Genomic DNA, 56,063 nt, shown 5'->3' with positions numbered 1-56,063 from the left:
CGGTGAGGCCGATCATGGCGAGGACGACGGCGAGGGCGAGCCAGCAGGCGACGGCCGCGGCGGTGGCGGGGCCGTGGTGGTCGAGGACGGCGAAGTAGCCGCCGCCGATGACGGCGACACCGGTGACGGCGGCGAACTGCTGAGTGGTGGAGAGGGTGCCGGAGGCGGTGCCGGCCCGCTCGGGGGCGATGCCGGCCATCGGGGCGCCGATCAGGGAGGGCAGGACCAGGCCGTTGCCGATGCCCATCAGGCCCATGGTGGCCAGCAGGACGGGCAGGGCGTGGCGGGCGCCGGTGGTCTGCAGGGCGAGCGCGGTGAGCAGCAGGCTGAGGGCGGTGATCGCCCCGCCGGCGACCGGGACGCGCAGCCCGTGGCGGGGGATCAGGCGCTTGCCGGCCAGCGAGCCGGCCATGGCGAGGACGGCCATCGGCGTGAAGACCAGGCCGGAGCGCAGCGGGCTGTAGCCGAAGCCGGTCTGGACGGTCAGGCTGAGCACGAACACGAAGCCGGCGAAGAAGGCCATGAAGGCGGCGTTCACGGCGAGCCCGGTGCGGAAGACCCGGCCGCGGAGCAGCTCCGGATCGAGCAGCGGCTGACCCCCGCGGGCGGCGAGCCGGCGCTCCCAGCGCAGCGCGGCCAGCGCGGCGGGGACGGCGGCGGCGAGCATCGCCCAGGCCCAGAGCGGCCAGCCGGCCTCCCGGCCGAGGACCAGTGGGACGAGGGCGAGGGCCAGCGAGCCGGAGATCGCGAGGACGCCGATGCCGTCCAGGGCGGGGCGGCGGCCGGTGGTGGTGCGCGGCAGGACGGCGGCGGCGACGGCGAGGACGGCCAGGCCGACCGGCAGGTTGACCAGGAAGACGGCACGCCAGCCGAGGCCGAAGAGGTCGCCGTCGAGCAGGACGCCGCCGAGCAACTGGCCGCAGACGCCGCTGAGTCCGCCGGTGACACCGAACCAGGCGAGCGCGCGGGGCCGGCCCTCGGCGGGGATGGCGGTGGTGATCAGGGCGAGCACCTGGGGGACCATCGCGGCGGCGGTGAGGCCCTGGAGCAGCCGGGCGAGCACCAGCTGGGTGGGGGACTGGGCGAGCCCGCAGAGCACGGAGGCGAGGGTGAAGGCGGCCATGCCGGTGAGGAACATCCGCCGGTGGCCGAGGATGTCGCCGAGCCGGCCGCCGAGGACGAGCCCGGTGGCGTAGCTGAACACGTAGCCGGCGACGACCAGTTCCAGGGCGGCCTGGCCGGCGCCGAGGTCGGCGCGGATGGCGGGCAGGGCGACGTTCACGACGTTGCCGTCGAAGCCGTACATGAAGAAGGCGGCCAGGATGACGGGGAGGAGGGGTGGGCGGAGCTGGGGGCGGGGCATGGGATGGGGCCTCCGTCGGGAGTAGTTATTGGTGGAAGTGCCAAAAATTTGGGTACGCAAAGGGGCGCGTCGTCGGAGTAGGTGTCCGGTGCCGCGTGTTCAGGCGCGAAGGTCGTCCACGATCGCGTCGACGACGGCGTGCAGCGACTCCCGCTCGAAGCCCGCCTTGGCCTGGAGCAGCAGTCCGTGGAAGCCGGCCATCGTCTGGCGGGCGAGCACCCGCGGGGCGCGGTCGGCGCGGATCTCGCCGCGGAGCCGGCCGTCCTCGACGGCCGCGGTCAGCGTGTTCTCCAGCGGGATGAACGCCTGTCGGGCCTGCTGGGCCAACTCCGGCTCGCGGACGGCCAGTTCGGTGACGGTGTTGACGGCGAGGCAGCCCCGGTGGTCGGTCGCGGCCTGGTCCACCCCGGTCAGCAGCAGCCGGCGGATGTGCTCCAGCGGCGGTAGGTCGGCCGGCGCGGGGTTGGCCCCGGCCGCGCCGCTCTCGCGGTAGCGGCGCAGCGCCAGCTCGAACAGCTGCCGCTTGCCGCCGAAGGCGTTGTACAGGCTGCCGCGCAGCATGCCGGTGCTCTCGGCCAGGTCGTCGGTCGAGGTGGCGGTGTATCCCTTGGTCCAGAAGGTGTTCATGGCCGCGTCGATCGCGGCGTCGGTGTCGAACTTCCTGGGGCGTGCCATGGGGAGGATGGTGGCAGTTATTGGCTCGCCTGTCAAAAACGGCTCGCCCTCCTGTGCGCAGAGGGCGAGCCGCTTCGGTCCGTGGTTGGCCCCCGCGGGGGCGGCTACTCCTGCAGGAACGTCTCGGAGAAGCTGGTGCCGCTGGAGCCGAGCCCGCCGGTGGTGGCCTCGTAGGCGCCGTTGGAGCTGGGGTCCAGGGCGACCGGGTTGGTGGAGCCGAGGGACTTGCCGTTGACGGTGGCCGAAGTGAAGTTGAGGGTGCCGAAGTCGGGGTAGGACCCGGTCGGCGACTCGATGATGACCTCGGCACTGGTCCGCTGCGCGGAGGTGGACTTGGTCGTGGTGTAGGTCCAGCCCCGCGAGGAGTCGGTCAGCTTGAGGGTGTACCGGCTGCTGCCCGCGTAGGTCACCGAGGCGGTGATGTGGTCGCCGGCCGACACCGGGTACGAGCTGAGGCTCAGGTAGACGGGGGCTGCCGGGTACATCTCGTACCAGGCCTGGTTCACCGGGCTGCCGCTGGAGCAGTCGGTGGCCACCCCGGTCTGCTCCACGCTGGAGGAGCCGTAGCCGTCGATGCCGACCCAGGGGGCGTACAGGTCGTTGGTGGAGTTGCAGACCGCGTCCGGCTCGGTCCAGGCCGCCGAGACCGAGCTGAAGCCGCTGCCGGTGGCGGCGTAGCCGCCCCAGTTGTAGCCGTTGGTGTTGTACTGCAGCGGGCGGAAGGACAGTCCCTGGGCGGCCGCCGCGGTGGTCGGCGCGGCGGGGGCGGCCAGGGTCGTGGCGGCTGCCGCGAGAGTGGCGACGCGTATCAGGAATTTGCGCATGCTGGCTCCTTCGTGAGGGGACGAACAGGAGACTCACGCGCCAACCCGGTCCGTGGGGGCGGATGTTGGCGGGTGGCAGTACAGAATGACCGGACTGTCATGAGCGGAGCAAGAGGCGCAGTGCGAAGGTTGGGGAAGGTATTGCCTCGTCCGGGAGGCGACTTGACGATCCGTCCGGGCACAATCGGCGGCAAATCGGCTGGAGCGACGGCAATTTGACCTCGAACCGCTTCGGCCCGGTCCGCCCCCGTGTCGCACCGGCACTCCACGGCGCGGTCGGGCGCGGCGAGGCGCCGGGGATACCGAGTCCGTCTCGGCGGGGCCCCGATGAGGCGGACGTCACCCTCGGCGCCCCTTCGCCCGCGCCGTCCTCACCGGCTACGCCTCCGACCGACCGGTGTCGGTCCCCGGCCGACCGGCCGCCCCCCGGCCGGCGTCGCCTGCCCGAATCAGGCGTTATCGACCGGTCTGTAGCGAGATCTTCCCGGGGCCTGCGGGGTCGTTGGTGTACCGGAGGTCAATGATCACCTTTGGTCTCCATATGATCGGAAGCCACGATGGTCGTTCTGTACTGACCTTCGTACGTACAACCAGGGAGCGGTTGGGGCCGTCTTCCTGTGTGCGGTGCGCCAGGTCGTCCGGGGCGTCGCTTCCGTCGGTGAAAGGTACGCGCATGGCAGGTCGCAGGGGCGAGAGCCCGGCTCAGGGCGAGGGCGCGCCCGAGGCACTCCCGGCGGAAGGGGCGGCGGGCGGCGTGCCCGCCCCGCGCTCCGGAGGCCGGGCCGAGGCCCGCCGTGCCGCCCAGTCCAAGGGCGGGGGCCGGGCCGACGACGGATCCGGCGCCCCCGGCAGCCCGGGCACGCCCGGCGGACGGGCGGCGGCGCGGCGCGGCGCCAAGCCCAAGAAGAACGTGAAGAAGATCGTCGCCTGGTCGGCGGCCGGGGTGCTGGTGCTGATCGCGGGCACCGGCGGCGCGATCTACTACAAGCTGAACGCCAACATCAAGTCCTTCGACGCCGACGCGATAGCCACCGACCGCCCGCCCGAGGCCAAGGCCGACGCGGACGGCAACAAGCCGGTCAACGTGCTGCTGATCGGCTCCGACAGCCGGGGCGGCAACAACTCCGACCTCGGCGGCGGCGAGGACGGCGGCGCCCGCTCGGACACCACGATCCTGTTGCACGTCTACGCCGACCACAAGCACGCCGTCGGCATCTCGATCCCGCGCAACACGATCGTGCCGATCCCGTCCTGCAAGCTGCCCAACGGCAAGTGGACCAAGGGCGGCAACGACCTGTTCAACGCCGCCTTCTCGGTCGGTGGCAGCGACAGCGGCAACCCGGCCTGCACCCAGAACACGGTCGAGAAGGTCACCGGCATCCGGGTCGACCACACCATGGTGGTCGACTTCAACGGCTTCTCCGCGATGACCAAGGCCGTCAACGGCGTGGACGTCTGCCTGCCGAAGGCGATCTACGAGGGCGACATCAACCCCAACCTGCACAAGAAGGGCAACCTCGTCCTCCCGCAGGGCAAGCAGAGCGTCGAAGGACAGCAGGCGCTCGACTACGTACGGCTGCGGCACGGCATCGGCGACGGCTCCGACATCGGCCGGATGAAGCGCCAGCAGGCCTTCATGAGCTCGCTCGCCAGCAAGATGAAGAGCCAGGGGCTGAGCCCCACCACCCTGCTGCCGCTGGCCGACGCGGCGACGAAGTCGCTGACCGTCGACCCGGGACTGAACTCCGCGGACAAGCTGCTCTCCTTCGGCCTGTCGCTGAAGAACATCGACATGCACGACCTGAAGTTCGTGACCGCGCCCTGGCGTTACCGCACCCAGGACGCCAACATCGACCTGGTCCAGCCGGACGCCAACAAGCTCTGGGACGCCCTCAAGGCCGACCAGACCATCGACGGCCAGAACGCCACCGGCCAGCAGCCGGACGCCGCCGCCAGCTCCAGCGCCGCCGCGCAGCAGGCCGCGCCCAGCACGCCCGCCGCGGCGGCCGGGGACGCCTCCAACGCCTCGGTCAAGGTCGCGGTCTACAACGGCACCCTCGCCAACGGCCTGGCCGGCAAGGCGACCGAGCTGCTCAAGGGCGCCAAGTTCTCGGCCAGTACGTCGGGCCAGGCGGCGAGCACCAAGTACAAGACCACCACCATCGAGTACAGCTCCAGCCAGAAGGCGAACGCCGAGAAGGTCGCCGCGCTGTTCCCGGGCGCCAGCCTGGAGCCCAGCAGCGCGCGCGGCATCTCGGTGATCGTCGGCCAGGACTTCGCCGCGGCCAACGGCATGGGGGCCGGCGCCCCCACCGCGGGTGCCACCCCCGGCGCCCAGACGCCCCCGCAGCCGCTGCCCACCACCGTCACCAACGACGCCCGCTCGGCGGACGACGACATCTGCGCGAACACCACCTACGGCAGCGGCGGCTGACCGCACCCGCCCGCCCGACCGCCCGACCGCCCGCCCTACGAACCGCACGACCGACCGCACGACCCCGGAGCGCGTACGCCCCGGGGTCGTGCCATCGTGGCCGTGGAGGGGACGGCCGACCGGTCACCGAAAGGCGGACCCCATGCCCGAGATCGCGATGCAGATCGACATCGCCGCACCCCGCGCCGTCGTGCTCGACGCGCTCAACACGCACACCGGGCTGACCAGCTGGTGGACCACCGGGGTGGACCGCGAGGGCGAGGTGCTGCTGTTCGACTTCCCCGGGGTGCCCGAGCCGTTCCGGCTGCGCCGGGAGCGGGCCGACCTGGACCGGGTGCTGTGGGCCAACGCCGGGGCGTTCCCGCCGCACTGGGCCGGCACCTGGATCAGCTGGGACCTCTCCGACCAGCCCGACGCCCCCGACCGCACCCGGCTGCTGTTCCGGCACGGCGGCTGGCAGCCGGGCAGCGAGGAGGGCGTCCCGATGGTGGCCGGCACCTGGGCCGAACTGCTGGTCCGGCTCAAGGACTACGCGCAGAGCGGCAAGACGCAGCCCTACTTCGTCACCACCCTGCGCCACGACGAGGAGTGACCGCGGCGTGACCGGTCGCCCGCCAGGGCGCCGTCCGGTGGCGGGAACGCGGCAGCGGGCCGAAGGTGGGCGGTGTAGCGCCGTCGTACCGGACCCCGCCCGCCCGACGGCGGCCGAAGCCCGACGAACGACCAGAGCCCGACGAACGACCAGAGCCCGACGACCGACAGCCGGCCACCACCGCCTCCGGGAGGCCCAGCGATGCCCGTAGTGACCGATCCGTACAAGCCCGGCACCCCGTGCTGGATCGACCTGATGGCGAGCGACCAGCAGGCCGCGCTCGACTTCTACCGCGACCTGTTCGGCTGGCAGGGCGAGGCCGGCCCGGCCGAGTTCGGCGGTTACGCCGTGTGCACCCTCAACGGCCGCCCGGTCGCCGGGATCATGGCGCAGTCCGCGCCCGAGGGCCAGCCGCTGCCGCCGGTCGCCTGGACCACCTACCTGGCCTCGGACGACGCCGACGCGGCCAGGACCGCCATCGCCGACGCCGGCGGCACGATCCTCTACGACCCGATGGACGTCGGCACGATCGGCCGGATGCTGGTCGCCGCCGACCCGGCCGGCGCCGTCTTCGGAGTCTGGCAGGCGATGGACTTCATCGGCGCGGGCGTGGTCAACGAGCCCGGCGCGCTGGTCTGGAACGAGCTCAACACCGCCGACACCGGGGAGGCCGGCCGCTTCTACCAGTCGGCGCTCGGGCTGCGCCCGGCCACCATCCAGGGCATGGACGGCTACTTCTCGTTGAACGTCGCCGACCGCACGGTGGGCGGCATGCAGGCGATCCCGCCGTACCTGGCGGCCGGCACCCCCTCGCACTGGATGGCGTACTTCCTGGTGGACGACGCCGACTCGGTGGTGGACGCCCTGGTCAAGGCCGGCGGCTCGGTGATCCAGCCGCCGTTCGACATGCAGGCCGGCCGGATGGCCGTGGTCAACGACCCGCAGGGCGCGGTCTTCGCGGTGATCCAGTCGCCCGAGGCGCAGATGCCCGACTCGCCCTGATCCGACGGCGGCAAGCGGAAGCCGCCCTTCCCGCGACGCGCCGCCGGGAATGGGCGGTATCCCCCGCGTTTCCGGGGCAGACTGCACCCATGCTGGGGCTACCCGACGACATCCGCGCTTTCCTCTTCGACCTCGACGGGGTCCTCACCCAGACCGCCACGGTGCACGCTGCGGCCTGGAAGGACACCTTCGACGCCTTCCTGCGCTCCGAAGCGGCCCGCACCGGAGGGCAGTTCGTTCCCTTCGACGCCGTCACCGACTACGACACCTACGTGGACGGCCGCCCGCGCCTGGACGGCACCCGGGCCTTCCTGCAGAGCCGGGGCATCGACCTGCCCGAGGGCGCCGACGACGACCCGCCGAACGCCCGCACCGTGCAGGGCATCAGCCGGGCCAAGAACGACACCGTGCTGCGGCTGATCCGCGAGCGGGGCGTCGCGCCGTACGACGGGTCGGTCGCCTACGTGCACCGGCTGCGCGCGCTCGGGCTGCCCCGCGCGGTGGTCTCGTCCAGCGCCAACTGCCGGGACGTGCTGCGTTCGGCGGGCATCCTGGACCTCTTCGACGTGATCGTGGACGGCGTGGTCGCCAAGGAGCGGTCCCTGCCCGGAAAGCCCGCCCCGGACACCTACCTGTACGCCGCCCGCGAGCTCGGCGTCGAGCCCGCACACGCCGCCGTCTTCGAGGACGCGCTCGCCGGGGTCGCCTCCGGCCGGGCCGGCGGCTTCGGCGCGGTGGTCGGGGTCAACCGCACCGGGCAGGCGGCCGAACTGCGCCGCGACGGCGCCACCGTGGTCGTCGACGACCTCTCCGAGCTGCTCCAGGAGGACGGGCGATGAGCGAACGGGTCAGTAAGAGGCGCGCGTTGGCGAATGGCCCTGCCGAGCGTAGCGAGGTGGGCGCATGAGCCCGGCCGACAACTTCACCATCGACCCCTGGCAGGTCACCGAACACGGCGTCGACCCGGCCTCGATGGCCCGCGCCGAGTCCGTCTTCGCGCTCTCCAACGGCCACATCGGCCTGCGCGCCAACCTGGACGAGGGCGAGCCGCACGGCCTGCCCGGCACCTACCTCAACGGTGTCTTCGAACTGCGCCCGCTGCCCTACGGCGAGGGCGGCTACGGCTACCCGGAGTCCAGCCAGAGCGTCATCAACGTCACCAACGGCAAGATCATCCGGCTGCTGGTGGACGATGAGCCCTTCGACCTGCGGTACGGCGAACTCGTCAGCCACACCCGCTGGTTGGACTTCCGGGAGGGCCTGCTGCACCGCGAGTGCGAGTGGACCTCCCCGGCCGGGCGGACCATCCGGGTGCGCTCCTCCCGGCTGGTCTCGCTGACCCAGCGCGCCGTCGCCGCCGTGGAGTACAGCGTGGAGGCGGTGGACGGGCCGGTGCGGATCGTGCTCCAGTCCGAGCTGGTCGCCAACGAGCAGCTGCCCGGCGGCCCCGAGGGCGACCCGCGCGCCGCCGCCGTGCTGGAGGCGCCGCTGCAGGCCGAGGCGCACCACGCCAGCGGCACCAAGGCCGTCCTGGTGCACCGGACCCGCTTCAGCGGCATCCGGGTCGCCGCCGGGATGGACCACCTGATCGAGGGCCCGGAGCGGCTGGACACCGTCGCCGAGGCCGAGGCCGACCACTGCCGGATCAGCGTCACCACCGTGCTGGAGCCCGAACAGCGGCTGCGGCTGGTCAAGTTCATGTCCTACGGCTGGTCCGGTACCCGCTCGCTGCCCGCCGTCCGGGACCAGGTCGAGGCCGCGCTGACCGCCGCCCGGTACACCGGCTGGGACGGCCTGGTCGCCGAACAGGCGGAATTCCTCGAGGAGTTCTGGGAGTCCAGCGACGTCGAGATCGAGGGCGACGTCGAACTCCAGCAGGCCGTCCGGTTCGCCGTCTTCCACGTCCTGCAGGCCGGTGCCCGCAGTGAGGAACGCGCCATCCCAGCCAAGGGGTTGACCGGCCCCGGCTACGACGGGCACAGCTTCTGGGACACCGAGGCCTTCGTCCTGCCGGTGCTCACCTACTGCCTGCCCAGCGCCGTCAACCAGGCCCTGCGCTGGCGGCACACCACCCTGCCGCTGGCCCGCGAGCGGGCCGCCCAACTGGGCCTGGCCGGCGCGGTGTTCCCCTGGCGGACGATCCGCGGCGAGGAGTGCTCCGGGTACTGGCCGGCCGGCACCGCGGCCTTCCACATCGGCGCCGACATCGCCGCCGCCGTCGCCCGCTACGTCCGGGCCACCGGGGACGAGGAGTTCGAACGCGAGTACGGCCTCGAACTCCTCGTCGAGACCGCCCGGATGTGGCGCTCGCTCGGCCACCACGACACCGCCGGGAAGTTCCGCATCGAGGGCGTCACCGGCCCCGACGAGTACAGCGCCGTCGCCGACAACAACGTCTACACCAACCTGATGGCGCAGACGAACCTGCGCGCCGCCGCCGAGGCAGCCGTCCGCCACCCCCGCGAGGCCGCCGAACTCGGCGTCGACACCGAGGAGGCCGCCGCCTGGCGGGACGCCGCCGCCGCGATGTACGTCCCCTACGACGAGGACCTCGGCGTCCACCCGCAGGCCGACGGCTTCACCCACCACCAGGTCTGGGACTTCGAGGCCACCCCGCCGGAGAACTACCCGCTGCTGCTGCACTACCCGTACTTCGACCTGTACCGCAAGCAGGTGGTCAAGCAGGCCGACCTGGTGCTCGCCATGCAGGTCCGCGGCGACGCCTTCACCGACGAGCAGAAGGTCCGCAACTTCGCCTACTACGAGCGGCTGACCGTCCGCGACTCCTCGCTCTCCGCCTGCACCCAGGCCGTCATCGCCGCCGAGGTCGGCCAGCTCGACCTCGCGTACGACTACACCGCCGAAGCCGCCCTGATGGACCTCCACGACCTCGGCGGCAACACCCGCGACGGCCTGCACATGGCCTCCCTCGCCGGCGCCTGCGTCGCCCTGGTGGCCGGCTTCGGCGGCCTGCGCGACCACGGCGAGACGCTCGACTTCCGGCCCCGGCTGCCCCCCGGGCTGATGAAGCTGAGCTTCTCCCTGCTGGTCCGCGGCCACCTGCTCGGTGTCCGGATCACCCACGAGGGCACCACCTACACGCTGCGCCGCGGCGAGGTGCTCCACCTGCGGCACGACGGCGAGGCGGTCCAGGTCAAGGCCGGCTCCCCGGTCACCCTGCCCACCACCGCCCCGCCCGCCCAGGAACGCTGCGCCCAGCCCCCCGGCCGCGAACCGGCCCGCCGCCAGCCCCAGGCGGGCCTGGCCGCCGGCAAGCTCGGGCAGCAGGACCACCTGGCGGCGGAGTAGCCGCAGGGCCCGCGCGGGGCCGCGTCCACGGCCCCGCGCCCGCTCACTCGTTCGCCCTGGCCCGGGTGCGTCCGGCCCCGCCCTGTCGGAGGCTGCAGGTGTCCTGTGGCGAGCGAAGGGAAACCCCCGTGGCGACCGTGGCCGAACAGATGGTGGAGGTGCTCCGGCAGGCCGGGGTGGAGCGGGTGTACGGCGTGGTCGGCGACAGCCTCAACCCCGTGGTCGACGCGATCCGCCGGGCGGAGGGCATCAGCTGGGTGCACGTGCGCAACGAGGAGGCCGGCGCCTTCGCGGCCGCCGCCGAGGCCGAACTCAGCGGCCGGCTCGCGGTCTGCGCCGGCTCCTGCGGCCCCGGCAACACCCACCTCATCCAGGGCCTGTACGACGCCCAGCGCAGCGGCCTGCCGGTGCTCGCGCTCGCCTCGCACATCCCGTCCGGGCAGATCGGCACCGGCTTCTTCCAGGAGACCCACCCCGAGCGGGTGTTCACCGACTGCAGCAACTGGTGCGAGATGCTCTCCACCCCCGCCCAGCTGCCCCGGCTGCTGCGGGTCGGGATCCAGCACGCGCTCGGCTCGCACGGCGTCTCGGTGCTGGCCTTCCCCGGGGACGTCGCCGCCCTCCCGGCCGCCGGGCCGACCGGCAGCAGCCACTTCCTCACCGAGCAGGCGGTCGCCGCGCCGCCCTGGTCCCAGGTGCAGGAGCTGGCCCGGCTGCTCAACGCGGCCCGGCGGGTCACCCTGTTCTGCGGCGCCGGGGTGCGCGGGGCGCACGCCGAGGTGATGGCCGTCGCCCAGGCGCTGAACGCCCCGATCGGGCACTCGCTGCGCGGCAAGGAGTGGATCCAGTTCGACAACCCGTACGACGTCGGGATGAGCGGGCTGCTCGGCTACGGTGCCTGCCACGAGGCGCTGCACTCCGCCGACCTGGTGCTGCTGCTCGGCACCGACTTCCCGTACGACTCCTTCCTGCCGCAGGCGCACACCGTCCAGGTCGACCACGACGCCACCCGGCTGGGCCGCCGCACCGCGCTGGAACTGGCCGTGCACGGCGACGTGGCGGCCACCCTGCGGGCCGTGCTGCCGCTGCTGGACGCCGAACCCGACCGGACCTTCCTGGACGGCCTGCTGCGCAAGCACTGCAAGTCGCTGGAGGACGTCATCGGCGCCTACACCCGGGACATCGAGCAGCACCTGCCGATCCACCCCGAGTACGTCGCCTCGGTGCTGGACGAAGTCGCCGCCGAGGACGCCGTGTTCACCGTGGACACCGGCATGAACAACGTCTGGGCCGCCCGCTACCTCCAGCCGAACGGGCGCCGCCGGGTGATCGGCTCCTTCCTGCACGGCTCGATGGCGAACGCCCTGCCGCACGCGATCGGCGCCCAACTCGCCTGCCCCGGGCGGCAGGTGATCGCGATGGCGGGCGACGGCGGGATCGGCATGCTGCTCGGCGAACTGCTCACGGTGGCCCAGCACCGGCTGCCGGTGAAGACGGTGGTCTTCAACAACGGCGCGCTCGGCATGATCAAGCTGGAGATGCTGGTCTCCGGCTACCCGGAGTCGGAGATCGACAACGGGGACGTGGACTACGCCGGCATCGCCCGGGCGATGGGCATCCCGGCCAAGCGGGTCGCCGAACCGGCGAGGGTCCGGGAGGTGCTGGCGGAGGCGCTGGAGCGGCCCGGTCCGGCCCTGGTGGACGTGGTCACCGACCCGAACGCGCTGTCCATCCCGCCGCGGATCACCGCCGCCCAGCTGAAGGGCTTCGCGCTGGCGGCCGGCAAGACGGTGCTGTCGGGCGGCGTCGGGCGGATGGTCGACCTGGCGCGCAGCAACCTGCGCAACATCCCCCGGCCCTGAGCGGCCCGGGCGCCCGCCGGGACGGACGTCGCCCTGCGGCTTTTGCCTCTGAGGCAACTTTCTTGCCCCTGCGGCAGGCCGGGTGTCCACTGGACACATGACCACCAGCTCCACCGGCACCCCCGGCGACGGCGACCGGCTCGACGACCAGGAGGCCGCCGGCCTCGCCGCCCGCCTCCGCGAGCACCGGCACAGCAGCCGGCTCACGCTGGAGGTCGCCGCGGGCCGGGTCGGCCTCTCCCCAGCCTATCTGTCCCGGCTGGAGACCGGCCGCCGTCAGCCCTCGCTGCCCGTCCTGCTCGGCCTCGCCCGGGCCTACGGCACCACCGTCTCCGGGCTGCTCGGCGAGGCCATGGTCGAACCGGACCCGGTGGTCCGCGGCGGCGCCATCGAGCCCGGCCGGGCCGGCGGCTGGGGCTACCGCCGGGCCGGCGCTCCCGGCCGCGCCATGCAGGCCCTGCGGGTGCACGTCCCGCCGGGCGTCCAGGACGCGGTGGTCCGGGTCCACCCCGGCGAGGAGTGGATCTACGTCCTGCGCGGGCAGCTGCGGGTGACCCTCGGCGACCGCGTCCACCTGCTCGCCCCCGGCGACTCCGCCCACTACGACTCGCTCACCCCGCACTGCATCGCCGCCGAATCCGACACCGGCGTCGAACTGCTCTTCGTCCACACCCTGTTGCAGAGCCCCGGCGGCGAGCTCTGCCTCGGCGGCGGCCCCGCCCCGACCCACTGACCAGCCGTCAGACCCCTCGGAGGAGATCCCCATGGCCGATCCCACCACCCCCGCCGCCACCGCGCTCCCGGCCGGTGCCGCCGACACCGCCGCCGGCCCGAAGACCATGGACGCCGGCAAGTGGGCCAACAAGCGGGTCTACCTCCGCCTGGTGATCTACACGGCGGGCATCCACGCCTTCGCCGGTTTCATCATGCTGCTGTTCGAACTGGGCAGCCGCAACAAGTAGTTCGCCGACTCCCTGCCGAGCGCCCGCCCTTGCCGATCGCCCGCCCCCGCCCCGTCGGAGGCGGGCGCTCGCCGTTGGCGCCCCTGGTGCCTCCTGGTGCCTCCTGGTGCCTCCTGGTGCCTCCCGGTGCCTCCGCGGCGCCTCCCCGGTGCCTCCTACGCCCCGCGGAGCACCTCGCAGAGGGCGTTCAGCGCGGCCGGGAAGGCGTGTTCCGGCGGGCTCGCGTAGCCGATCACCAGGGCGGGTGCGCCCGCCTCGGCCGTCGGGTCGGCGCGGTGCCAGTCGAGGCCGCTGAGGGCCAGGCCGGCGGCCCCGGCGCGGGCGATCAGCTCGGCCTCCGGGGTGGAGCCGGGCGGGAGTTGGAGGACGGCGTGCAGGCCGGCCGCGATGCCGGTGACCTCGACCCGCGGGGCGTGTTCGGCGAGGGCGGCGACCAGCCGGTCGCGCCGGCGCCGGTAGTGCAGCCGGCAGCGCCGCACGTGCCGGTCGTACGTCCCCGAGGTGATCAGTTCGGCCAGCGTCAGCTGGTCGAGCACCGGGGACATCGTGTCGGCCAGCGCCTTCAGCCGGGCGACCGGTTCGACCAGCGCGTCCGGCAGGGCCAGCCAGGCCAGCCGCAGGCCCGGGGCGAGGCTCTTGGCGGCCGTGCCGGCGTACACCACCCGTTCCGGGTCGAGCGCCTGCATCGCGCCGAGCGGTTGCCGGTCGTAGCGGAACTCGCCGTCGTAGTCGTCCTCGATCACGTACCCGTCCTGTTCGCGCGCCCACCGCACGGCGGCGGCCCGTCGGCCGGCGGACAGCGGTGCGCCGGTGGGGTACTGGTGGGCGGGGGTGAGCAGGGCGGCGCCGCAGCGGGCGTCCAGCCGGTCGACGTCGGCGCCCTCGCAGTCCAGCGGCAGCGGGACGGTGGCCAGCCCGGCGGCCCGCACCACGGCGTGCTGCGGCGGCAGCCCGTACGCCTCGACCGCGAGCGAGTGGGCGCCGCGCTCCCGCAGGGCCGCGCAGAGCAGGCCGAGGCCCTGCTGGACGCCGCCGCAGATGAGCAGGTGGTCCGGGTCGGTGCGCACGCCGCGGACCCGGGCCAGGTAGTGGGTGAGCGCCTCGCGCAGTTCGATCCGGCCGAGCGGGCTGCCGTAGCCGAGCGCGTCGTGCGGGGCGGTGGCGAGGGCGCGGCGGGCGGCGGCGAGCCAGGCGGTGCGGGGGAAGAGCGAGAGGTCGGGGCGCCCGGACGTCAGGTCGTGCCGGGCGGTGCGCCGCCGCTCCCGGGCCGGGGCGGCCCGTTCGCCCCGGACGGGCACGGCCCGCCGGGCGACGGTGGTGCCGGAGCCCTGCCGGGAGCTGAGCCAGCCCTCGGCGGCGAGCTGCCCGTACGCCTCGACCACGGTGTTGCGGGCGATGCCGAGGTCCTCGCCGAGGGCCCGGGAGGACGGCAGCCGGGTGCCGGGCGCGAGCCGCCCGTCCTGGACGGCCTCGCGCAGGGCGTCCTCCAGGGCGGCCCGCAGCCCGGCGCCGGCGGCGCGCCGCTCGGTGAGGTCCAGGTGCAGGTCGCCGCCGAAGGAGGTCCAGGAGCCGTTCACGGACCCATTCTGGCGTGGCCGGCGGTCACCAGGTGGCGCCGGCGGGCGTGGTGGTGGTCATCGTGCTCTTCTCCGGTTCGGTTAGCGTCCGTCACTGGACCGACGGATCCCGACGCGAGGATGTGACAGATGAGCGGGGAACTTTCCGGAGCGGATCTCCTGGCCGCGCAGTTCGAGGCGGAGCGCCCCCAACTGCGGTCCGTGGCCTACCGGATGCTCGGTTCGGTCGCCGAGGCCGAGGACGCCGTGCAGGAGGCGTGGCTGAAGCTGAGCCGCAGTGACGTGGGCGAGGTGCGCAACCTGGGGGCCTGGCTGACCACCGTGGTCGGCCGGGTCTGCCTGGACCAGCTGCGCTCCCGGGCCTCCTGCCGGGAGGATCCGCTGCCCGAGCAGGAGGGGCAGGTGCGGCTGCCGGATCCGGTGGTGAGCGGGCTGGCGGCGCCGGACCCGGTGCACGAGATCCTGGTCACCGACTCGGTGGGGATCGCGCTGATGGTGGTGCTGGAGACGCTCTCCCCGGCGGAGCGGGTGGCCTTCGTGCTGCACGACATGTTCGAGGTGCCCTTCGACGGGATCGCCGAGGTGCTCGGCCGCACCGCCGCCTCGACCCGCCAGCTGGCCAGCCGCGCCCGCCGCCGGGTCCAGGGCGCCACCCCGGCCGCCGACGCGGACGAGGTCCGCAAGCGCGCGGTGGTGGAGGCCTTCCTGACCGCCGCCCGGGGCGGTGACTTCGACGCCCTGATGACGGTGCTCGACCCGGAGGTGGTGGCTCGGTCCGACGGCGGCGCGCTGGTGCCGAGCGTGCTGCGCCGGGGCGCGGCCGAGGTGGCCTCCCAGGCGATCGCCTTCGCCCGGTTCGCCGCCGACGGGCGCCCGGTGCTGGTCAACGGCTCGCCCGGGGTGGTGTCCTTCGCCGACGGCCGTGCGCTGTCGGTCATGTCGTTCACCATCCACGGGGGCCGGATCACCGGTCTGGACATCCTCACCGACCCGGTCCGGCTGGCCGCGCTGGGCCTCACCGGGTAGCCGTACGGGAACGCGGACGGGCCGTCCGGCGACCTGCCGGGCGGCCCGTGGCGGCCCTGGAGCGGGGATCAGACGGACAGGTAGATCGCGCTGCCCAGTCCGGCCAGGAAGCAGTACACCGCGAACGGCGTCAGGCTGCGGGTCTCGAAGTACTTGGTGAGGAAGCGCACCGAGATGTAGCCGGCCACGAAGGCGGCGACGCTGCCGGCCGCGACCGGGCCGAGCACGGCGGAGTTCTCCGGCTTGAACAGCTCGGGCACCTTCAGCACCGAGGCGGCCAGGATGACCGGGGTGGCGAGCAGGAAGGAGAACCGGGCGGCGTCCTCGTGGTGGAGTCCGCGCAGGATGCCGGCGCTCATGGTGACGCCGGAGCGGCTGATGCCGGGGAACAGCGCGAGGATCTGGGCGGCGCCGATCCAGGCGCCCTGGCCGTAGCCGAGCCTGGTCAGCCGGACGTCGGAGGCGATCGCCGGGTCCAGTCCGGGCTCGTCGACGGGGGCGGCGTGCCCGGCCCGGCGCCGGCCGCTGCCGCCGCGCTTGAGCCGTTCGGCGCCGAGCAGCACCAGCCCGTTGACGGCGAGGAAGACGGCGGCCGGCAGGGGCTTGCCGAGCGCGTGCCGCAGGGCCTTCTCCAGGACGAGGCCGGCCACGCCGACCGGGATGGTGGAGATGATGAGCAGCCAGGCGAGCCGCTCGTCCCGGGTCTGCACCCGGCGGTGCCGGATCGAGCCGGCCAGTCCGCTGACCACCCGGACCCAGTCCCGCCAGAAGAACACCACCAGGGCGAGCGCGGTGGCCAGGTGCAGGGCGACCAGGGCGGCGAGGTAGGAGGAGCCGTCGGCGGTCATGTCGAGGTCCTGCTGGATCTTCCCGCCGATCACGGCCGGGAGCAGGATGCTGTGGCCCAGGCTGGACACCGGGAAGAGTTCCGTCACACCCTGCAGCAGGCCGACGCCTATCGCTTCCGGGTAGGTCAGGGTGGACATCGCGCACCTTCGCTCTGGGGTCTGCGGCCGGTGGATTCGGTGGCCTCCGCGAAGCTACTACGGGCATGTAGACGCCTGGCAGCCCCGCCGCCAGAAGTTCATCGAGCGTATGTCCGGGTGTCATCGCGTATGTCCGGGTGTCATCGGCCCCGAGCCGGTGGACCGGCGACCCGGTGGACCAGCAACCCGGTGACGGCGCCCGGCAGTCCGGTGGGCACGGCCTGCTGCACGGCCCGGCCGAGCACCACCCCGGCGGTCGCCGCGAGCGGGGTGCCGCCGAGCAGCAGCGCGACGGTCAGTACGGCGCACAGCCGGGGCCGGCGGTCCATCGGGGGCCTCCATCGGGGCGAGGGGTCGACGCCCCGCCCACGATGCCGCCTCCCGTAGCGTCAAGCTCAAGTCCTTTTCGGGAGTGAGCGGTTCAGCCTCCGCCCGGTGCAGGCCCCGGCCCGGTTCAGACCGCCACCCGCCGCCAGCCCGATCCGTCGGCCGGCACCGGCGCGGTGGCGAAGTCGTAGCGCAGCAGCTCCGGTCCGAGCGCCAGCAGCGAGATCGAGGAGGAGCCCCAGATCCGTCCGTCGCCGAAGTCCCGGCGCTGGATCAGCGCGGCGTCCGCGTCCAGGGCCAGTCCGTCGCCGGTGATGATCGGCAGCCAGCCGCCCCAGGCTTCTTCGGTCGTCCCGCCGGCGGTCGGCTCGGGCCGGGGCTCGGCGAGCAGGCGGGCCCGGAAGTGGTCGGCGCGCGCGGCCATCAGGGAGCGGATCCGCTCGGAGGCGGTGCGGCTGGCGGCCGTCCCCTCCAGTCCGTCGTTGACCACCACGCTGAGCCCGGTGGGCAGTTGGTGTTCGGCGGGTCGTCCGCCGCCGCCCCAGCTGGTGACCCGGGCGCCGTCCGGGTGGATCTGGACGAGGTGGAAGGGGTCGTACGGGGTGAGGTCGAGGTGCCCGATGCCGCCCTCGCGCACGGCGGTGAGCGGCAGTCCGCCGCGGCTGAGCCGGGTGGTGGCGGGGGCGAGCGGGCCGAAGCCGTTGAGCAGGCAGGCGGCGGTGCGCCGGTCGGGGTCGGCGGCCAGCCAGGTGCCGCCGGCCGCGAGGTCCAGTCCGCCGACGAGTCCGGGGCGTTGCGGCCAGTGGTGGCCCGGGGGCTGCCAGGCGCGTCCGAGGTACTCGTCCCGGACGGACAGCAGCAGCACCGGCACCGCTGAATCAGGCTCGATGCTGACGAACGCGGTGCACACGGCCCGTCCCCCTGACCTGGTCGTTCCGAAGATCCACCAGCGATCTTCGCACGCCTGTTCGCGCACCGGAAGTGGCCCAAGGAACCGGTCGTCGAATGCACCACGGGCGGGGGCCGGCGGGCTCCTAGGCTGGCGACCGTGACGACGAACGAGACCCAGAACGAGACCCAGAACGAGACCGGGACGAGCGGGGCCGCGGCCCACGTGCCCGCCCCCGCGCAGCGCCTCCCGATGGCGAGGCTCGCCCCCGCCTTCTACCAGGCGATGATCGCCGTGGACCGGGCGTCCCGGGAGGGTCTGGACCCGGCCCTCGCCGAGCTGGTCAAGGTGCACGCCTCGATGATCAACGGCTGCGCCTTCTGCATCGACATGCACGCCACCGACGCCCGCAAGAACGGCGAGCAGGACCACCGCCTGCTCTCGCTCCCCGCCTGGCGCGAGACCCCCTGGTTCACCGCCCGTGAGCGCGCCGCCCTCGCCCTCACCGAGTCGGTCACCCTGCTGACCCGGGGCCATGTGCCGGACGCCGTGTACGACGAGGCCGCCGCGCAGTTCGAGCCGGCCGAGCTGGCCCAGCTGATCGCGCTGATCACCACCATCAACGCCTGGAACCGGATCGGCGTGTCCACCCGCATGAGCCCGGCCGCGAAGTGAGCGGGGCCGCGATGACCACGCAGCGGGAGAGGGCCGCCCAGCAGGAGAAGGCCCGGCTGCTCCGGGAGCTGCACCGCCCGGGCGAGCCGCTGGTGCTGGCCAACGTGTGGGACGCGGCGAGCGCCCGGCTGGTGGCCGGCGCCGGGGCGCGGGCGGTGGCGACGGCCAGTGCCAGCGTGTCCTGGTCGCTCGGCAGCCCGGACGGCGGCGGCGCCGACCGGGACCAGGTGCTGGCCCGTACCGCCGAGGTGGTCCGCTCGGTCGACCTGCCGGTCACCGCGGACCTGGAGAGCGGCTACGCGGACACCCCGGCCGGGGTCGGCGCGACCGTCACCGCGCTGCTCGCCACCGGCGCGGTCGGGGTGAACCTGGAGGACGCCGAGTACACCCCGGCGCAGGCCGCCGAGCGGATCGCGGCGGCCCGGGCGGCGGCGGACGCGGCGGGCGTCCCGCTCTTCGTCAACGGCCGCACCGACGTCTTCCTGCACGCCCTGGGCGAGCCCGAGGGCCGGCTGGACGAGGCGGTCCGCCGGCTGCGGGCGTACGTCGAGGCGGGCGCGGACGGCGTGTTCGTCCCCGGCGTCGCCGACCCGGAGACCATCGCCGCGCTGGTCGCGGCCGTCCCGGCCCCGCTGAACGTGCTGGCCGGCCCCGGCTCTCCGTCGGTGGCCGAGCTGGCGAAGCTCGGGGTGGCCCGGATCAGCCTGGGCCCGGGCCTGGCCAGGGTGGCGTACGCGGCGGTCCGCCGCGCGGCCGAGGAGGTGTACGCGAGCGGCACGTACACCTCCCTGGACGGCGGGCTGACCTACCCGGAGCTCAACGGCCTGTTCCGGGGCTGAGCGCCGGCCGGGACCGGCCGCGGACGGAACTGCGGACGGAAGCGGACGGTGAAGGGACGGATCGGCTGGCCGGACGGGGGTCGGTCAGCCGATCTGCCCGCTGAGCCCCGGGTGGCTCATCTGGTTGGTGCCGATGGCCTCCACCTCGTCGGCGGTGTGCCCGACGACCGGGAGCTTGCCCGCGGTCTGCAGGGCGAGGTCGGCGGGGGAGAGGGTGAGACCGTCGGTGAGGCCGCCGGTGGCGTCCGGCGAGCTGGCGGTCTGGCTGGTGGCGGAGGCCGCCGGGACGGCGAGGGCGAGGCCCGCCATGGTGAGGGCGGCCAGGGTGGCGAGTTTCTTCATGCCCTGCCGAACGACCGGGCCGCCCTCAGGTAACCGGGTGACGGTGACCGTCACCCTCGGTCCCCGCGTTTCAGGCCGTCACCCGCAGGGTCCGCACGCTGTTGCTGACGAACGAGCCGATCGGCTCCGGCCGTTCGCCCGCCGCCAGGGCCAGCCCCGGGAACCGCCCGAACAGGTGCCGCAGCGCCGTCTCGGCCTCCAGCCGGGCCAGCCCCGAGCCGAGGCAGAAGTGCGGGCCGTGGCCGAGCGAGAGGTGCCGGGCGGGCTGCCGGGTGAGGTCGAAGCGGTCGGCGTCCGGGTAGTGCCCGGCGTCGCGGCCGGCCGCGGCGTAGGAGGCGAGCAGCGCCTCGCCGCGCCGGATCACCACGTCGCCGACCGCGATGTCCTCGCTCGCGTAGCGCAGCGGGAACTGGCCGACGGGCGAGTCGTAGCGCAGGGTCTCCTCCACCACCGCGGACCACGGCCGGTTGCCGTCCAGCACCAGTCGCAGCTGGTCGGGGTGGGCGAGCAGGGCCCGGACGGCGTTGGTGATCAGGTTGAGCGTGGTCTCGTGCCCGGCGACCAGCATCAGCAGCAGGGTGCCGACGAGTTCGGCCTCGCTGAGCCCGTCGCCGGCCTCGCGGGCGGCGATCAGGTCGGTGGTCAGGTCGTCGCCGGGGGCGGCCCGCTTGGCGGCGACCACCGAGGCCAGCAGCGCGTTCAGGTCGCGCTGGGCGGCGAGGGCCGCGTCCGGGGTGGCGGAGCTGGAGACCAGGGTGTCGGACAGGGCGTGGAGTTGGTCCTGCTGCTCCGCGGCGAGCCCGAGCAGTTCGCCGATCACCTGCATCGGCAGCGGGTAGGCGAAGTGCTCGCGCAGGTCGAACTCGCCGTCCAGCTCGGCCACCCGGTCCAGCAGGGCGACGGTCCGAGCCTCGATCGCGGGGGCCAGCGCGGCTATTCGGCGCGGGGTGAAGGCCTGGCTGACCAGCCCGCGCAGCCGCTTGTGGTCCTCGCCGTCGGCGGTGATCATGCCGGGCACCACGACGAAGTTGAGCAGCGGCCAGCCGTACGGCAGCCGGCCCTCCCGGAAGGTGTCCCACAGCTGGGGGTTCTTGCCGACCCGGGGGTCGGCCAGCAGCGCCTGGAGGGTGTCGTGGTGGGTTACCGCCCAGACCACCACCCCACCAGGGAGTTCCACCAGGACGGCCGGACCGGCTGCCCGGAGGCGGGCGTTCTCTCCGTGCTGGTCGCGTCCGAAGGGGTCGAGCCGGACGGGCTCGGGGCGGGTGCCGCGGAAGTCGTCGGCGGTGTCCATGCGGGCCTCTCGGGGGCTGGCGGGCGGGGCGGGGTGAAGGCGCTGTACAGCACCGGGAGGGCGACCAGGGCCCGTGACCACGGGGACGGCCGCCAGGCCAACTCGCTCGGCGGTACGGCCAGTTGGAGGTCGGGCAGCCGGTGCAGCAGGGTTTCGACGGCGGTCTCGACGATGATCCGGGCCGGGTGCTGGGCCGGGCAGACGTGCTTGCCGGCGCCCCAGGCGAGGTGGGCCCGGTTGCCGCCGAGCGAGCCCTGCGTGGCGGAGGCGGCGCCCTGGGCGGCCGGGTCGGCGTTGGCCGCGGCCAGGCCGAGTACCAGCATGTCGCCGGCGCTGACGTACTGGCCGCCGAGCACGGTGTCGCCGGTGGCCCAGCGGCCGGGGAAGTTCTGGGTGGGCGGGTCGCGCCAGAGCACCTCCTCCAGCGCGTCGGAGACGGTGAGCCGCCCGCCGGTGAGGGTGGCCCGGAAGCGGCGGTCGGTGAGCAGCAGCCGCAGGGTGTTGCCGATCCAGTTGATGCAGGTCTCGTTGCCCGCGACCATCATCACGACCAGGTGGTGCGCCGCCTCCTCGTCGGTCAGCCCGGCCGGGTGGGCGAGCAGCCAGGAGGTGAGGTCGGCGCCGGGCGCGGCGCGGCGGTGCCGGACGAGTTCGGTCAGGGTGGTCTGGAACTCCCCGGCGGCGCGCACCGATTCGGGTCCGCTGTCGACGAAGTGGCTGATCAGTTCGATCATCCGGGGCCCGCTGCCGGCGGGCAGGCCGACCAGCTGGGTGGAGACCAGCAGCGGCAGCGCGCGGGCGTACTGGCCGATCAGGTCGGCGGTGCCGTCCGGGCCCCAGCTGTCGATCAGGCCGTCGGCGGCGGCCTCGGTGGTCTCGCGCAGCTGCCGGTGGTCGATCTGGGCGAGGGTGTCCGAGACGGCGGCGCGCAGCCGCTGGTGCTCGGCGCCGTCCAGGTTGAGCAGGGTGGGACGCCAGGCGGTCATCGGCTGCAGCCGGGAGTCGGGGGCGAGCCGGCCCTCGGCGGGGACCCGCCAGTGCCGCGAGTCCTTGGAGAACAGGGCCTCGTTGCGGGTGAGTTCGAGCAGTTCGGGGTAGCCGAGGACGAGCCAGGCCTCCACCCCGGGTTCCAGCTCGATCGGCGCGACCGGTCCGTAGCGTTCGCGCAGCCGGGCGTACAGGCCGTGCGGGTCGTCGGCGACGGCCTGGCCGTACAGCGGGGTGAGCGGGACGCCGACGGGCAGTCCGCTGCCGTGCGGGGTGCCGTAGGGGGCGCCGGCACCGTGCGCGACCGGGCAGCCGGCGGCCCGCGGCGGTTCGGGCGCGGTCACGGCTGCAGCTCCAGGAGTGAGCTGCGGTGCAGGTGGTCGACGAAGTCGATCAGCAGGTCGTAGGACTGCCGCCGGTCCCGGGCGTCGCAGAACAGGATCGGCACGTCCGGCAGCAGGTCCAGTGCCGAGCGCAGCTCCTCCTCCGGGTAGCTCGGCGTGTCCGGGAAGGTGTTGACGGCGACCGCGAAGGGGATGCGCTGCTCCTCCAGGCGGCCGAGCACGTCGAAGCTCTCGTCCGGGCGGCGCAGGTCGACCATCGCGATGGCGCCGAGCGCGCCGCGCGACAGGTCGTCCCACAGCGGCCAGAACCGCTGCTGCCCGGGCGTGCCGAACAGGTACAGCGCGAGCCGGGAGTTGAGCGTGATCCGGCCGAAGTCCAGCGCGACCGTGGTGGTGGTCTTGCCGCTGCGCCCGGTGAGGTCGTCCACGCCGCTGCTGGCGGCGGTCATGGTCTCCTCGGTGCGCAGCGGGGTGATCTCGCTGAGCGAGCCGACCAGGGTGGTCTTGCCGACCCCGAACGGGCCGGTGACCAGGATCTTCACCGCGCCCTGCACCGAGGACGGCAGGTACTGCGGACCGGCCGGCCGGGAGGCGGGGGCTTCAGCGGAGTTGGCGGAGGCCAACGAGCACCTCTTCCAGGAGGGTTGTGGGCAGGCGTTCGGCCTGCGGGACGGGCGGGAGCACCTGCACGGCGCCGAGGTCCCAGAGGTCGCCGACCAGCACCTTGACGACGCCGAGCGGCAGCCCCAGGTGGGCCGCCACCTCGGCGACGGACAGCAGGCTGTGGCAGAGCCCGAGGATGCGCCGGTGCTCCCGGTTGAGCAGGGCGTGTTCGGGCAGTGCCGGTGGTTCGGGCTGCCCTAATGGTCCGGGCAGGGCGCTGACCAGGCTCTCGACGGCGAGGTCGGCGCGGGTGGGGCGGCTGCGCCCGCCGGTGATGACGTAGGGCCGGACCGGCCCGTTCACCGGTGGCCCCCCGCCGCGTGGTCGACGCGCGGCGGGCTGGTGAGGTGGGTGCCGATCCGCTCGACCAGGACCTGCATCTGGTACGCGACCAGTCCGGCGTCGACCGCCTCGCTGGTCACCACGGCCAGGTGGGCGCCGGCCCCGGCGGCGACGATGAACAGGTAGCCGCCGCCGTATTCGATGATGATCTGGCGGGTGGCGCTGCCGGGGCCGCCGAAGCCGGCCGCGACGCCGCGGGCCAGCGACTGCAGGCCGGAGCAGGCGGCGGCGAGCCGTTCGGCGTCCTCGCGGGCGATGTCGGCGCTGCGGCCGATCTCCAGGCCGTCGTTGGAGACGACGACGGCGTGCTGGACCTGGGGGACGGCGATGATGTCGGCGAGCAGCCAGCCGAGATCGGGGGTGGTGGTCATGGAACTCTCCGGAGCGCTGGGGAAGTCGGGGGAAGTCGGGGAGCGGGAGGGTCAGTGGGGGCCGGGCGGGGTCTGGCCACGGGCGGCGGAGCGGCCGCTGGCGGTCCCGGCCTGGAACATCGCCATGAACGCCTGCGCGTCCCGGGCCGAGCGGTACGGCGGCTCGGGCGGGGGTGGGGGAGCGGCGTGCTGGGCGGGGCGGTTCGCGCGGTCGCGCCGGTGGCTGCGGCGGGGCAGCGGCGGCGGGGTGTCGCCGGCCGCGGGGGGCCCGGGCGGGGTCTCCAGCATGGGGTGGCCGGTGCCGGGGCGGTCGAAGCCGGGATGGTCGAAGTCGGAGTGGTCGAAGCCGGTGACCGCTCGCGGGCCGGGGTTGAACGCCCGGTCGTCCGGCCCGAGTCCGGGGACGGTGGGCGGCAGCGGCTCGGTGAGCAGGGCGTTCGGCAGCAGCACCACGACCCGCACCCCGCCGTACGGTGAGGGCGCCGAGCTGAGGGTGACCCGGAAGCCGTAGCTCTCGGCGAGCCGGCCCACCGCGGCCAGCCCCAGCTGCGGCAGCTCGCCGAGCCGGGAGACCTCCAGGCTGCTGCCCCCGGCGAGCGCGGCGGCGGCCTTGGCGACGGCCTGGTCCGGCATGCCGACCCCGCCGTCGTCGATCTCGATGACGGCGCCGTTGTGCACCGGCATCAGGGTGACGAACACCTGGGTGCTGGGCGGGGAGTAGCGGGTGGCGTTGTCCAGCAGCTCGGCGATGGCGTGGATCAGCGCCTCGGCGGCGGCGCCGACCACCGCGGTCTCGATCCGGCTGCGCACGACCACCCGCTGGAACGGCAGGATGCGCGACTGGGCGCCGCGCACCACGTCCTCCAGCGAGACCGGTTCCGGCCAGTGCCGGCCGGCCCGGGCGCCGCACAGCACGGCCAGGGTCTGGGCCAGCCGGGCTTGTTGGGCGGCGGCGTGGTCGGCCTTGAGCAGGCCCTCCAGCAGCGCCGGGTCGTCGTGGGTGCGTTCCATCTCGTCGAGCAGGGCCTGCTGGTCGTGGGCCATGACGAGGATCCGGCGGGCGACGCTGAGGAAGGCCCGCTGGGTGGAGGCGGTGTGCTCCTGCTCCTGTTGGACGGCGGCCAGGTCGGCGCCCCGGCGGGAGAGTTCGGCCGTCAGCTGTTCCTGGAGCCGGGTGAGTTCGCCGTCCAGCCGGTCGGCCCGGCCGCGCTGGGTGACGGACACGGCGCGGTACCGCGCGGCGGCCACGAGGGCGAGGACGGCGAGCACGCCGGTAGCCGTTGCGCACCACTGAGTCATCGTCACGCGGCGAATTCTAGGGCGATGATCCTACGAAGGTGTGAACGGATCTCGCCAAGTGACCGGATCTCGTCAATATCGAGTCAATACACCGTCATTCCCGCGTCGTTCGGACGCGATCCCGGGCCCCTGGCAAGGTGCCCGGTCGTTCGTCCAGGGCCCTTCGCCCCCCTCCGGTGTGACGGGTGGTGGCCGGTTCGCACCCTGGGATGTGGGGGACTTGTGTGCACCATGTTGTTGAACGTGCGACATTCGGTGCAGGTGAACGATCCGGTGGGCGCTACGGAACGGGCCCCACCCGGTGCAGGAGCAGCAGGCGCACGCAGCGCATCGGGCTACGGGCGGGAGTGGGCACTGAATCCTCGTCCCCCGGATCCGTGGTCCGCGGTCGTTCCCAGCCGCCGCACCAGCACCAGGGTCCGGTCGTCCGCCACGTCCTGCGCCACCGCCTCCACCAGCCGCTGCGCCGCCCCCCGGACCAGCAACTGCTGCGGCCGGTGGGCGCGCACCTCCGGCTCGGCCGCCGTCAGCAGCCGGCTGACGCCCTCGTCCAGGTCCCGGCCCGGCACCTCCACCAGGCCGTCACTGAACAGCAGCAGCGAATCCCCGTACGCCAGCCGCCCCGACACCGCCGGGTACGGCGCCCCCGGCACCAGCCCCAGCGCCGGACCGCCGTGCTCCGACGGCACCCAGCCGGAACGCCCGCAGAACCGCACCGGCGGCGGATGGCCCGCGTTGAACAGCCGGTAGCGGCCCGTCGCCGGGTGCAGCGCCAGATGGACGGCCGTCGCGAAGTCGTCCTCCCAGCCCATCCGGACCAGGTGGTCGTTGGCGGCCGGCAGGAAGGCCTCCGGCGGCACCCGGCCCAGCAGCATCGCGAACGCCCCCGACAGGTGCGTCGACCGGGCCGCCGCCCGACTGCCCTTGCCCGAGACGTCCACCAGCACCAGCTCCAGCAGGTCCTCCTCCGGGCGGTGGGCGCACAGCAGGAAGTCCCCCGAGAACGAGGCGCCCCCCACCGGGGCCAGCGCGCTGTCGAAGTGCCAGTCCAACAGCCGCTCCGGCAGCCGCGCCAACGCCCGGTTGTGCTCCGCCAGCTCCAGCAGCATCGAATCGCCCTGCGTCCCGCGCAGCCCCAGCCGGTGCCGGAACCGGTTCGCCGTCAGCACCGTCGCCCCCGTCGCGGCCACCACCACCGACACCCCCAGCCGCACCCCGCGCGGGTCCTGCACCACCGCGCCCAGCACGCTGCCCGCCAGCGCCGCGCACACCAGCACCAGCAACTGTCCCCGCCGCAGCACCAGCCCGCCCACCACCACCGGCAGCACCAGCGCCGACGGCGGCCACCCGTACGGCAACAGGATCGGCAGCACCCCCAGCAGGACCGTCACCCCGAGCAGCAGGCCCAACGCCACCCGCCCCGCCCGGCCGTCCCCGTCCAGCAGCCGCCCGTACCACCGCCGCACCCTCGCTATCAGTGCGGGCACCTGGGACCTCCGCCAAGGCGTGGGCGGTCCCCTGTCATGACCACCAGTCAGCCCGCCACACTAGCCCCTCCACCCCCAGCCCCCGGCCGCTGCCCGCCGCAGCCAGAAGCCGACGGACCCGACCTCCCCCGCGCCGGCCGGTCGGCAGGCCCCTCGCCCCTGCCCTCCCAGCACGAGAAGTCGGTGGGCCCGACGTCCCGCGCGTGCCCGAGCCCGCCGTCCAGCAGCGCGGGGCTCCCTCTCCGCAGGGGAGCCCGACGCCAGCGGCGCGCACCGGAAGTCGGCCGGTTCGACTTCCGGTGCGCGGCACGGGCTTCCGGCTACTGCTGGGGCCACGCCCGGAGGCCGGTGGTGAGGGTGGTGATGAGGCGGTCGTGGGTGGTGGTGAGGTCTTCGGAGAGTTGGAAGGCGCCGCCGATGGAGAGGGAGGCGAAGCCGTGGGCGAGGGAGCGGACGGTGCGGGCGGCGTGGATCACCTCGGGGCCGTCGAGGCCGTACTCGCGGAGGACGGCGACGATGACGCCGACGAGCCGGGTGGCCGCGCGGGTGAGGTCGTCGTCGGGCTGGGGGGCCTGGGGGAGGGCGCTGTAGCGGTGGGGGTGTTCGGTGGCGTAGGCCTGGTAGGCGCGCAGGACGGCGGTGACCGCGTCGTCCCCGCTGCGGCCGACGGCGGCTTCCGCGAGCCGGTCGGCGAGTTCCTCGGTGACCCGGACGGCGATGAGCCGCCGCAGTTCGGCGAGGCCGCCGCTGACGTGCTTGTACAGCGAGGGGGTGGCGACTCCGGCGCGGGTGGCGACGGAGGCGAGCGTGAGGGCTTCGGTGCCCTGGTCGTCGATGAGGGCGAGGGCGTGGTCGACGACCTGGTCGGGGGTCAGTCCTACGCGGGGCATGGCTTCGGGGTCTCCGTACGGGGGGCGGGGGCAGGCGGGGTCAGGCAGGGATCAGGCAGGGGGCAGGCGGGATCAGGCGAGTTCGGCGAGGAAGGGCAGCAGGGCGTCGGCCACGGCCCGGGGGTTGTCGGCCATCGGGTAGTGCCCGGAGCCTTCGATCATGATCTTCCGCGCACCGAGCTTCTCGGCCTGGAGGTCGGCGATGGCTTCCGGCTTGGGGAAGTCGGGGTCCTTGCTGCCCATCAGGACGAGGGAGGGGCAGCGGACGGCAGCGGTCCAGCCGATCGGCGCGGAGTCGCCGGTGACGTGGCCGCGGGTGGCGGTCTTGCGGCCGGGGCTGCGCAGGGCGGCGACCAGTCCGTCGACGTAGCCGTCGAGGTCGGCGGGGCGGGGGCCGGGGTAGGCCATCTTGCGCAGGTAGTAGCCCCAGACCGCGGGCCACCGGACCATGGCGGCGCCCATCACGACCATGACGCCCCGCATGAGGGCGTTGGCCCGGTGTTCGACGAAGGCGTCGATCAGGGCGATTCCGGCGACCCGTTGGGGTGCGTCCCCGGCGGCCTTGACGACCGTCGCGCCGGTGTAGGACTGGCCGACCAGGACGGCCCGTTCGATGCCGAGGTGGTCGAGCAGGGCGAGGACGTCGGTGGCGATGGCGGCGGGGCTGTAGTCGTCCCAGACGATGGAGGATTCGCCGAAGCCGCGCAGGTCCATGGTGATGACCCGGTGGCCGGCGGCGGTGAGCAGCGGGTGCAGGTGCCGGTAGGCGCGGCGGGAGTCGAGCATGCCGGGGAGCAGGACGACGGGGGTGCCGTCGCCCTGCCGGGTGTCGTCGTACGCGAGGCGGCCGCCGGGGACGTCGAGGTACTGGGTGCTCGGGGTGGTGGTGCCGTTCATGGTGGGCCTCCGCTGGCTCGCTCGGTGCTGCCGATAGCCATAAAGCTAAGGCTAATAGCCTTAGCCGTCAAGGGCCCTTGCTCGGGAACCCGCTCAGGCCCCCTCGATCTTGAACGGGTCGTGCTCGCTGAGCAGCTTGTCCAGCCGGGCCTGGTCCACCCGGGCGAGGGTGTCCGAGGACTCCTGCCGGTCCCGGATCACCTTGGCGAGCGTGAAGGAGGAGGTGACGGTGTAGAGGAGGCCGATCCCGAGGAAGGCCCGGGTCCAGCCGCCGACGGGCAGGTAGGCGATCCCGGCGGCGAGGGTCACGCCGGAGATGGCGAAGGAGAGGACGGCCTGGACGTAGTACGCGGCCGTGGTCCGTGACTGCATCGGTGCGCTCATGGCGCCAGGATGTGCCGGGGCGGCCTGGTTGCACATGAGTAGGAGTACTCAGATGAGCCAGGCGACTGAGGTGTCGTTCGTTGACGACCGATCACCTGTTCCACTGCCGTCCCGGACGGATGGCTTGGAATCAGGGCGTCCTAGGATTAACGTCTGATAACGCAGCGCGGTCGTCAATGCCGTACCCAGACGGCACCGTGCGCCGTCGCCTAATCCCGCCGGCCGGCCTCCGGGCAGGCCAGGGAGCCGGGGAACCACGTTCCTTGGGGTGAATCGGCGGGGCCCCGGCCCGGCCGTAGGAGACCTTCCTGCTCCGAACCCGTCAGCTAACCCGGTAGGCGCGAAGGAAGGAAAGGAGCACGCCTCCGTGGCGTCGACGCACACCCCGGCACACCCGGCCGGCCCCGCAGCCGGTACCCAGCTCCTCGACCACCCCGGCCCGGACGGCCCGGACGCGTTCGCCCCGGAGGCCGAGGCCAACCGCCACCGGATGCCGCGTCAGACCCGCGGGGCCTCCCCGCTGCTCGGCGTCACCGCCGTCGCCGCCACCCTGGGAGCCACCGGCTTCGCCTCCGCGACCCCGGCCGCCGCGCCCGCCGTCGAGGCCCCGGACGAGTCGCCGGTCGCCCTGGCCGCCGACCCCGGCCTCGCGCTCGCCGCCCGCATCCAGCAGCAGGCCGACAGCCAGCGCACCGCCGCCGAGGAGGGCGCCCGACTGCAGGCCGCCCAGGAGGCCGGCGCCAAGGCCGCCGCCAAGGAGGCGGAGGCCAAGCGCGCCGCCGAGGAGGCCGAGCGGGCCAAGGCCGCCGCCCTCACCCTGCCGGTGAAGGACTACAGCCTCTCCGCCCACTACGGCCAGAGCGCCCGCTACTGGGCCCACCTGCACACCGGCCTGGACTTCGCCGCCGACACCGGCACCGCGGTGTTCGCGGTCGGCCAGGGCACCATCACCTCGGCTGGCTGGTCCGGCTCGTACGGCTACCGGATCGTCGAGACCCTGCCCGACGGCACCGAGATCTGGTACTGCCACCTCTCCTCGATCATCAAGGGCTCCGGCACGGTGACCTCCGGCCAGCAGATCGGCAAGGTCGGCGCGACCGGCAACGTCACCGGCCCGCACCTGCACCTGGAGGTCCGCCCCGGCGGCGGCGCCCCCGTCGACCCGGAGACCTGGCTCCAGCAGCGCGGCCTCACCCCGTAAGGACCGCGAAAGCACGAAAGGACCGCGGAACCGCAGGGCCGCGAGACCCGTAAGGGCCGCGAGACCTCGTGAGGACCGCGAGACCCCGTAAGACCGTGAAGCAGGGCCCCGGGCGCGCCGCCCGGGGCCCTTCCGGCACCTCACTCCGGCGGCAGCTGCGCCAGGTACGCGTCGATCTCGGCCGTTCCCGGCTCCGGCGCGAGCTCGGGGAACTCCTCCACCAACAGCCGTGGCAGCCCGGGCACGGTCCAGTCGCCGAGCAGGTCGAGCGCCACCTCGGCGGCGGCCGCCTCGAAGTCCTCGAAGTCCCCGGCCAGCTCGTCGGGCATCGGCCGCCCCAGCGCGTTCAGCTCGGCCAGGTTGCGGTAGCTGCGCCGCATCAGGCCCTGCTCCAGCAGCCGCCGGGCGCCGTCGGTGGCCATGCCGACCGACAGCACCCGGCCCGGCCCCCAGCCCTGCTCGTCCGGTTCGTCCAGCCAGCCGGTCGGCGTCAGCGCCTCGTACCCGGCCAGCCGCTCCTCCTCGCTCAGCCCGGCGAAGCCGGCCAGCCAGTCCCGGACGGCCGCCGGGTCCGTGACGTCCACCCCGTGGGCGTGCAGCAGCACCGCGTAGAGCCGGGGCCAGGTCACCAGGTCGGCGCGGCGCAGCAGTCCGGCCGCGACCTCGCCCTGCCACTCGGCCTCGGCGTGCAGCCGCTCCTGGCGCTTGGCGTTGAGCCGCTTGACCGCCCGCTGGTGGTCGACCAGCAGCCGTACGGCGTCGCCGTAGGCGAGCGGGTCCTGTTCCGGATCGGGTTGGACGTAGAGGTGGAGCCTTTCGTACAGCAGGTGCTCCACCGCGTCGGAGGTCAGTTCGGGCCAGCCGTCGTGCATCCTGCCCTCGCCCAGCTCCAGCAGCGCCAGCACCGCGCGCAGCGGCGCCTCGGCCACCGGCGCCCGGTCCTGCCCGGCCGTCCAGGCGAGCAGGTCGGCGGCCCTGGTGCGCGGGGCGAGCCGCAGGTCTTCGTCGTTCATGGTCCGAACGGTAGCCGCCGGGCGCGGGTAGGGTCGGCAGCCATGGTCCCGATACGACTCCTCGGCCCCAGGTTGGCCGTCCGCGAGTACCACCACACCCCGGAGGAACTGGACGCGCTGCACGCGCTGTACAGCGACCCGGAGGTCACCCGCTACCTGCCGTTCGAACCGCGCGACCGGGAGACCTGCGCCGACCAGATCGAGCTCTACCTGGAGGAGGCGATGGCCGAGGAGCGGGACACCTACCGGCTCGCCGTGGTCCGCCGGGAGGACGCCGAGGACCCGGAGGACGCCGTGCCGGTCGCGCACGCCAGCCTCACCCTCGGCAAGTACCGCTCCGCCTACCTCGGCTACGTGCTGAGCCGCCGGGTGTGGGGCCTCGGCTACGCCGGCGAGATCGCCGGACTGCTCTGCGAGTTGTCCTTCGGTCCGCTCGGCCTGCACCGGCTGGCCGCCCGGGTCGACGTGGACAACACCGCCTCGGCCAAGGTGCTCACCCGGCTCGGCTTCCAGCTGGAGGGGCGGGTCCGGCACGACCTGCTCAAGGGCGGGGTCTGGTGCGACTCGTACCAGTACTCGCTGCTCGCCGACGAATGGTCCGGCCGGCAGTAGCGGGCCGGCAGTAGCGGGCCGGGGCCGGGGGTTAACCCCACCCCCGATCCGCCGGTCCTCCGGATGTTTGCCGAGCCGCGCCCCGGCCAGACTTGAACACGTCAGCAGGTACGAACGTGAGCGCGAACGAGGGGCCGGGATCCGGGAGATGAGCAGCAGCCGAAGCACGCTGGATCAGGAGTGGGATGCCCCGGGCGGTCACGGCGACGACGGCGTCCGCCCGGCCGGGGCCCGCCGCACCGAGCGGCCGCCGGGCTTCTGGCGGGCGCCGTTCTCCGGCCACTACTACCGGGAGGTCGGCTACGCGCTCACCGGTCTGCCGGTCGCGATCGTCGGTTTCGCCGTCGCGATCGCCCTGTTCTCCTTCGGCATCGGCACCTTCGTCACCGTCCTCGGCCTGCCGGTGCTGGCGGGCCTGACCAGCGTCTCCCGGGGCCTGGGCCGGGCGGAGCGGGCCCGGGTGCGCGAGATGCTCGCCCTGGACGTGCCCGGTCCGGCGCCGGTGCGCCAGGAGCGTCCGGGCAGCTGGGGCGCGATCACCGCGCGGCTGGTCGACGGGCCGGGCTGGAAGGCCGCGCTGTACCAGCTGGTGATGTTCCCCTGGGCGGTGTTCAGCTTCGTGATGACGCTGACGTTCCTGCTGCTGGGCTGGGCGATGGCGCTCTACCCGCTCTACCAGTGGGTGTTCCCGCGCTACACCTCCTGGCGCGGCTACCAGCTGTTCGACTTCACCGACAGCCACCACGTCCGGCACGCCTACTACGTCGAGGGTGCCGGGCAGATCGCCGGGTTCTCGGCGATCGGGGTGCTGCTGATCTTCCTCACCGCGCAGATGGTCCGCGGCCTGACCGGCGTCAACCGGGCCGCCGCCCAGGGCCTGCTCGGCCGCTGAGCCCCGGCACCTGCCCGCGTCGCCCCCGCCCCCGCCCCGTGCTCGTTCCACCCCCGCCCCGCCCCGCCCCGCCCCGCCCCGCCCCGCCCCCGTCCGTGCTCCGGATGCGGGCGGGGCGGGCCCGTGTTCGGATGACCGGGTGATCACCGCCACCGCCCCGGACCCGGACCCGGCGTGCGTCCCGGACCCGGACGTCCTGGTCACCTCCCGTCCGCTGGACGAGTACTGCGCCCTGTTCGGCCTCACCCGCGCCCGGCTCGCCGCCCTGCCCGGCCCGCTGCTGGACTGCCCGGGCGGCGCGGCGGGCCTGGCCGCCGAGGCGCGCGGGCTGGGCTGCCGGGTGATCGCCGTCGACCCGGCGTACGCGCTGCCGCCGCCCGAGGTCGAGGCCCGGGCGTTGGCCGCCCGGGCGTCGATGGCCCTCGCGATGGCCACGCACCCCCACCTGTACCCCTCGTCCCGCCGGTGCCGCCCGCACCGCCCCGAGCGCTACCTGCGCAGCTGGGACCGCGCCCGCCTGCTGTTCGCCGCCGACTCGGCCGCCCATCCGCAGAGCTACCTGGCCGCGGCGCTGCCCCGGCTGCCCTTCGCGGACGGCGCCTTCGCCCTCACCCTGAGCGGCTACCTGATCTTCGCCTACCCCGAACTGTTCGGTCCGGAGAGCCAGTTGGCCGCCCTCGCCGAACTGGTCCGGGTGACGGCCCCGGACGGTGAGGTGCGGGTCCAGCCGCTGCACGACGGCCGGGGCCGCCACTGCGGCCACCTCGACCGACTGCGGTACGCGCTCGGCGAGCGCCGGATCGCCAGCGAGGTCCGCCGGGTGCCGCGCGGGGACGGCCGCACCCAGCGGGTGCTGGTCCTGCGGACCGTCGACCGGCGCCTCCGCCGGCCGTCGCCGTCGACCATTCCGTAATGGTCACTAGCCGGGTCTGCCCCTATACTCGCCCGTATGAGCGAGACCACGATCCGGCCCGCCCAGCCGGCCGACGCCGACCGGCTCACCGCACTGATCCAGGCCTCCACCGCCTACCGCGGCGCGTACTTCGCGATGATCGACGGCTACCTGGTGAAGCCCGACTACGTCGAGCGCCACGAGGTGCGGATGGCCGTGGACGACACCGACGACCGGCTGCTCGGCTTCTACGCGCTGATCCACGAACCCGCCGAACTGGACCTGATGTTCGTCGCCGACGAGGCCCAGGGGCTGGGCATCGGACGGGCGTTGATCACGGACATGCTCGCCCGGGCCCGGGCGGCCGGGATCGCCACGGTCAAGGTCGTCTCGCACCCGCCCGCCGAGGGCTTCTACCTGCAAGTGGGCGCCGAGCGCACCGGAACCCGCCCGCCGCGGCCCAAGACTCCCTGGGAACAGCCCGAACTGCGCTTCACCGTCTAGGAGTTCACCTGCGGGGAGTTTGCCTGCGGGGAGTTTGCCTGCGGGGAACTGCTCTGCGGGGCGGCGCCCTGCGCGGGGTCCGCGGCGGCCGCCGCCTGCGCCGGGACGAAAGCCGCCGCCTGCAGCCGGGACAGGATCTTCTCCGCCAGCCAACTGCGGTCCGACCCGTACGGGATGCCCTGCGGGTCGACCAGCTGCGCCGTCACCGCGTCCCGCAGCCGCTGCGCTTCGGCGCCGGGCAGCCGGGAGAGCAGGCCCCGGGCGGCCAGCAGCGCGTGGTACTGCTCGAAGCCCGAGCGCGGGTGCTCGATCGCGTCCAGCACGCTCGGCAGGTCCGCCAGCGACGGATCGCCCTGCATCAGCGCGAGCGCCTGGATCCGGCGGCCCTCGGAGCCGTCCGTGTAGAGGCCCCGCACCTGGTCGGCGGTGAGCGCCGAGCGCTTCGCCGTCGAGCGGACCTCCGCCACCACGCCTTCCGGCCCGGCGGGGGAGCCCGAGGCGGGCGGCAACTGCGCGGCCAGCGCGGCGGGTTGGTCCGCGCTGCCGCCGAGCAGCCCGAGCTGCTGCATCGCGCGCACCCGGAGGTCGTCCGCGCCCACCTTGTCGCCCCGCCGGTCGCGGTCCTGCCCGGCCAGGAAGAGGTCCAGCGCCTCGTCGGTCTCGGTCAGCACCCGCGGCAGCGCCAGCCGGGTGACCAGCCAGCCGGCCAGGAAGCCGAGGACCAGGAAGTACAGCACCAGTGCGGCCGCGAACGGCACCGCGGCGTCCGCGTCGCCCAGCACGGGCGCCAGCGCCGTACCGAGCTGGTGCAGCCGCTCGCCGAGCGAGCCGAGCTGGGTGAGCCCGACACCCAGCAGCACCTTGGTCAGCCAGTCGGAGACCTGCTCCAGGTTGGTGTTCGGCGCGTACGAGCCCTGCGGCTCGCCGGAGCCGCTCTTCACCCGGGGCACCCCGAACAGGAAGCCCAGCGCGCCGCCGAGCACCGTCGAGGCTCCGGCGACCACCAGGCCGCCGCCGAGCGCCTGCCAGGCGTGTTCCCGGCCGAGCGAGAACAGCAGCAGCCCGAGCAGTCCGGTGCCGGTCAGCACCCCGGCCGCGGTCCACTGCGCCGTCCGCTGTGCCGACGTGCCGACCCGTCGCCGTGTCCTCGCCATCGCCCACCCCCTGTGTCCGCGCTGCTGCGCCCCGTCGTTCCCGTGGCGGGGCCGGGCCGACTCTAGCGCCGCGGCCCCACCACGGGAACGACCCGGGGGCGCCGGTGCTACGACGGGGCCGGCCACGTGGGAGGCCCCGGAAGCACCGGGGGCCGGAAAGGCGAGGCCGGAAACGTAGGGAGCCGGAAACGCAGACGGCCCGCGGGCTGCTCCGCGACGCCGGCCCGTGCACTGGCCTGGCGTCGCGGCACCGGGGATGTACCGGTGAGCCCGCGGACCGGGTGACTGCTATGGATTTCGCCTGCCGGAGGCCAGGGGCCTCACCCTGCGCAGGCAGGGGCGGCTCTAGCGAGCAGCCACCTCACGCATCCTGATGGAACTCAATTCAGGATCACCTCCCTTCAGTGTGCCGCCACTGTAGGCAGCCTCCGGTCGGGAGGGCAACGGATTTATTCGAAGCCGGGGCCGCCCGGTCAGGCGCTCTTCACCTTGTCCTGGAACTTGGTGTAGTCGATGACGTCGTCGGCCGACGGCACCTGGATGGTGACCGGCTTGTCGAAGTCGCTGAAGTCGATCCGGCCCTTGTCGGAGCCGGTGGTCTTCTCCAGGCGCACCGGGTAGAACTTGCCCTCGGTGGCGATGTGGAGGAGCGACTCCTCGCCCTTGTCGTCCTTCTCCTTGAGGCTGAAGGTCTTCAGGCCGTTGACAGTGCCGGTGCTGCCCTTGGTGGGGGTGCTGGAGCCGTCGTCGAGCATCTGCTTGCTCGCGTCGGAGAGCTTGCAGAAGTCGGTCAGGTCCTTCATCTTCGGGTCGTTCTGGAAGCCGGTCAGGTAGCGGCCCTTGAACAGCTCGGCGACCATGTCGCCCTTCGGGCCGCCGAAGGTCTTCCAGAACTGGGCGTCCGGCTTGAGGAAGTACTGCTTGCCGTCGCTGAGGATCTCGAAGGAGCCCATGCCGGGCAGCGCCATGCTTCCCTGGCACTGGCCCGTCGAGTCCATGGCCATGTTGATGGTCATCTGGCCGTCGTCGCTCGCCATCTTGCCGGTGATCTTGAGCGAGGTGGCGCCGGCCAGCGCGTCCTTGGCCTTCTTCTCGATCTCCTGCGCGGTCAGCTTGTCGGTGTCCAGCGTGGCCGCGGGCGGGGTCGGCGTCGGCGTGGCGGTGGGAGTCGCGGGCGCGGCGGCGGCGGTGGTCGCGGGGGCGGCGGCCTTGTCCGAGTCCTTGTTGTCACCGCAGGCGGCCGTGCCGGCTCCCAGGAGGAGGCAGATCGCGGCGGTGCTCGCCAGGCGCTTCGACAGCATCAGGTCGTTCCTTGTCCAGGGAACGGGCCCTGCCGTCCCCCACGTGGATGAAATTTTCCTCAGTATGGGGGAGCGCCATGACAGCAGATCTTGGAAGGGGGTGCCGTTACCGCTTCGTGGTGGGACCGTGTTCTGCCCGTGCCGGGGAATACGAAGAGGCCCGGAGGAAGAATCCTCCGGGCCTCTTCGGCTACTGAGTAGCGGGGACAGGATTTGAACCTGCGACCTCTGGGTTATGAGCCCAGCGAGCTACCGAGCTGCTCCACCCCGCGTCGGTGAACACAACAATACAGAGATGTCACCGTCATGGGAAATCGGTTCGTCGGGCGGCCCGTCAGCACCCCGGCGCCGCCCCCGGGCGCTCCCCCCGGACGGGCCGTCGTCCGCGCCGCCCGGCGTGCCGGGTGGCGCGGGATCTGGCCCAGAGCGCGAAGCAGACCAGTGCCACGAAGCAGGGCACCATCAGCACCCCGTAGACCACCAGGAACCCGTCCGTCCCGAGGTCGGCGGCGGCGTTCCAGGTGCCGTGCAGCACCATCGCCAGCAGCAGTCCGGCGGGCGCGGCCAGCCGGGCCAGCCAGCGCCGCCCGCTGGTCAGGGCGACGGCCAGGCCGATCCCGGTGAGCGCGGTGAACAGCGGGTGGGCGAACGGGGAGAGCAGGGCGCGCAGCACGAAGGTCTGCACGGTGCTGTCGAAGTCGCGCAGACTGGGCGGATCGCCCAGGCCGATGCTGTCCAGCCGGTTGCGCTGGTCGGTGCTGAAGGCCCGGCCCAGGTAGAGCGCGTTCTCGGTGAAGGCGAAGCCGCAGGCCGTCATCCCGCCGAGGACCACCCCGGCGGCCAGGGTGCGCGGCCGGGAGCGGCGGTGCGGCGTGCCGGGGGAGGGCGGGGCCGGGCAGAGGTACGGCAGCGGCCGCAGGTAGGGGCGGAGCCGCAGCCGGCCCCGGGCGTGCGGGCCGGCCGGGCGGCGCTGGTACGGCCGGGCGCGCCGGGGCGCGGGCGACCGGTGCAGCAGCGGCGCGCAGGGCCGGCCGGAGCGGCGGCCGTGGCAGCGCAGCCGCTGGCCGAGCGGCAGGAGCAGCACCAGCAGGGCGGTGGCCTTGGCGCTCTCCTCGATCACCGGGGTGGCGATTCCGGCGCCGAGCAGCCCGCCGAGGGCGCCCTGGTGGGTGGTCAGGTAGTCGGCGGTCCAGTTGTTGGCGAGGATCGCGACGGTGGTGGCCGCGCAGGCGCCCCAGCCGAGGCAGAACACGGTGTGCCGCAGCGGTACCCGGGCGGTCAGGTTGAGCCAGGCCAGGCCGCCCAGCACGAAGGGCAGCGGCACCATCGCCAGGCCGAGGCCCACCAGCAGTCCGACGGTGCCGGTCTGCCGATGGACCAGGTACAGGATCAGCACCCCGCAGCAGCTCAGGATCAGGACGGCGGCCGCGGTGACCGAGGAGAGCGCCGCCGAGCGGCCACGGCCGGGGGACTGTTCCGGGGAGCCCGGTGCGGAGGGAGCGGCGGGCGGTGACGCGCCGCCGGGCCGGGGCAGCAGCCGGTCGGCCCGGCGCCTCCGGGGCCCCGGGATGGTCCGGGTGTCGCCGGGGCGCGGGACCGTACCCGGTGCGTCGGCGGCGGTGCGGACGGTGGCCCGCCCCGACCGGACGCCACGGCCGCCGCCGGACGGGCTGCCCATGCGGCACAGGGTAGGCCACGGCGGCGGCCCGTCGGGAGGAGTCGGGGCGAACGGTTCGTCCCGGGCCGGACCGCCCGTACGGCCCGCCCGGGCCCGTTCGAACGGCGGCGGAGCGTCAGCGGCGGCGGAACAGCAGGTCGTGCACCACGTGGCCCTTGGCGATCCCGGCCCGCTCGAACTTGGTGAGCGGCCGCCAGTCCGGCCTGGGCGCGTAGCCGGGGATGCTGCCGTCCGGGTGGTCCGCGGGCTCCAGCCAGCCGGTGCCGTCACCCTCGGGGTGCAGGTTCTCCAGCTCCGGCGAGGCGGACAGCACGGCCAGCATCTGCTCCGCGTACGGCTCCCAGTCCGTCGCGCAGTGCACCAGGGCGCCCGGGGCGAGCCGGGGCAGCACCAGGTCGAGGAAGGACGGCTGGACCAGCCGGCGCTTGTGGTGCTTGGGCTTGGGCCACGGGTCGGCGAAGTAGACCCGCAGGCCGGCCAGCGAGGCGTCCGGCAGCATGTCGCGCAGCAGGATGACGGCGTCGCCGGCGGCCAGCCGGACGTTCTGCGAGCCGTCGCGCTCCAGCATGCCGAGCAGGTTGCCGTGGCCGGGGGTGTGCACGTCGGCGGCCAGGATGCCGGTCGACGGGTCGGCGGCGGCCATCGCGGCGGTGGTCTCGCCCATGCCGAAGCCGATCTCCAGGGTGACCGGCAGGCCGCCGAACAGCTCCGGCAGGTCGAGCGGGGTGCCGTCGATCGGGACGCCGTACGTCTCCCAGCTCCGGTCCAGGGCGCCCGCCTGGGCGTTGGTCATCCGGCCCCGGCGCGGCTGGAAGCTGCGGATGCGCCGCTCCCGGTGCTGTTCCTCGGTGGCCTTGTGCGGGTACATCGGCGCGGGGTAGGCGGCCGGCGCCGCGGACAGCCGGGCGGACGGCGATTGCTGGGGGATCGGGGCGGTGGCAGTCACAATCACCCGAGTCTACGGGGCCGCGCGGGGCGCCCGGAGGGGTGTGTGACGGGGTTCATCCGCGGGGCTCCCGCCGGGCCTCCCGTCGCCCTCCCGCCGGGCCTCCGCCGGCCTCCCACCGGGCTCGTGCCGCGCCCTTCGCCGGACCGGCCCCCGCTCAGCCGCCGGCCGCCAGCGCGGCCAGGGCCCGGCGGGCCACCTCGCGGCCGATCGGCAGCGAGGCCGTAGCGGCGGGGGAGGGGGCGTTCAGCACGTGCACCGTGCGGCGCGGGGAGCGCGGGTCCTCGGGGTCGAAGCCGGCGAAGGCGAAGTCGTCCAGCAGCGAGCCGTCCCGGGCCACCGCCTGGGCCCGTACCCCGGCGGCGGCCGGCACCAGGTCGGCGGCGGTCACGGCGGGCAGCAGGCGCCGGACGGCGGTGGTGAACGCCCGCTTGGACAGCGAGCGGTGGAGCTCGCCGACCTCGTAGCGCCAGTGCCGCCGGAGGATCCGCCAGGTGCCGGGGAAGGCGAGGGTCCCGGCCAGGTCGCGCGGGTGGACGGTGCGCCAGTCGTAGCCCTCGCGGGCCAGCGCGGGCACCGCGTTCGGGCCGACGTGGACGTCCCCGTGGATGCCCCGGGTGAGGTGCACCCCGAGGAAGGGGAAGGCCGGGTCGGGCACCGGGTACACCAGTCCGCGCACCAAGTCCCGGCGCTGCTCGGCCAGTTCGTAGTACTCACCGCGGAACGGCACGATCCGCACCCCCGGGTCGTCCCCGGCCAGCCGGGCGATCCGGTCGCTGTGCAGCCCGGCGCAGTTCACCAGCACCCGGCAGCGCAGCTCCCCGTCGGCGGTGCCGACCGTCACGCCGTCCCGGCGCCGGGCGACCGTCCGGACCTCGGTGCCCGGCCGCAGTTCGGCGCCCGCCTCCCGGGCCAGCCGGGCGTACGTCGTCGCGACGGCCGGGAAGTCGCAGATGCCGGTGGTGCCGACGTGCAGCCCGGCCCGCCCGCGGACCGCCGGCTCGTACCGGGCGATCCCGGCCCGGTCCAGCTCGGTGACCGGGATGCCGTTCGCCCGGCCGCGCTCGGCCAGCGCCGCAAGTCGGGGCAGTTCGGCGTCCTCGGTCGCCACGATCAGCTTTCCGGTGACCTCGTGCGGGATGCCGTGCTCGCGGCAGAACGCCACCATCTCGGCGGCGCCCGCGACGGCGAACCGGGCCTTGTACGAGCCGGGGCGGTAGTAGACGCCGCTGTGGATCACCCCGCTGTTGCGCCCCGTCTGGTGCGCCGCGAAGCCGTTCTCCTTCTCCAGCACCGCCACCCGCAGCCCGGAGTCGCCCCTGGTCAGGGCGTACGCGGTGGCCAGGCCGACGATGCCGCCGCCGACCACCACGACATCGAACCCGCCGTCCGCCACGCTGCGCTCCTCGTCCGCCGCCCGACCCCTGCGGCCGATGGTGCCACGGGAGTCGGCCGTCGGCGCCGGTTTCCCGCAGGTTGCACCGGTGGCCCTCGGCGGGCTTCGCGCCGCGCTCCGGTCGACGTCGCGCCGTGCGTCGGTCGGCCCGTCAAGGCTCCGCCGCTTCGGTGCGTGGTCCGTCGTGCGTGGTCCGTCGTCCGTCGTGCCGCTGTGGGTGGGGCATGCCGAGGTGGACGGCAGAACACTGCCGCCCACCTCGCCGTGCGGGGTGGAGCCGCTCCCCAGTGGCTCCACCCCTGGTGCGGCCGGGGCGCTCGCGCGCCGGGCCCCCGGCCCCGCGCGTCCACCGCCGTCCCCCGTCCGGCCGCGTGGTGGTGTGGCCCGGTCCCCCGACCCGGCACACCACCGTCCCCCCGCTAGACCTCCCAGGGCCAGCCGGCGTCGGCCCCCGCCTCCAGGAGGGGGATCAGCCGGAAGGCCGCGTCGCTGAGGCCGCCGAAGGTGTGCCGGTTGGCGACGCCGCTCGGGCCGTGGCCGGTGGCGTAGCCGGCCAGGTTCCAGGTGTAGACGGGTATCCGGGCCGGTACGGCGGCCAGCGGGTCGCTGCCCCGGTAGCCGAAGCCGGGCTGCTCGTCGGTGACGATCACCACCCGGTCGTGGCCCCGGTAGTGGGTGCGGACGGCCTCGGCGGTGTTGGTGCCGCCGAGGTTCGAGAACCGCTCCAGCACCCGCAGCACCGCCTCCCCGCGGCCGACCTCGATGACCCGGCTGCTGCTGCCGAACTCGACCAGGTCCGCCTCGGCCGCCCGCACCTTCAGCGCGGTGCCGAAGATCGCCGCCGAGTCCGCCCGGTTGAGCTGGGTCTGCGCGCTGGGCCGGTCGAACATCGAGCCGGAGCGGTCCACCAGGATCAGCGTCCGGCCGGGCAGCTCGGGCACGTTGGCGAGCGAGTGGCCGAGCGCCGTCTCCAGCGCGTGCCCCCACCGCAGCGAGGGCGCGTGCCGGTAGGCCGCCAGGTAGCGGAACGGGAACTGGCGCGAGCGCCGCACCTCGCCCCGGTCCGAGACGCGCCGGGCCACCTCGGCCGCGACCGCGTCCGACACCCGGGCCTGGTCGAAGTTGCGCAGGTTCCGCACCAGCGCCATCGGGCCCATCGAGGGGATGACCGCCTCCCAGACCGGCGCGTCCAGCGGGCCCTGCAGCCAGCCCGCCAGCGCCTCCCAGGTCAGCCCGGCGGCGGCCAGCCGCTCCGCGCCGTCCGGCGCCGTCACGGCGGCCCGGCGCTGCTCGACCGGCAGCGCGAGCAGCTCGCGGTTGGCGGTCAGCATCCGGTCGGTGACCGGCGGGACGGCCTCCTCCGGCCGGTGCCGGCGGTCCAGGGCGTAGCCGAACAGCGCGCCCTGCCAGGGCTTGGCCGGGTCCGGCGTCGGGTGGGTCAGCTCCAGGACGTCACCGAAGCGGTAGCCCTTGCTCGCGGTGTCGTACTTGAGCAGCGCGCGGGCGTCGTACAGCCGCCGCACCGCGTCCGCGACGCCGCGCTTGAGCGGCTTGGGCAGCGCCCGGCCGTAGCGCGAGGTCCAGTAGGCGAGCAGCTCGCCGGGCTCGTCGGCGCGCCGCAGCACCGCGTCGACGGCCTGCCGGGAGTACCCGTGGGCGCCGGCGTCCAGCCGGGCCCGGGTGAACTCGGCGGCGCCGACCAGCGCGGCGGTGCGCAGCTGTGCCCCGTACCGCAGCCAGCGCAGCAGCCCGAGGGTCCACTCCGGGTCGCTGACGGCGAGTTCGCGCACCAGGGCGGTGTAGCGGTCGTCGCGGGCGCCGCCGCGCTCGTAGAAGGTGTCCTGGCCGACCAGGTTGGCCACGGCCAGCAGGAACAGCTCGGACTTGCCGTCCCGGACGTACCCGACGCCGCCGTTGTGGTTGGCGACGCGTCGCCCGGTGGTGGTCACCGGCGACGTGGGAGTCGCCTTGGCCTTGCGGAAGTTGAACCTGGACATGCTGCAGCCCCCCTCGGCGTGCTTGGTCGTCTACGGGAGGGAGGCATGCTGCGGCCGGGGTGCCCGAGATCATGCCGGCCGTCGTCCGACGGCCGACCTCGGCGGAGGTGTATGCCTTGTGCTCTACCGGATTGAGCTAGCGGCCGCACTCGCGCACGGCACGCCCGGGATTTGAACCCGGAGCCGCAAGATCCGAAGTAACCCCCGCCTGCGCACCGGGCACTCCGAAGCGCAGCTGCCTCCCGAGATCAGGTCGGCGGCGGTGTTTCGCGGGTTCGAACCGCTGCGCCGGAATACCGGCGCCTACCAGAAGTAACCGCTGCCTTCGCACCGGGAGGTGCGGAATTCTATTCACGTGTAGGTGTCCAGAGTTCAAGGTCGGCTGAGGTGACGAAGCTGCTCTACCAACTGAGCTACACCGGCCCGAAAAGTACCGGTGGCGGGACTCGAACCCGCGACCTGCCCATTAGGAGTGGAAGTAACCTCTGCCTGCGCACCTGGACGAGAGTGACCTTATCCAGGCCCCTCCCGCAGGTGCATCCCATTTATCGGCAGGCCGTTCCATCGGGCCGTTCCGTCAGGCCGTCCCGCCGGCTCCGGCGGCTCACGCCGGAGCGACGATCACCGCCCGCGCCCGCTCGGTCAACTCCCGTACCCGGCGCTCACCCTGGAAGGGCTCCAGCCGGCGCAGCATCTCCACCACGTACTCCCGGCTGCGCTGCGAGGAGATCCGGCCGGCCACCTCGACGGCGCGCTCGCCGGCGGCGACCGCGGCGTCCAGGTTGCCCGCCTCGGCCTCGGCCATCGCCGAGACCACCAGCCGCAGGCCGTGCGAGCGGACGAAGCCCTCGGTGGGCTTGGCCAGCGCCTCGCGGGTGAACTGCCGGACCTTGGAGGGCACTCCGAGGTCGCGGAAGCACTCGGCGGCGTCGGCGGCGAGCCGGTCGTAGGCGTAGAAGTCGATCCACGCCGGATCGGGGTCCCCGGCGCGCGACCGTTCGAGTGCGCTCTCCGCCGCGCCGAGCGCCGTCGCGCACGCCGCCGCGTTGCGGGCCTTGGCCTGGGCCCGTGCCTCCACCAGATGGAAGAAGCTCATGGTCCGGGCGGTGGCCAGGCTGCGGTTGCGCTCCAGCGCGGCCTGGGCGAGGTCGACGGCCTCCTCGGCGAAGCCCCGGTAGCCGGCCTGCAGGCTCATCGAGGCCAGCACATAGCCGCCGAGCGGCACGTCGGCGGCGGCCCGGGCGAGCCGCAGGGCCTGGATGTAGTACCGCTGGGCCGCCTCGTGCTGCCCGGTGTCGAAGGCCATCCAGCCGGCCAGCCTGGTCAGTTCGGCCGTCGCACCGAACAGAGCCCGGCCGACCGCGTCGCTGTACGAGGCCAGCAGCAGCGGCGCCGCCTCCACCCGCAGGCACTCCGGCACCATCGACGAACGCCAGTCCCCGCCACCGTACTTGGAGTCCCAACGGCGGGCCTCCTGGGCGGCCTCGCGGAGCTTGACGGCGTCCGAGTGGCCGACCCGGTAGGAGGAGTTCTCGCTGGGGGAGCGCGGCACCTCGCGGGCCACCGAGCCGTCCGCCGGGTTGATCAGCCAGCGGGAGACGGGCGTCGCGTACGCGGCGACCGAGAAGGTGCCGGCCAGGCTGTCGCTCCAGCGGCCGCCGCCGGGCCCGCGCCGCAGGTCGAGGTCGACCCGGAAGAGGTCGGTGGCCGAGCGCACCGCGTCGGCGACCTCGCGCGGGAAGGCCAGGCCGAGTTCGGGCGCCGGGTCGGTGTCGCCCAGGCCGATCTCCTCCAGCGGGACGGGCCGGCCGAGCTTGCCGCCGATCGCGGTGGCGATCAGGTGCGGGACGGGCCCCTGCGGGACCATGCCCTTGCTCACCCAGCGGGCCACCGAGGTCTTGTCGTAGCGCAGTGTCAGACCGCGCTGGGCGCCCAGGTCGTTGACCCGGCGGGCCAGTCCGGCGTTGCTGATCTGGGCGAGGGTCAGGAGCGTGCCGAGCCGTTCGTTCGGTCCTCGTGGGCTGACGGTCATGGTGGCGGCGGCACCTCCTGCGGCCTTGTGCGCGGGGCCCGGGCGGCACCGGGCCGTAGCTGCTGTACCTAGAGTAGTCGGACGCGTTCCGACGGTTAAGAGGCCGCATTCCGGATGGCGGGATCGCGCACCCGGCGGTGTCGCGCCGGGCTGCCGCGGGAGTTGGTCCGGACCACCCGGGGCGGTTCGGCCGCGTCGCGCGCCGGAGCGCCGTGCTCCGGTCCCGTGTTCACGTGCGCCCGGCCGTGCCCCCTGGCCCGACCGGCCGCGCGGCGATTCGCTGGTGGTCGTGGGTCGGCCCGCCGTCGAGGACCCGGCGGGCCGGGGGATGCCGCCGCCTCAATCCCCGCGGGCGGCGGTTGAGTCCGGGAGGGCATGCGGATGCCCTCCCGGGCGGGGCGACGCCTTTCGGCCATCTCGCGATGCCCATGTCAAGGGTGCCGCCCGGGCGGTCCGGGCCACGGAGGGGGAGGCCCGGCCCGCCCGCATCCACCCCCGCGCCCACCTCCTGCCCCGGGTGCGCCGAAACGGAAGCGGAACCGACAACACCGGCCCCGACGGCGGCCGGTGGTGGCACGATGTCTCCTGACGGCGCGCCGGAACGAGGGCACGCCCGGACGCGCGTGCGGGCCGCCCGGAAACCGGGGCCGCCCCGGCACCCCACCCGGCCGCCCGCCCGGCGCCGGACGCGCCGCGCGAGTGCAGGTCCTCGTCCGGTGGAGGCGCGATGCGGTGGCTGACGGGCTGGAGCACGGGTGCGCCCCGGGCGGGAGTGCCCGCCCACGAGGCCCTCGCCACGGTCGCCCCCATCGCCGCCCGACCCCTCTGGACCGGCCCCAACCCGCTCTGGGCCGTGGGCGACTGGCGCCCCGAGGAGATCCGCCTGGTCACCCTCCGCCCCGGAGCCCCCGCCGTCGTCAGCACCGGCCCCACCACCCCCGACCCGGTCGCGGACACCCCCGCCACCACCCGGCTCGCCGTCCTCGGCCACTGCGGGGCCACCGACCCCGAACTCGCCGCCGGCCTCGCCGCCGCCCGCGGCGGCGCCGTCCGCCACCTCACCGCCTGGCCCGGCAGCTACACCGTGGTGCTCCGCACCGGCACCCGCTCCACCCTGCTGCTCACCGACCTCGCCGGCGCCCAGCCCGTCTTCCACACCCCCTGGGCCGGCGGCACCGCGTACGCCACCGCCGCCCTCCCGCTCGCCGACCTGGTCGGCTCCGCCCTGGACACCGGCCACCTCGCCGCCCGGCTCGCCTGCCCCGAATCCCCGGAGGCGCTCGGCACCGGCACCCCGTACCTGGGCGTCCAGCGGGTGCCGCCCGGCCATGTGCTCGCCATCCGCGGCGGCCGCCCGTACCTGGACGCCTACGACGAACCGCCCGGCGCCGACCAGCCGCGCGACGAGGCGCCCGCCATCCGCGAACTCACCCGCGCCCTGCTGGAATCCGTCCGCTCCCGGGTCCGCACCCCCGCACCGGCCACCGACCCCACCGGGCGGGCCCGGCTCGGCGTCGACCTCTCGTACGGGACGGCCTCCGCCACCGTCGCCCTGCTCGCCGCCGCCGTGCCGCTGCCACCGGTCCCGGCGGGCGGGCTGCCGGCGGCCCGGGCCGGGGACGCCGGCGGGGCCAGGGCGGGCGTCGGCGCCAGGGCCAGTGGCCGAGCCAGGACCGGCGCGGTCAAGGGCTCCTGGGTCCGGGACACCGCCCAGGGGCCGTCCGCCCCCGAGCAGTTGGCCGCCGTCACGCTCGGCGAGACCGAACCGCCCACCACCCTCGCGCTCGCCCCCGACACCCCCCGGCTGCGGCACACCGTGCTCGACCCCGGCCCCGACACCCTCCCGTACGCGGTCCTGCGCGCCGACCCGCAGTCCGGCCCGCTCACCGACGAGCCCGGCCCCGAACTCGTCGCCGCCGCCCGCGCCGAGGCCCGCTTCGACGCCGGCGGCACCGACCACCTCACCGGCTACGGCGCCCGCCAGGTCCTGGACGGCCACCCGGCCCGGCTCGCCGACCTCATCCGGGCCGGCCGGCCGCGCGAACTCCTGCCCCCGGTCGCCGCCCTGGCCGGCGTCGACCGGGCCGCCGCGGGCGTGCTGGCCGGTGCGCTGCGCACCCCGCTCACCGTGGTCCGGGCCGCCCACCGGCTCTCCCGGGTCCGCTACGCCGAGGCGCTGGACGAGGCGGCCGCCAAGCTCACCGCCCGGCACGTCCCGGACGGCGCCGGCACCGCGGGCGACCGCTCGGCCGTCGACCTCGTCTGGTGCGTCCCCGGCCCGGCCGCCCGCTGGCTCTCCGACGAGGCGCTCTCCTCGGTCGCCCTACGGCTGCGGCTGGCGGCGCGCAGACCGGCGCCCGAGGAACACCCCGGCGCGCACCGCGCCCGCCACGCCCTCTACCGCCAGGCGCGCTCCTACCGCACGCTCCTGCACGCCGCCGAACGGCCCGGCCAACGGCTGCACGCGCCCTTCCTCGACAACCAGGTGGTCCGCGCCGCCCGGCTGCTCCCCGACGACGTCCGCCTCCAACCGGGCGCCCGGCACGCCCTCCTGCACGCCGTCCTCACCGGCGCCGGCCGCACCGACCTGCCCCCCGACTGGGGCCGCGGTCCCCGCCCCGACCGCACCGCCGCCGCCCGGGCCGGCCTGCGCCTCGCCGCCGACGGCCTCGCCGAACTCTTCGACGCCCCCCTCCTCGCCGAAGCCGGCCTCATCGACCTCCCCGCCGTCCGCGCCGGCCTCACCGCCCCGCTCTCCCCGACCGCCCTCGCCGGCCTGGCCGACCTGGTCTCCACCGAACTCTGGCTCCGCCGCCTCCGCGCCCGCCGCCACGGCGCCTGCTGGACCGGCCTCCCCCACCCCCACCCCCCGGCCCTCACCCCCTGACCACTCGCCGCCCGCGGCCCCCGCCTCCTCCCCCCGGCGCGGCTGGCCGGGGGGATCCGGGCGAGCAGGTGATGATGTCGGGGCTGTGAGTCCGTGGTGAGGAAGGTGTGCGGTGGCCGGTGTGAGCCCGGGGCGGGAGGTTCCCGTGGTGCTGTCGGTGCTGGGGCGGCCGCCGACGGGGCGGCCGCCGGGGGTGCTGGCGGCGTGCGACGGGTCGGACGGGTCGCTGTGGGCGTTGGACCGGGCGATGACGGAGGCGGAGCTGTTCGGGCTGCCGCTGTACGTGCTGGCCGTGGTGAACCCGGCGCCGGCCGGGTACCCGCCGGGGATGGCGGAGCTGGTGCAGGAGAGCGTGGAGACGCTGGTCGAGAGCATGGCGGACGGGCTGCGCCGGGCGGTGTCGACGGTGCTGCGGCAGCGGGTGCGGCCGTACGCGGGGGAGATGTCGCTGCACGTGGTGCTGGGCAATGTGATCGAGGTGCTGCTGGAGGCGTCGACCCGGCAGCACACGCTGGTGGTCGGCACCCGGGGCAACGGGGGGTTCGCCCGGCTGCTGCTGGGGTCGGTGAGTTCGGCGGCGGTGCACCACGCGGCCTGCCCGGTCCTGGTGGTCCCGGCGCCCGAGGAGGTCTGATCCGGCGGTGTCGGCCGCGTCGGCGGGTGTCGGGAATGTACCGAGATGGTTCATCGTTCACCTATCTCGTACATCCGCCCCGACACGCCCCTGGAGCCCCCGAACATGAAGGTCGAGATCTGGTCCGACATCGCCTGCCCCTGGTGCTACATCGGTAAGCGCCGTTTCGAGCAGGCCCTGGCGGACTTCCCCGGCAAGGAGGGCGTCGAGGTCGTCTACCGCCCGTACCAGCTGGTCCCGGACGCGCCGGAGACGGCGAGCCCGCACCGCGCCTGGCTGGCCGAGCGCTACGGACCGCAGTCGGTCGCGATGGACGCGCGGGTCGCCGAGCTGGGCCTGGCCGAGGGCATCACGTACGACTTCGACGCGGCCCTGCACGCCAACACCTTCCTGGGCCACCGCCTGCTGCACCTCGCCGAGGCCGAGTACGGCGCCGAGGCGCAGGGCCGGCTGAAGGAGGCGCTGCTGAAGGCGCACTTCACCGACGGCGTGGACGTGGGCGACCGCGCCGCGCTGGCGGACGTCGCCGTGGCGGCGGGCCTGGACCGCGCGCGGGTGACGGCCTACCTGGCGGGCGACGAGGGCACCGCCGAGGTCCGCGCCCAGCTGGCGGAGGCCCGTGAGCTGGGCATCACCGCCGTGCCGACCTTCGTGTTCGAGGGCAAGTGGGCGGTCCAGGGCGGGCAGGATGCCGCGACCTTCCGCAAGGTGCTGGAGCAGGTCGCCGCCGAGATCGGTGAGCGCCGCCCGGCGCCGGTGCCGGTCGCCCCGGCCGGGGAGGCCTGCGCGGACGGTTCCTGCGCGGTCTGACGCCGGCCGCGACCGCCGTCGTACGGAAGGGGCCCGTTCCAGGAGCTGTCACCAGCCCCGGAACGGGCCCCGAGCCGTGTCCGGACGGTCAGGAGCACCTGAACCGGGCCCGCGCCCAGTCCGCGACGTTGAGCGCCGACCAGATCCCGTGGGCCGGCGTGACCACCAGCCGGATGGACTTCTGCCCGGCGAGCGGTACGTGCACCGGCACCGCGTCGTCGCCGGCGGCGAGGGTCCGGGAGCGCCACAGGGTGCTGCCGTCGCCGCCCTGGACGGTGAAGACCACCCCGCCGGGGCCGAGCGTGGCGTCGTCGACTCCGGCGACGGCGTCGAAGGACGTGCAGCTGCGGTTGAGGTCGATCAGCGTGGTCGCCGGGGCGCGCACGGTGATGGCGTGGGGGAGGTAGTCGCCGCCGATCCAGCCGCCGTCGCGCTGCCAGAACCGGTCGCTGCCCTTCTGCCGGATGCTCGGCCCCTCGGGCGGCACCCGGTTGTTGCCGGGCTTGACCACGGGCAGCGAGTCGCCCCAGAAGTCGGTGGGCGCGGGCGGAGTGGGCGGGGTGGGCGGGGTGACGGTCGGCTCGGGCACCGGCGGCAGGGTCGGCGTCGGGACGACGGGTACGTCCGGTGTCGGCACCGGCGGCAGGGCCGGGGTCGGGACGACGGGTGGCTCGGGGATGCGCTCGACGGGCGCGGCGGGCGGTTCGCTCTGCGGAGCCCGGGTGGCCGCCGGGGCGTGGCTCGGCTTCGCGCTGGGCTTGGGGCTGGGACTGGGGCTGCTGCTCGGGCTCGGCGCGGGCGGCTCCGGGGCGGCGCTGCTGGGCGCCGGTGCGGGCGGTGCGGGCGCGGGTGCCACCGGCGCGGGCGCCACCGGGGTGGGTGCGGCCGGCGCGGTGGCGGCCGGGGGAGCGGCGGTGGGCGGCTTGGGTTCGGGCGAACCGGTGAGGGCGTACGCGGCCACGGCGGCGGCCGCCACCGCGACGGCGGCGGCGATCCCGGCCTTGGCGGCGGTGCCCAGGCCCTCGCCGGCCACGGCACCGGCCGCACTCCCGCCGGAGGCCCCCGAGGCGCCGGCGGCACCGGCCGCCCCCGTGGCGCCAGCCGCACCAGTAGCCCCCGTGGCAGCCCCCGAGGACCCGGCGGCGGCCGCCGCCGTCCCCGCCGCGGCCGCACCGCCGACGGCGGCGACTCCGCCCACGGCGGCCGCGGCGGCGCTGAACCCGCCGACCCCGATCCAGACCAGCACGCCGCCGGGCAGCAGCGCGCGCAGGCCGGTGTTGATCTCGGTGAGTTCCAGGCAGGCCGCCGTGCAGCGGTCGCACTCCCTGAGGTGCCGGCCGACCTCGGCCGAGGCCCGCTTGCGCAGCGAGCCGCGCGCGTACGCCCCGAGCCGGTTGGCGTAGGACTCGCAGGTGCTGTGCTGGCTGCCGGAGATGTGGGCCTGGAGGAAGCCGGCGGCCAGCCGGTCGCGGGCCCGGTGGGCCTGGACGGCGGTCGCGTTGGCGGTCTTGCCGAGCATCACGGCGACGGTCTTCGGCGATTCCCGCTCGACCTCGGTGTGCCAGAGCACGACCCGGTCGTCCTCGGGCAGTTCGGCGTAGGCCTGCATGACCATGCGCTGGTCGGCCATCGCCATCGCCCAGGCGTCGGCGCCGGGGTCGCCGAGGTCGAAGTCGACCACGGCGGCCGAGCTCTGGGCGAACACGCCGAAGTCGTCGACGAGTTGTTCGCGCCGTTCGCTGCGGGTCCAGGCGGCGGCGACGTTGCGCACGGCGGTCAGCAGGTAGGCGCGGACGGCGAACTCCGGGCCCTTGCCCGCCTTGAGGGCCTGCAGGGTGCGGGCGAAGACCTCGCCGGCGAGGTCCTCGGCGGTGAAGCTGTCCCGGCAGCAGGTGCGCGCGTAGCGGCGGACGGAGTCGACGTGCCGGAGGTAGATCTCCTCGTACGCGGTGTCGTCGCCGGCCCGGACCCGGGCGGTCAACTCGGCGTCGGAGGGCGGGCGCTCGCCGTCCACCGGGTCGGCGGGGGCGGGCACGGTGGGCCGGGCGGGCCGGCGGTCGCCGACGAACGCCTCGGGGGCGACACCGCCGCGGCCGGCGGGGGCCTGGCCGGGCACCCGGCCGGAGGGCAGTGCGGCGGCGGAGGCGGAGAGCGACTCGCGGCTGGGCATCCCGGCCTGGTCGGGGACGTGTCCGGGGCCGGCGGCGCCGGTGCCGCCCGAACCGGCCGCGGAGCCCGAACCGCCTGCGGCGCCCGGGACTTGGGCGGCGCCGGTTCCGCCGGGGCCCGCGGCGGACCCTCCTGCGGTGCTACCGGAGAAGCCTCCGAAGTCGAGGCCGTACCCGTAGTCGTTCTGTTCCTCGGCGCTCACAACGGACCCCAGATTCCACGACAGCCCCCGTAGTGTGGCAGGGCGCGCGGGAGTGCGTAGGCGCACGGTTCCCCGACGTACGGCGCCGACGGCGCGCGAAGGGCGCGCATCGGGACATTGGCTCCAACCACGGGCAAAGGATGGCATAGCGCAGGGGCGCGTGGAAGCCGGACCGGCCGGTACCCACTCTTCCGAGGGGCCGTCGCGGATGTGTTCGCCCAGCGTGCGGCGCGGGGTCGCACGACGTCCGCACCCGGCGCGCGTGCCCTGCTCGCGCGCCGGTGTCCCGCTCAACTCCCTTGCCCGTCGGGCGCGTCGTCCGTGCCTGGTGCGACGCGTCCGCCGCCGCCCCCGTCCACCGGGGGCGGGCCGAGCCGGGGGTCAGCGTGACCGCAGACCGTCCAGCAGTATCTGCAGCAGCCGGTCCGACGGCCCGGCGGCCGGTTGACCGTCCGGATGCTGACCGACCGCCGTGAAACCGGCCGCCGTCGGCGCCGTGACCGAGGGCCGCACCGCGTGCACCGGCACCGACGCGGTCAGCACCAGCACCACGTCCGACACCGTGACGCCCGGCCGCAGCTCGCCCGCCGCACCGGCCCGCGCCACCAGGGCGGCCAACAGCTGCAGCAGCAGCCGAGGATCGGCGTCCGCCGACGAGGGCTCGCCCGCCGCCCCGGCGCGCGCCTCCTCGCCCCGCAGGTCGAAGCGCACGGCCGCCGGCACCTCCGACGCCCGCTGCTCGGGCACCCGGCCCAGCTCCTCCGCGTACCGGAACGCCTCCGGCGGCAGCAGCCGCCCGGCCCCGGTTCCGACCGCGCGGGCCAGGTACCCGGCCAGGGCGTCCCAGGCGCCGTCGCCGCCGTACAGCGACTCCCGCGCCTGCGCGGTCAGCCAGGCCACCTCCTCGGCGGCGATCCGCTGGACCAGCACCTCCTTGCTGGGGAAGCGCCGATAGACCGTGCCGACGCCGACCCCGGCCCGGCGCGCGACCTCCTCCATCGGAGCGCCGTAGCCGAACTCGCCGAACACCTCCCGGGCCGCGCGCAGCACGCTCTCCAGATTCCGCCGGGCGTCCACCCTCAGTCGGGCCCCGGGGACCGGCGCCGTCGCCTGCTGGGGATCCGCCCGGTACGGGACGGCCGCGTACGCCATCCCGCCCTGGGGCAGGTCCACCGGGCCGCGCTGCTCCGGCACCATGCCCTGTCCGGCGTGCGGCGCAGCCGCCCGCCCCAATGCCTGCTTCTGTTCCATCATCCCAACTCTCCCCCGCAGGCGTCCGAAGCCGGACCCTGTCGTCGCCCGCCCCTGCACCCCCCGGTGCAGCTCAGCCCGGCAGAAATGACCAGATGACCCATCGCTCTGTGCCGCCCGTCCCGTTCCGGTGACCACGGTCGTGCCGCCGGGCCGCCTTGACGTCCGGCTCGGCGCGTCAGCACCGCCCGGGGCCTCGTCCGGGAACTACCCTTCCCCGGATGACTCTCCCCCAGTCGGGTTGTCGAGCCAACGCTGGAACTGGCCGTAGTGGCCGCTCCACGGTGCGTCGCCGCCGATTGTCATGGCGGTAACCGCTCCGGTACACAATCCGACCATAGTTCACGGCTCTTCGCGGCCGAAAGTGCGTCAGAAAGTCGCCCAGCAAGCACAACTGGTCACTGCCGCCACTTCCGTCGCAACCAGCCCCGTACGGACTGTGGACAAGACCACCTCCGCCGGTCCTTCATAGGGGGGCGTGATGGGGGGACACCCCCGGCCGCGAGGCCGGGACGAAACGTCACATCGGCAGGAGGTGCACCATCAGGATCCTGATCGCCGGCGGCGGCTGCGCCGGGATGGCCACCGCGCTCCACCTCCAGCGTGGCCTGCGGGAGCAGCTGCGGCGCGGTGAAGTGGAGATCACCGTCGTCGAACCCCAGGCCTACTCCACCTACCACCCGCTGCTGGCCGAGGTCGCGGCCGGCTCGATCGACCCGCGGCACGTGGTCGTCCCGCTGCGCCGGGCCCTGCCGCACTGCCGGGTGCTCACCGCCCGGATCACCCGGATCGAACACGCCGCCCGCCGCGCCCTGGCCGACGCCGCGGGCCCCGGCGAGACCCCGGCGCCCCTCGAACTCCCTTACGACGTCCTGGTGGTGGCCCCCGGCTCGGTCGCCCGCACCGCCCCCGTGCCCGGCCTGGCCGAGCACGGGCTCGGCTTCTCCACCGTCGGCGAGGCCGTGCACCTGCGCAACCATGTGCTGGAGCAGCTCGACCTCGCCTCCGCCACCCGCGACCCGGCGCTGCGGCAGTCCGCGCTGACCTTCGTCTTTGTCGGAGCCGGCTACGCGGGAGTCGGCGCGCTCGCCGAGCTGGAGGACATGGCCCGCACCGCCGTACGGGGCTACCACAACGTCCGGGTCGAGGACCTGCGCTGGGTGCTGGTCGAGGCGACCGACCGGATCCTCGCCGAGGAGTCGCCCGAACTCGCCGAGCACACCCTCGGCCAACTGCGCGAACGCGGCGTCGACATCCGGCTGCGCACCACCCTGGAGTCCGCCGCCGGCGGGGTCGCCGCGCTCTCCGACGGCAGCCGCTTCGGCGCCCGCACCCTGGTCTGGACAGCGGGCATCCGGCCTTCGCCGATGCTGCGCGACACCGACTTGCCGCTGGACACCGCCGGCCGGGTCCGCTGCCTGGCCACCCTCCAGGCCGTCGGCCCGGACGGACGCGCCCTGCCCGGCGTGTGGGCGGCCGGCGACTGCGCCGCCGTACCCGATCCGAACGCGGACGGCGCCCCCTGCGCGCCCAACGCCCAGCACGCCTTCGCCCAGGCCGAACTGCTGGCCCGCAACATCGCGGTGGCGCTGGCCGGCGGGCCGCACGCGCCGGGGCTGGTCGAGTACCGGCCCGGTCCCGCCGCCTGCTCGACCTCGCTCGGCCTGCACCGGGCCGTCGCCCACACCCGGGGCGGTGGCCGGCTCACCGGGCGGCGGGCGTGGTGGCTGCACCGGGCCCGGCACCTGCGGCGGCTGCCGAGCGCGGAGCGCCGGGTGCGGGTGCTGGTGGACTGGGTGCTGGGCGGGGTGTTCTCCCGCGAGGTGGTCTCGCTGGGGGCGATGGAGCACCCGCGTTCGGTCTTCGAGGGCGGGTTCGACCCAGGGCCCGGACGGCCGCCCGGCGCCGGGCCGGAGGCTCCCCGGTGAACGGCCCCGCCGCCCGGGGCCGACGGCCGGTCCGACGGGCGGCTCGACGGGCGGCTCGACGGCCGGCCCGGTGGTCGTTCCGGAGGCCGATCGGAACGAGGGCCGGAATGAGGGCCCGAACGCGATCCGGAACGCGCGCCGGAACGCCGATCCGACGGCCACGCCGGGCGGGCGACTTCCGGAACCGGGCCTCCGCCTGACAGGATCAGCCCGAACTGGTCATTACCCCGTGTGCTGACGTGCACACAAAAAGTGATGATATGCCTGGAAAACGAGGAAGCGGCCGTCGTTTGAACCTCATCCGCTGGAGCGCCCGGCTCACCGGAGTCCCCTGGCGTGCCGCCCCACCCAACGGGGCCGGCACCGACGAGGGCACGCCCTCCACCGACGGCGTCGTCGTCCCCAGCCCCCGCGACCCCACCGGCCCCGCCCACACCCCCGAACTCCTCGACCTGCACAAACCCCAGAACCTGCGCGAGGTCCTCAACCGCATCCCCGCCCCGGTCGCCGTCACCTACGGCCCGCTCCACCAGCTCGGCTACGCCAACCGCGCCTACCGCGAACTCTTCGGCGAACGCCCCACCGGCCTGCCCGCAGGCGAGGCGCTCCCCGAACTCGGCACCATGGGCGTCCTGCCCCTGATGGACCAGGTCATCCGCGGCGGCCGGCCCCGCAGCGTCAAGGCCCGCTGCATCCTCGGCCTCACCGGCAACCGCTACTACAACGTCTCCTGCGTGCCGCTCGGCCCCGGCGACACCGGCGACACCCCCACCGAGGGCCCGCCCGCCGGAGTCCTGATCTTCGCCGCCGAGGTCACCGACCAGGTCCTCGCCGCCGCCCGCCTGCGCGAGGCCGAACGCCGCCAGCGCGAGGCCGCCGTCACCCTCCAGCGCAGCCTGCTCCCGCAGAAACTCGACCAACCCGCCGACCTGCGGGTCGCCGCCACCTACCAGCCGGGCGGAGCCGAGGCCGCGGTCGGCGGCGACTGGTACGACGTCATCGCCATCGACGGCGGACGCACGGCACTCGTCATCGGCGACGTCATGGGCCGGGGCCTGCGGGCCGCCGCCGTGATGGGCCAGCTGCGCACCGCCGTCCGCGCCTACGCCCGCCTCGACCTGCCCCCGCACGAGGTGATGTGCCTGCTCGACGGCCTCGCCATGGAGATCGACGCCAACCAGATCGCCACCTGCACCTACGCCGTCTGGGACCCCCAGCACCGCACCCTCTCCTACGCCTCGGCCGGCCACCTCCCCATGCTGCTGCGCTGCCCCGACGGCACCATCCTGCGCAGCGAGGAGCAGAACGGCCCCCCGCTCGGCACCGGCGGCGGCCTGCACGTGTCCCACACCCTGCGCCTGCTCCCCGGCACGACCGGTGTCCTCTATACGGACGGCCTGGTCGAACGCCGCGACGAGGACATCGACCAGGGCCTCGACCTGCTGGCCCGCACCCTCACCGGCGCGATCGGCGCCCCCGAGGTGATCTGCGCCCGACTGCTCCGGGCGATGGGCGTCACCTCGGAGCACGACGACGACGTCGCCGTGCTGGCCTTCCAGCTGCCGGCGGACGAGGCCGACGAGGGCACCGAGAATTCGCTTGCCGTGCTTGACTCGGCCACCCCAGAGGTCTAGTGTTCTTCGAGCTGCCTGGCAGGGAGCACCGGACACGCGTCAGCGCGGACGGTCCCGAGGTAGCCAATCCCTTGAAACACCACTTCCCGGCTCGTGCCGGGTCGCGTTCGCGTTTTTTCGCGTGGCGGCTCGGTGCTTATTCGGCGTGCGCCTTTTATCGGATTGCGGCTGGATTCGCTTTTCGGAGCGGGGATCGGCTAGAGTTTGAAACGTCGGACAGGGCGTCAAGCCCCGGAAGACACCGGCGAGTTGGATGAACGAAGCCCCGGAAACGGAGCGGAAAACATC

General features: G+C 74.5%; 48 protein-coding genes, 2 tRNA genes, 1 pseudogene and 1 riboswitch (1 of these 52 running past the window's edge). Of the genes and pseudogenes, 21 read left to right on the top strand and 30 right to left on the bottom strand.

Features of this window, described 5'->3' with window-relative positions; translation table 11 throughout:
* The 3 genes from ACZ3YL_RS30695 to ACZ3YL_RS30685 all read right to left on the bottom strand — a co-directional run.
* Positions 1-1,363, bottom strand: partial view of an MFS transporter gene (locus ACZ3YL_RS30695; RefSeq protein ID WP_465660520.1) — the 5' portion only. The gene continues 77 nt to the left of window position 1, outside the view; the window shows 1,363 of its 1,440 coding nt (coding positions 1-1,363); the start codon lies at positions 1,361-1,363; its stop codon lies beyond the left edge, outside the window.
* Positions 1,364-1,462: 99 nt separating this feature from the next.
* Complete coding sequence (locus ACZ3YL_RS30690) at positions 1,463-2,038, bottom strand: TetR/AcrR family transcriptional regulator (protein WP_465660519.1); 576 nt, start codon at positions 2,036-2,038, stop codon at positions 1,463-1,465.
* Positions 2,039-2,142: 104 nt separating this feature from the next.
* Positions 2,143-2,862 carry a G1 family glutamic endopeptidase gene (locus tag ACZ3YL_RS30685; protein WP_188304068.1) on the bottom strand — a complete coding sequence of 240 codons (720 nt, stop codon included), beginning with the start codon at positions 2,860-2,862 and terminating at the stop codon, positions 2,143-2,145.
* 673 nt (positions 2,863-3,535) lie between these two features.
* Here ACZ3YL_RS30685 and ACZ3YL_RS30680 point away from each other — a divergent pair.
* From ACZ3YL_RS30680 to ACZ3YL_RS30645, 8 genes are all read left to right on the top strand, one after another.
* Complete coding sequence (locus tag ACZ3YL_RS30680; protein ID WP_465660518.1) at positions 3,536-5,296, top strand: LCP family protein; 1,761 nt, start codon at positions 3,536-3,538, stop codon at positions 5,294-5,296.
* A gap of 142 nt (positions 5,297-5,438) precedes the next feature.
* Positions 5,439-5,888, top strand: coding sequence for an SRPBCC family protein (locus tag ACZ3YL_RS30675; RefSeq protein WP_188304070.1), 450 nt, complete (start codon positions 5,439-5,441; stop codon positions 5,886-5,888).
* 201 nt (positions 5,889-6,089) lie between these two features.
* Complete coding sequence (locus ACZ3YL_RS30670) at positions 6,090-6,890, top strand: VOC family protein (protein WP_188304071.1); 801 nt, start codon at positions 6,090-6,092, stop codon at positions 6,888-6,890.
* Positions 6,891-6,979: 89 nt separating this feature from the next.
* Positions 6,980-7,729, top strand: coding sequence for an HAD family hydrolase (locus ACZ3YL_RS30665; RefSeq protein WP_465660517.1), 750 nt, complete (start codon positions 6,980-6,982; stop codon positions 7,727-7,729).
* A 64-nt stretch (positions 7,730-7,793) separates the two neighbouring features.
* On the top strand, positions 7,794-10,199 hold the full coding sequence (locus ACZ3YL_RS30660; RefSeq protein ID WP_465660516.1) for a glycoside hydrolase family 65 protein: 2,406 nt from the start codon (positions 7,794-7,796) through the stop codon (positions 10,197-10,199).
* 128 nt (positions 10,200-10,327) lie between these two features.
* Entirely contained in the window at positions 10,328-12,061 is a 1,734-nt protein-coding gene (locus tag ACZ3YL_RS30655) for a pyruvate dehydrogenase (protein ID WP_465660515.1), read from the top strand.
* Between the two features lie 97 nt (positions 12,062-12,158).
* Positions 12,159-12,794: a helix-turn-helix domain-containing protein gene (locus ACZ3YL_RS30650; RefSeq protein ID WP_188304074.1), complete on the top strand. Its 636-nt coding sequence runs from the start codon at positions 12,159-12,161 to the stop codon at positions 12,792-12,794.
* Positions 12,795-12,825: 31 nt separating this feature from the next.
* Positions 12,826-13,023: a DUF6126 family protein gene (locus ACZ3YL_RS30645; protein WP_188304075.1), complete on the top strand. Its 198-nt coding sequence runs from the start codon at positions 12,826-12,828 to the stop codon at positions 13,021-13,023.
* A gap of 155 nt (positions 13,024-13,178) precedes the next feature.
* Here the strand turns inward: ACZ3YL_RS30645 and pdxR are convergent, their stop codons facing one another.
* On the bottom strand, positions 13,179-14,600 hold the full coding sequence (gene pdxR / locus ACZ3YL_RS30640) for a MocR-like pyridoxine biosynthesis transcription factor PdxR (RefSeq protein ID WP_465660514.1): 1,422 nt from the start codon (positions 14,598-14,600) through the stop codon (positions 13,179-13,181).
* 129 nt (positions 14,601-14,729) lie between these two features.
* Between pdxR and ACZ3YL_RS30635 the strand changes: the two genes are divergently transcribed.
* On the top strand, positions 14,730-15,626 hold the full coding sequence (locus tag ACZ3YL_RS30635; protein WP_465660513.1) for a sigma-70 family RNA polymerase sigma factor: 897 nt from the start codon (positions 14,730-14,732) through the stop codon (positions 15,624-15,626).
* A gap of 68 nt (positions 15,627-15,694) precedes the next feature.
* On the opposite strand, the gene ACZ3YL_RS30630 is transcribed toward ACZ3YL_RS30635, so the two are convergent.
* The 3 genes from ACZ3YL_RS30630 to ACZ3YL_RS30620 form a co-directional block, all read right to left on the bottom strand.
* Entirely contained in the window at positions 15,695-16,612 is a 918-nt protein-coding gene (locus ACZ3YL_RS30630; protein WP_188303679.1) for an undecaprenyl-diphosphate phosphatase, read from the bottom strand.
* A gap of 140 nt (positions 16,613-16,752) precedes the next feature.
* Entirely contained in the window at positions 16,753-16,941 is a 189-nt protein-coding gene (locus ACZ3YL_RS30625) for a hypothetical protein (protein WP_465660512.1), read from the bottom strand.
* A gap of 125 nt (positions 16,942-17,066) precedes the next feature.
* Entirely contained in the window at positions 17,067-17,849 is a 783-nt protein-coding gene (locus tag ACZ3YL_RS30620; protein WP_188303677.1) for an NRDE family protein, read from the bottom strand.
* A gap of 138 nt (positions 17,850-17,987) precedes the next feature.
* Between ACZ3YL_RS30620 and ACZ3YL_RS30615 the strand changes: the two genes are divergently transcribed.
* Positions 17,988-18,503 (top strand): carboxymuconolactone decarboxylase family protein, encoded by a 516-nt coding sequence (locus ACZ3YL_RS30615; RefSeq protein WP_317620961.1) that lies wholly within the window; start codon positions 17,988-17,990, stop codon positions 18,501-18,503.
* A gap of 11 nt (positions 18,504-18,514) precedes the next feature.
* Entirely contained in the window at positions 18,515-19,342 is an 828-nt protein-coding gene (locus tag ACZ3YL_RS30610) for an isocitrate lyase/PEP mutase family protein (protein WP_188303676.1), read from the top strand.
* A gap of 84 nt (positions 19,343-19,426) precedes the next feature.
* On the opposite strand, the gene ACZ3YL_RS30605 is transcribed toward ACZ3YL_RS30610, so the two are convergent.
* The 11 genes from ACZ3YL_RS30605 to ACZ3YL_RS30555 all read right to left on the bottom strand — a co-directional run bounded on the left by ACZ3YL_RS30605 (position 19,427) and on the right by ACZ3YL_RS30555 (position 28,642).
* Complete coding sequence (locus tag ACZ3YL_RS30605; RefSeq protein WP_188303675.1) at positions 19,427-19,684, bottom strand: hypothetical protein; 258 nt, start codon at positions 19,682-19,684, stop codon at positions 19,427-19,429.
* A gap of 70 nt (positions 19,685-19,754) precedes the next feature.
* Positions 19,755-20,840: a cytochrome P450 family protein gene (locus tag ACZ3YL_RS30600; RefSeq protein WP_465660511.1), complete on the bottom strand. Its 1,086-nt coding sequence runs from the start codon at positions 20,838-20,840 to the stop codon at positions 19,755-19,757.
* Positions 20,825-22,309 (bottom strand): cytochrome P450, encoded by a 1,485-nt coding sequence (locus ACZ3YL_RS30595; RefSeq protein WP_317620959.1) that lies wholly within the window; start codon positions 22,307-22,309, stop codon positions 20,825-20,827. The genes ACZ3YL_RS30600 and ACZ3YL_RS30595 overlap by 16 nt, the downstream gene beginning before the upstream one ends.
* On the bottom strand, positions 22,306-22,932 hold the full coding sequence (locus ACZ3YL_RS30590; protein WP_188303673.1) for a GTP-binding protein: 627 nt from the start codon (positions 22,930-22,932) through the stop codon (positions 22,306-22,308). Before ACZ3YL_RS30590 ends, ACZ3YL_RS30595 begins: the two co-directional genes overlap by 4 nt.
* Positions 22,910-23,275, bottom strand: a complete 366-nt coding sequence (locus tag ACZ3YL_RS30585; protein WP_188303672.1) for a DUF742 domain-containing protein — start codon at positions 23,273-23,275, stop codon at positions 22,910-22,912. The genes ACZ3YL_RS30590 and ACZ3YL_RS30585 overlap by 23 nt, the downstream gene beginning before the upstream one ends.
* A complete protein-coding gene (locus ACZ3YL_RS30580; protein ID WP_030289775.1) occupies positions 23,272-23,685 on the bottom strand; it encodes a roadblock/LC7 domain-containing protein in 414 nt (137 codons plus the stop codon). The genes ACZ3YL_RS30585 and ACZ3YL_RS30580 overlap by 4 nt, the downstream gene beginning before the upstream one ends.
* A gap of 51 nt (positions 23,686-23,736) precedes the next feature.
* Complete coding sequence (locus tag ACZ3YL_RS30575; protein WP_223241958.1) at positions 23,737-24,984, bottom strand: sensor histidine kinase; 1,248 nt, start codon at positions 24,982-24,984, stop codon at positions 23,737-23,739.
* Between the two features lie 335 nt (positions 24,985-25,319).
* Entirely contained in the window at positions 25,320-26,471 is a 1,152-nt protein-coding gene (locus tag ACZ3YL_RS30570) for a PP2C family protein-serine/threonine phosphatase (protein ID WP_188303670.1), read from the bottom strand.
* Positions 26,472-26,791: 320 nt separating this feature from the next.
* Positions 26,792-27,361: a TetR/AcrR family transcriptional regulator gene (locus ACZ3YL_RS30565; RefSeq protein WP_188303669.1), complete on the bottom strand. Its 570-nt coding sequence runs from the start codon at positions 27,359-27,361 to the stop codon at positions 26,792-26,794.
* 72 nt (positions 27,362-27,433) lie between these two features.
* The gene (locus ACZ3YL_RS30560) at positions 27,434-28,258 is read right to left on the bottom strand and encodes an alpha/beta fold hydrolase (protein WP_188303668.1); all 825 of its coding nucleotides are present in this window, start codon (positions 28,256-28,258) and stop codon (positions 27,434-27,436) included.
* A 93-nt stretch (positions 28,259-28,351) separates the two neighbouring features.
* Positions 28,352-28,642, bottom strand: a complete 291-nt coding sequence (locus ACZ3YL_RS30555; RefSeq protein WP_188303667.1) for a YiaA/YiaB family inner membrane protein — start codon at positions 28,640-28,642, stop codon at positions 28,352-28,354.
* 196 nt (positions 28,643-28,838) lie between these two features.
* Positions 28,839-28,997: riboswitch (cyclic di-AMP (ydaO/yuaA leader) on the top strand.
* Between the two features lie 12 nt (positions 28,998-29,009).
* Between ACZ3YL_RS30555 and ACZ3YL_RS30550 the strand changes: the two genes are divergently transcribed.
* Positions 29,010-29,843: a M23 family metallopeptidase gene (locus ACZ3YL_RS30550; RefSeq protein ID WP_465660510.1), complete on the top strand. Its 834-nt coding sequence runs from the start codon at positions 29,010-29,012 to the stop codon at positions 29,841-29,843.
* A 140-nt stretch (positions 29,844-29,983) separates the two neighbouring features.
* Here ACZ3YL_RS30550 and ACZ3YL_RS30545 read toward each other — a convergent pair whose 3' ends face one another.
* Positions 29,984-30,856, bottom strand: coding sequence for a hypothetical protein (locus ACZ3YL_RS30545; RefSeq protein ID WP_188303666.1), 873 nt, complete (start codon positions 30,854-30,856; stop codon positions 29,984-29,986).
* 42 nt (positions 30,857-30,898) lie between these two features.
* Here ACZ3YL_RS30545 and ACZ3YL_RS30540 point away from each other — a divergent pair, with 42 nt between their 5' ends.
* From ACZ3YL_RS30540 to ACZ3YL_RS30525, 4 genes are all read left to right on the top strand, one after another.
* Positions 30,899-31,468, top strand: coding sequence for a GNAT family N-acetyltransferase (locus ACZ3YL_RS30540; RefSeq protein WP_188303665.1), 570 nt, complete (start codon positions 30,899-30,901; stop codon positions 31,466-31,468).
* 148 nt (positions 31,469-31,616) lie between these two features.
* Positions 31,617-32,360 carry a sensor domain-containing protein gene (locus tag ACZ3YL_RS30535; protein WP_465660509.1) on the top strand — a complete coding sequence of 248 codons (744 nt, stop codon included), beginning with the start codon at positions 31,617-31,619 and terminating at the stop codon, positions 32,358-32,360.
* A 139-nt stretch (positions 32,361-32,499) separates the two neighbouring features.
* Positions 32,500-33,273, top strand: a complete 774-nt coding sequence (locus tag ACZ3YL_RS30530; RefSeq protein ID WP_465660508.1) for a hypothetical protein — start codon at positions 32,500-32,502, stop codon at positions 33,271-33,273.
* 36 nt (positions 33,274-33,309) lie between these two features.
* Positions 33,310-33,756, top strand: a complete 447-nt coding sequence (locus ACZ3YL_RS30525) for a GNAT family N-acetyltransferase (protein WP_188303661.1) — start codon at positions 33,310-33,312, stop codon at positions 33,754-33,756.
* Here the strand turns inward: ACZ3YL_RS30525 and ACZ3YL_RS30520 are convergent.
* From ACZ3YL_RS30520 to ACZ3YL_RS30480, 9 genes are all read right to left on the bottom strand, one after another.
* The gene (locus tag ACZ3YL_RS30520; protein ID WP_465660507.1) at positions 33,753-34,910 is read right to left on the bottom strand and encodes a hypothetical protein; all 1,158 of its coding nucleotides are present in this window, start codon (positions 34,908-34,910) and stop codon (positions 33,753-33,755) included. The two genes, ACZ3YL_RS30525 and ACZ3YL_RS30520, sit on opposite strands and share 4 nt — an antisense overlap.
* Positions 34,911-35,383: 473 nt before the next feature.
* A complete protein-coding gene (locus ACZ3YL_RS30515; RefSeq protein WP_465660506.1) occupies positions 35,384-36,211 on the bottom strand; it encodes a hypothetical protein in 828 nt (275 codons plus the stop codon).
* Positions 36,212-36,409: 198 nt separating this feature from the next.
* Positions 36,410-36,483 (bottom strand) — tRNA-Met (locus ACZ3YL_RS30510).
* A gap of 62 nt (positions 36,484-36,545) precedes the next feature.
* On the bottom strand, positions 36,546-37,889 hold the full coding sequence (locus ACZ3YL_RS30505; RefSeq protein WP_465660505.1) for a PrsW family intramembrane metalloprotease: 1,344 nt from the start codon (positions 37,887-37,889) through the stop codon (positions 36,546-36,548).
* Positions 37,890-38,004: 115 nt separating this feature from the next.
* Entirely contained in the window at positions 38,005-38,835 is an 831-nt protein-coding gene (gene trmB, locus ACZ3YL_RS30500) for a tRNA (guanosine(46)-N7)-methyltransferase TrmB (protein ID WP_317621202.1), read from the bottom strand.
* A gap of 157 nt (positions 38,836-38,992) precedes the next feature.
* Positions 38,993-40,231 (bottom strand): L-2-hydroxyglutarate oxidase, encoded by a 1,239-nt coding sequence (gene lhgO, locus ACZ3YL_RS30495; protein WP_188306482.1) that lies wholly within the window; start codon positions 40,229-40,231, stop codon positions 38,993-38,995.
* A gap of 419 nt (positions 40,232-40,650) precedes the next feature.
* Positions 40,651-42,228, bottom strand: coding sequence for a TROVE domain-containing protein (locus ACZ3YL_RS30490; protein ID WP_465660504.1), 1,578 nt, complete (start codon positions 42,226-42,228; stop codon positions 40,651-40,653).
* A 278-nt stretch (positions 42,229-42,506) separates the two neighbouring features.
* A tRNA-OTHER gene (locus tag ACZ3YL_RS30485) sits at positions 42,507-42,651 on the bottom strand.
* A gap of 181 nt (positions 42,652-42,832) precedes the next feature.
* A complete protein-coding gene (locus tag ACZ3YL_RS30480; RefSeq protein ID WP_188306484.1) occupies positions 42,833-44,260 on the bottom strand; it encodes an MFS transporter in 1,428 nt (475 codons plus the stop codon).
* A 727-nt stretch (positions 44,261-44,987) separates the two neighbouring features.
* Between ACZ3YL_RS30480 and ACZ3YL_RS30475 the strand changes: the two genes are divergently transcribed.
* The 3 genes from ACZ3YL_RS30475 (at position 44,988) to ACZ3YL_RS30465 (ending at position 48,591) form a co-directional block, all read left to right on the top strand.
* Positions 44,988-47,147, top strand: a complete 2,160-nt coding sequence (locus ACZ3YL_RS30475) for an asparagine synthase-related protein (protein ID WP_465660503.1) — start codon at positions 44,988-44,990, stop codon at positions 47,145-47,147.
* A gap of 112 nt (positions 47,148-47,259) precedes the next feature.
* Positions 47,260-47,781, top strand: coding sequence for a universal stress protein (locus ACZ3YL_RS30470; protein WP_188307931.1), 522 nt, complete (start codon positions 47,260-47,262; stop codon positions 47,779-47,781).
* A 105-nt stretch (positions 47,782-47,886) separates the two neighbouring features.
* Positions 47,887-48,591 (top strand): DsbA family oxidoreductase, encoded by a 705-nt coding sequence (locus ACZ3YL_RS30465; RefSeq protein WP_188307930.1) that lies wholly within the window; start codon positions 47,887-47,889, stop codon positions 48,589-48,591.
* Between the two features lie 88 nt (positions 48,592-48,679).
* Here ACZ3YL_RS30465 and ACZ3YL_RS30460 read toward each other — a convergent pair whose 3' ends face one another.
* Together ACZ3YL_RS30460 and ACZ3YL_RS30455 are read right to left on the bottom strand one after the other, a co-directional pair.
* Complete coding sequence (locus tag ACZ3YL_RS30460; protein ID WP_465660502.1) at positions 48,680-50,962, bottom strand: sigma-70 family RNA polymerase sigma factor; 2,283 nt, start codon at positions 50,960-50,962, stop codon at positions 48,680-48,682.
* A gap of 381 nt (positions 50,963-51,343) precedes the next feature.
* Positions 51,344-52,114, bottom strand: a complete 771-nt coding sequence (locus tag ACZ3YL_RS30455) for a TetR/AcrR family transcriptional regulator (protein WP_188307603.1) — start codon at positions 52,112-52,114, stop codon at positions 51,344-51,346.
* Between the two features lie 677 nt (positions 52,115-52,791).
* Between ACZ3YL_RS30455 and ACZ3YL_RS30450 the strand changes: the two genes are divergently transcribed.
* Both ACZ3YL_RS30450 and ACZ3YL_RS30445 read left to right on the top strand, forming a co-directional pair.
* Positions 52,792-54,141 carry an NAD(P)/FAD-dependent oxidoreductase gene (locus ACZ3YL_RS30450; RefSeq protein WP_465660501.1) on the top strand — a complete coding sequence of 450 codons (1,350 nt, stop codon included), beginning with the start codon at positions 52,792-52,794 and terminating at the stop codon, positions 54,139-54,141.
* Positions 54,142-54,431: 290 nt separating this feature from the next.
* Positions 54,432-55,727 (top strand): annotated as a pseudogene (locus ACZ3YL_RS30445) (SpoIIE family protein phosphatase); the annotation flags it as partial.
* Positions 55,728-56,063: the final 336 nt, after the last annotated feature.

This window comes from Kitasatospora sp. NPDC023176, assembly GCF_055560495.1.
The sequence above is the reverse complement of the archived record's forward strand: the minus strand, read 5'-3'. Positions and strand labels throughout refer to the sequence as shown.

Excerpts from the sequence above, each read along its gene's own strand:
- ACZ3YL_RS30685 (WP_188304068.1), bottom strand. The coding sequence starts at position 2,862 with ATGCGCAAATTCCTGATACGCGTCGCCACTCTCGCGGCAGCCGCCACG.
- ACZ3YL_RS30520 (WP_465660507.1), bottom strand. The coding sequence starts at position 34,910 with ATGGCGAGGACACGGCGACGGGTCGGCACGTCGGCACAGCGGACGGCG.
- ACZ3YL_RS30675 (WP_188304070.1), top strand. The coding sequence starts at position 5,439 with ATGCCCGAGATCGCGATGCAGATCGACATCGCCGCACCCCGCGCCGTC.
- ACZ3YL_RS30680 (WP_465660518.1), top strand. The coding sequence starts at position 3,536 with ATGGCAGGTCGCAGGGGCGAGAGCCCGGCTCAGGGCGAGGGCGCGCCC.
- ACZ3YL_RS30540 (WP_188303665.1), top strand. The coding sequence starts at position 30,899 with ATGGTCCCGATACGACTCCTCGGCCCCAGGTTGGCCGTCCGCGAGTAC.
- ACZ3YL_RS30515 (WP_465660506.1), bottom strand. The coding sequence starts at position 36,211 with ATGCTGTCGAAGCGCCTGGCGAGCACCGCCGCGATCTGCCTCCTCCTG.
- ACZ3YL_RS30480 (WP_188306484.1), bottom strand. The coding sequence starts at position 44,260 with ATGACCGTCAGCCCACGAGGACCGAACGAACGGCTCGGCACGCTCCTG.
- ACZ3YL_RS30575 (WP_223241958.1), bottom strand. The coding sequence starts at position 24,984 with ATGACTCAGTGGTGCGCAACGGCTACCGGCGTGCTCGCCGTCCTCGCC.
- ACZ3YL_RS30650 (WP_188304074.1), top strand. The coding sequence starts at position 12,159 with ATGACCACCAGCTCCACCGGCACCCCCGGCGACGGCGACCGGCTCGAC.
- ACZ3YL_RS30670 (WP_188304071.1), top strand. The coding sequence starts at position 6,090 with ATGCCCGTAGTGACCGATCCGTACAAGCCCGGCACCCCGTGCTGGATC.
- ACZ3YL_RS30665 (WP_465660517.1), top strand. The coding sequence starts at position 6,980 with ATGCTGGGGCTACCCGACGACATCCGCGCTTTCCTCTTCGACCTCGAC.
- ACZ3YL_RS30605 (WP_188303675.1), bottom strand. The coding sequence starts at position 19,684 with ATGAAGAAACTCGCCACCCTGGCCGCCCTCACCATGGCGGGCCTCGCC.
- ACZ3YL_RS30660 (WP_465660516.1), top strand. The coding sequence starts at position 7,794 with ATGAGCCCGGCCGACAACTTCACCATCGACCCCTGGCAGGTCACCGAA.
- ACZ3YL_RS30505 (WP_465660505.1), bottom strand. The coding sequence starts at position 37,889 with ATGGGCAGCCCGTCCGGCGGCGGCCGTGGCGTCCGGTCGGGGCGGGCC.
- ACZ3YL_RS30455 (WP_188307603.1), bottom strand. The coding sequence starts at position 52,114 with ATGGCGTACGCGGCCGTCCCGTACCGGGCGGATCCCCAGCAGGCGACG.
- ACZ3YL_RS30645 (WP_188304075.1), top strand. The coding sequence starts at position 12,826 with ATGGCCGATCCCACCACCCCCGCCGCCACCGCGCTCCCGGCCGGTGCC.
- ACZ3YL_RS30635 (WP_465660513.1), top strand. The coding sequence starts at position 14,730 with ATGAGCGGGGAACTTTCCGGAGCGGATCTCCTGGCCGCGCAGTTCGAG.
- ACZ3YL_RS30625 (WP_465660512.1), bottom strand. The coding sequence starts at position 16,941 with ATGGACCGCCGGCCCCGGCTGTGCGCCGTACTGACCGTCGCGCTGCTG.
- ACZ3YL_RS30475 (WP_465660503.1), top strand. The coding sequence starts at position 44,988 with ATGCGGTGGCTGACGGGCTGGAGCACGGGTGCGCCCCGGGCGGGAGTG.
- ACZ3YL_RS30545 (WP_188303666.1), bottom strand. The coding sequence starts at position 30,856 with ATGAACGACGAAGACCTGCGGCTCGCCCCGCGCACCAGGGCCGCCGAC.
- ACZ3YL_RS30565 (WP_188303669.1), bottom strand. The coding sequence starts at position 27,361 with ATGCCCCGCGTAGGACTGACCCCCGACCAGGTCGTCGACCACGCCCTC.
- ACZ3YL_RS30490 (WP_465660504.1), bottom strand. The coding sequence starts at position 42,228 with ATGTCCAGGTTCAACTTCCGCAAGGCCAAGGCGACTCCCACGTCGCCG.
- ACZ3YL_RS30465 (WP_188307930.1), top strand. The coding sequence starts at position 47,887 with ATGAAGGTCGAGATCTGGTCCGACATCGCCTGCCCCTGGTGCTACATC.
- ACZ3YL_RS30690 (WP_465660519.1), bottom strand. The coding sequence starts at position 2,038 with ATGGCACGCCCCAGGAAGTTCGACACCGACGCCGCGATCGACGCGGCC.
- ACZ3YL_RS30580 (WP_030289775.1), bottom strand. The coding sequence starts at position 23,685 with ATGACCACCACCCCCGATCTCGGCTGGCTGCTCGCCGACATCATCGCC.
- ACZ3YL_RS30560 (WP_188303668.1), bottom strand. The coding sequence starts at position 28,258 with ATGAACGGCACCACCACCCCGAGCACCCAGTACCTCGACGTCCCCGGC.
- ACZ3YL_RS30535 (WP_465660509.1), top strand. The coding sequence starts at position 31,617 with ATGAGCAGCAGCCGAAGCACGCTGGATCAGGAGTGGGATGCCCCGGGC.
- ACZ3YL_RS30610 (WP_188303676.1), top strand. The coding sequence starts at position 18,515 with ATGACCACGCAGCGGGAGAGGGCCGCCCAGCAGGAGAAGGCCCGGCTG.
- ACZ3YL_RS30555 (WP_188303667.1), bottom strand. The coding sequence starts at position 28,642 with ATGAGCGCACCGATGCAGTCACGGACCACGGCCGCGTACTACGTCCAG.
- ACZ3YL_RS30525 (WP_188303661.1), top strand. The coding sequence starts at position 33,310 with ATGAGCGAGACCACGATCCGGCCCGCCCAGCCGGCCGACGCCGACCGG.
- ACZ3YL_RS30630 (WP_188303679.1), bottom strand. The coding sequence starts at position 16,612 with ATGTCCACCCTGACCTACCCGGAAGCGATAGGCGTCGGCCTGCTGCAG.
- ACZ3YL_RS30450 (WP_465660501.1), top strand. The coding sequence starts at position 52,792 with ATGGCCACCGCGCTCCACCTCCAGCGTGGCCTGCGGGAGCAGCTGCGG.